Genomic DNA, 55715 nt, shown 5'->3' on the forward strand with positions numbered 1-55715 from the left:
CTGATTGTGGCGAACTGGGTGGAGGGACAGTTCTGAGGCGCGAGTGGTCGCGGGGAGGTCCCCAAAGTTCCACCCCCCCGTTATCAACCCCCGGGCGGGCACCCGGCGTTTTAGGAGCCTTTTCGCACCCGGCTCCCGGCCGCACCGCCGGGCGAATGCGACCCCAACCCCCCGGGGCCCCCCCCGGGGGGTAACACCCGCGGGGCGTACTTTTGGGGCCCCCCCCGCGACCACTCGCGCCTCAGAACTGCCCCTCCACCCAGTTCGCCACAATCAGCCCCGGCACCGCGTCATGCGCCCGCTCCGCGTCCCGCGCGAGGTCCAGCCGCTTCGGCAGCTTGACCTGCGGCACTAGCAGGAAGATCGGCACTGTCACACGGTCCCGGCCGGTCTTCGACCGTGACGCCACGGCACGGCCTTTCGAGTTCAGCCGCCCCTCGGCCACCAGCAGGCTTGGGCCCAGACGGCGATAGACGAACCGCAGGCGCAGGCCGTTGCGGCGTTCCCATTCGCCTGGCGTGATCCGGCCGCCACGCAGGGACTTGCCTGCGGCGGGCGTGGGGATCGCCAGCCAGAAGCCGTTCTTCGAGCGGATCAGCGGGCCGGTATCGTGCGCGCCGACGATGACCGGGGCGTTGGACCAGACCACGGCCGCCGCGTTCAGGCTGGGCGTGGCCTTGGGGAACTGCTCCGACCGTATGGTGCGGGCCAGCCGGGGCCCGAGGCCCGCACCGGTGATCTGCAGCCGCCACGCCGCCTTCAGGCCGGTCCCGGCCTCGCGGATCGCGGCCGACACGGCGCGCTCGCCCGCCGCGACCTCGGCTGCCATCATCGCGACGATGTCGGGATCGATGTCGAGCTTCAGCTTCATCGCGGTCATGCCGGGCGCAGGTCGATGGTCCAGACCAGCCGCTCGCGGTCTCGGACCGGCTCTCCCTGGATGAGGAAAGCGTCGCCCTCGATCTCGATCCGGTCGCCGGGGCGCGGGGCTGGCACCTCGACCACACGCAGGTCGACGCGGGTGGTTTCCGACCAGAGCCGGGCATCGCCGAAGTCAGTGACCGCATCCGCGCGCCTGGCGACGACACGCACAAGGACGGGCGCGCCGCCCTCGGCGATGTAGACCGCGTCCCGCCCGAAGTTCGGATCGTCGAAGAGCGCGCCGATAGCAGCGGCGAAGGCGCTCATCAGAAGGCGCCGTTCAGCCGCACCCGGCCGACCACATCGCCTGCGCCGCCTGCCACAACCTCGGTCGCCACGCCGATCAGCGTGTTCGAGGTGGTGACCTTGGTGGTTTGCCGGGCGGCGTTGTCCCAGTAGATGCGGTCGCCGACGGCCCATGCCTGCGAGCCGAGCTTCTTCAGCTCGTAGACGCCGACGAGCGCGGCTTCGACAGATTCGCCGAGGGCGGCGGTGCCGGAGGCCACGCCGAAGATGGAGCCGACGAGCAGGCCATCGCCCGCGGCGACGGCATAGGGCGCGGTCAGGGTGATGGTGTTGCCGGGCTGGACGTAGGTTTTCATGGGGAGGATCCTTGTGGAAAGACGAAGGGCGGCCCGTCAGGACCGCCCATGTGTCAGGGTTCAGCATGTCGGCGCGCTGGTTACGCGCCCGGGTTCTTGTAGAGACCGCGCCAGTCGATGGCCTTGGCGCCGAAATCGAGGCGGCACTTGATCTCCACGCCGTCGACGTCGAAGCCGTTGCGCGTCTCGATGTAGGCGCCCTGCTGGCCCTCGAGATAGGCGTATTCGATGGTGTCGATCTGGTTGGGCGAGGCCGCCAGATACCAGGAGGTGGCGCTGGCCGCATCAAGGCGCGGCTCGCTGATCGGCGAGAGCGTGCGAATCGATTGCGGCACCACGCTGGAGGTCGCAGCGGGCACGAGGTTCTGGGCGACCAGCTGCTCGGCCTTCAGTTCCAGCGCGGCCGGGACGATCAGGAAAGCGGGGCGGATGTTCAGCACCGTCTTCTTGTCGAGACCCGTCTGCAGCGCCATCGCCGCCCGCGCCGCGCCGACACTCGCCACATCCAGCGCCGCGCCTGTTGCGGCGAGGTTCTTGTGGGTGGTGTGGAACAGCGCGTTGCCGTCGGCCATCGCCGGGTTGGCGGTGATGATGCCCCAGACCACGTCGCTTTCCAGCTGGGCGATGGAGTTGCCGTACATGGCCGGGATCCGGGTGAAGGCGTCGAGGTCGTCGTTGATCAGCACCTGCCGGGTGATCGCGACGACCCGGCCATAGGTCTTGACCTTGTAGCTCTCCTTGCTCTCGCCCAGCGTGCCGCGCTTGAACTCGCCGCTTTCGCCCACCTCCAGAAGCTGGGGTGCCTCGCCCAGTTGCACCCGGTGCATGGATTTGAAGTCGGTGGCAAGCACCTGGCGGCAGAAGAGCGCGAAGGTGCGGGGATAGGCGTCATAGGCCTGGCGCAGGGTCTTGTTGGTGACGGACGACAGGATTTCCGGGAAGTCCGAGGTCGAATGCAGCGCCCGCGTCGCCACCTCGTCGCGCGAGAGGCCCCGCGTGTTCACCCCGGCATTGCCGAGGCTTTCGCGGGCCAGTTCCAGCAGCGTCATGCCGCGATACTGGCGAGCGGCGTCTTCCAGCGGAAAGAGCGTCGGGCTGTAGCGGTGCAGGAGCGCGTTCGCCACGGCGTCGCGGCGCGTGATGCGTTCATCCCGGCCGCCGAGCGGGACGGAGACATGCGGGAAGGTCCGGGTCTCGTCCGACTTCGCCGCGACCTGGTCGAGGATCAGGCGGCGGGACTCGTCCACGCTGATCCCGCGTTTCACCAGATCTTCGGCGAAGCTGCGCTCAAGGTTCAGACGGCCGGTCAGATCGTAGATCGCGGACACCCGGTCGCGCTCAGCGTCGCGGGCACGGGTGGCGATGGTCTCGGTGTCGGGTGCCGGAGTGGGGTCCGGCATGCGCGCGGCGGCCTGTTCGGGCTGCGCCGGGGCCGCGACGGGCTGCTGGCGGGTCTCGGGGCTGGCGGGGACATCCCCGGCCACGGTGGTCGTGCTCTCAGGCATGGATGCCTCCTTTTGCATGCGGGTGTCGAGGATCTCGACGGGATAGCTGGCCTGATCGGCAGCGCGCACCTGCGCGCGGGGATCGGCGGGAACGGTCACGAAGCTGACCTCGAGCGGCGTCCAGCGCTCGACGATGCGCTGCTCGACCTCGCCCTTGGCGGCGGGCTCGACCACCTTCACCCGCTCGATGGAATAGCCGACCGAGACGTTCCGGATGATCCCGTCGCTGATCAGGCCGAACATGCGGTCGGCGGCCTGATCAAGCCCCTCGCGGGGAAAGCGGATGGTGGCCTTGCCCTCCTTGCCTTCGATCCAGGCGCGTTCGACCACGCCCACCTGCGAATGCGAGGACCAGACAGAATGGCTGTCGAGCGCCGGCGCCCCGGCATTGAGGCGGGTGAGGTCCACCGCCCTATCGCTGACCTCGAGGATCTCGTCGAAGGGCACGGAGGTGTCCCAGCCGGTCCAGCGCCGCCGCCGAACGGCAGCGCCGGTGGTGAAGACCACGTCGACCGAGCGCGCCTCGGAATTGACGGTCGCGGGCAGGATGGGCGCGCGCCGCAGCTGCATCGGCAGGGCGACCGGGGCCGCCATGATGGTCTCGGGCATGGCCCTATTCCTTCTCTGGTTCGGATGCAGGGGCGGCCGGGTCACTGGTCGGCCCTGCGGTCGGGTCGCCCGCCTGGGCGCTGCCGGTCTTGGTGACGCGGCGCGGATCGCTGTCGAGCACGAGACCGAGGTCATCGAGCTTGGCGTTGGTCGCGGCGATTTCCGCAAGGACCGCGTCCGGGTTATGGCCCTGCCGGGCGATGGCCTGCGCCAGCGTCATGGTTCCGGTCCGGATCGCCAGCAGGTCGGCCATCGCGTCCTTGTAGGGATCGACGGCGTCGAACTTCGGCGGCGACCATTCGACCGGCACGTCCGGCGTCGGGATCTGGCCTGCCGCCCATGCGGCCTCGGTGAACCAGCGCCAGACCGGCGCGCAGAGCATCGGGATGAAGAGCTGCCACTGGACGGCGTCGATCATCCGGCGGAATTCGACCAGCCCCGCCCGGATCGAGGAGTAGTTGACCTGGCTGAGATCGCCGGTCATCAACTCGTAGGGCACCCGGAACCCGGCCGAGATCGTATGAAGACTGGCCCTCTTGTATTCGCCGTAGCCACCGGTGGCGGCGGGCTGGTTGAAGCGGATGTCCTTGCCGCCGCGTGCATAGGCGATCAGCCCCGGTTCGAACTGCTCGACCCGGTTGCCGTCGGCATCGACCACGGTGGGTGCGATGCCCTGCTGGGATTCGTCGTCGCCGAAGACGATGGCGGTGACGCAGGCCTCGGTCTTCTTGCGGACCAGTTCCGCCACCTCGTAATCGTCGAGATCGCGCAAGGACCGGATCACCGGCGCGCCCCAGGGCACGCCACGCGCCTGCGTGCGCTGCTTCTCGTAGACATGTGCGATCTCGGTCGCCGGGACCGGGCGCGACCCGAGCCCGCCCTGCAGCGTGCCCCAGGCATCGCCGGGGTGCGCGCCATGCAGCCAATAGGCCCGGCGCTTGCCGACCGGGTCGAACTCGATCCCCTGCACCAGCCGAGCCCCGCCAAGGACGCCAGATTTGGTGGCATCGAGGAAATCGGCCTCGAGAACCTGCAGTTGCAGCGGCACGGCCAAGCCGTCCGAGGGTCGCCGCAGGCGGCGGCGCACCAGCACCTCGCCCGCCTCGACCATCTCACGGCAGATCAGCGTCTGCAGGCCATAGAAGTCGAGTTGGCCGTCGGCATCGCACTCCACTGTCCAGCGTTCGAACAGGGCGTCGATCTTTCGGTCCAGCGTGTCGTCGCCGCTGGCCGCACGGGGCATGATCCCTGCGCCGATGATGTTGTTCACAAGCACCGCCACAGCCTTGGCCGCGTGCGGATTGTTGCGAACCAGATCCCGCATCCGGTCGCGGAGCAGCGCCCCGGCCACGCCGATCTCGGTGTCGGCCGAGGAACCCGGCGCACGCCACCCGTCCGTCCGCCGCCCCTTGGACGCGCCATCATAGCCGCGCGTCAGGGTCTCGAAGGCCTGCCGTGCCAGCAAGCGACGGGCGGCGGCCCGAGGGGCGACAGAGGCAATGGCCCTATCGAACCAGCTGGCCGACATCACCGGTCCCCGCGCGAGAAGCCCGCAAGCCCGGCGACCGGCAGCGGTCGCGTGGTACCCGCGATGGCGCGCTCGATGGTCCGGATGCGCGCCAGCAGGTCCTCGGCCGAGCCGTAGTCCACTGACTTGCCGTCATAGCTGACCCGCGTCGTGCCGCTGGCATAGGCTCGGCGCAACGCCGAGAGCTCGGTTTCCGTCCAGTCGGTCATTAGAACCATCCTCCGCGTCGGCCAAGCCAGTCCGACTGCCGTTTTCCCTGGGGTGCGGATTGCGGCCGGTTAACCCGCCCCGCGCCATCGATTTCCGTTGGCGCCGCCCCGAGCTGATCCTCGAGGTCGCGCCATTTCTCGTCAGACCAGCGGTCCGCGCCTGCCATCCAGGCGGCGGCGCGGGCATAGACCCGGCAATCCAGCGCCTCGTTCCGCTCGCGCAGCTTCTGCCATTCCAGCCGGGCAAAGCCGCGCTTGGTGCGCACCGTCACCAACTGTTCGGCCACGAACTGCTTCAACCATTCGTTCTCGACCCAATGCGGCAGGTGCACCGACCCCGGCGGAAATGCGGCCCCGTCGGCCATCTCCTCCTCGGTCGGGCGCGCCAGTCGCAGGAAGCGGTAGGTCTCGGCCTTGAAGGTCGAGACTGCCACGGTCCAGAGCCGGGCGCCGCGCCGCAGGCGTTTGCCGCCTTCGGTCGCGTCGACGAAGGTGGGCCCCGACACCGGGCTTGAACGGTTGAAGCCCTCGACGCCCTTCACCGGCGACACCTGCCCAAACCCCTGCGCCCGCGACCAGGAATAGACCGCCGGGGCCTCGTAGCCGGTGTCGATGGCGAGCCGCGCGATCCTGAGATGGGCGCCGCGCTCGTGCGGCCAGCTTCGATCCAGCAGCGCGGTCAGTTCCGACCACGCGTCATGCCGATCCGGCCCGCCCTCGATGACGACGTGATCGACGAGCCAACTTTCCAGCCCACGACCCCAGGCCCAGACATCGACCTCGATCCGGTCCTTCTGGACGTCGGCCCCGGCGGTCAGGAACAGCCCGCCCGCAGGCACGGTGCCGGATGTCCAGCGCTCGCGCTGGTCGTAGAGCCGCTGCCAGTCCGGCGCTTCTCCGGTCTCGACCCATGTCTCGCCGAGGATCGTGTTGCGGAAGGCCTTGATCGCCTCGTCGGACCCCTGCGCCGCTTCCCATGACCGCACGATCCGCTCCCAGCTCAGCCAGCCGATCGGCGAATAGAGCGCCGAGAGGTGATACCCGACCGTGGTCGGATCGGCGGCCGTGGCGGTCGCCCGCCATTCGCCGCCCTCCAGCATCGCCGTCTTGTGATGTTCCGCGATGGGCGTCTCGCAGCCCTCGCAGTGATATTCCGCCGTCTCCGGGCGACCCTTCTGCCAGCGCAGCCGGTCGAACTTCAGCCATTGCGCATGGCCACAGTGCGGGCACGGTACGAAGAACCGCCGCTGGTCGCTCGCCTCATATTCCCGCTCGATGCGCGACAGCCCCCGGATCGTCGGCGTCGAGACCAGGAACACCTTGCGCCGATGGGCGAAGGTCAGCGACCGCGCTTCCGCCAGCGTGACCGGATCGCCTTCCTCGTCCGCCGAGGCCGGATAGGCGTCGACCTCGTCGAGGAAGATGTACCGCGCCGGGGTGGACCGCAGCCCAACGGCCGAGTTCGCCCCCGTTATGATCAGGATGCCGCCCGCGAATTCCTTGGACAGCATGGTGTTGCCCGCGTCGCGCGACCGGGCGGGTTTCACCCGCTCCCGCAGCTCCGGGCTTTCGTCGATCAGCGGGTCGATCCGCTGGCGCGAGTTGCGTTTCGCCAGTTCCACCGTCGGCTGGACCGCGAGCATCGGCCCCGGCGCCTGGTGGATCGCGAAGCCGATCCAGTTGTTCCCTGCCTCGGTCGCCCCGACCTGTGCGGCCTTCATGAACACGATCCGCAGTGTCGGATCGCCAGGGGAAAGCCGGTCCATGATCTCGCGCATGTAAGGCGTGCGCCCCGTGCGATAGCGACCCGGTTCAGCCGATGCGCGACCCGACAGCATCCGATGCCGGTCCGCCCATTCCGAGACGGTCAGGTCCGGGTCGGGCCGCAGCCCGTTGCCCCAGGCGCGCAGGATCTCGCCCGCGCCGTCGAAGTCGGTCAGGCCATCATCATCACCGGAAGTCGGGCCGGACCTCGGCGAGTTCGTCGAGGTGGGCGCGTACATGTTTCTCAAGGACCTTCTGCATCGCGGCTGGCTCGACACCCAGATCGGCCGCCATCAGCGCAGACGAGCGCGCGGGCCAATTCACCCATGCGTCCCGAACTTCCCGCGCCAGGCGGAAGACCAGCGCCAGGGCACGCGCCCGCTCGATCAACTCCCCCTTCAGCGTCTGAAGCCGGATGCGCCGCTCCTGCGCCTTCAGCACCTCGTTCGCGGTCTTGGCCTGCAGGAAGGTCGTGCCGCCGCCAACCGCCGGAACCGCCAGACCCTGTTCGCGGAGCGTGTCGCCGACGGCGGCCACCGCCGCCTCGGGGACCGGCTTCAGCTTCGGTTCGAGCGGCTTTCTTGTCTTCGACGGATCAGTCGTTTCCGCCCGTCGCACATCACTCGCCTCTGCATCGATGCTGCCATCGGCAAACAGCACCAGCCGCTCGGCGACCTTGGCCTTCTGGATCGCGCCCCGCGACAGCCCGACATGGGCGGCGTATTGGCGCTCGCTCATGCCCTGCATCGACGGCTCCGATTATCATTCAAGATCATGTGCTTATCGAGTTGATAAGCGTCGCGGACAGAGGGAATGTCACTTCAAAGAAGCGATGCAACTCACCACGGAGCTACCAGAATGACCCGCCGCGCCACCACCAACGAGAAAGCTCTCGACGCCTTCATCGCCGCGAAGGCCGAGATCGACGCGATGCTGGAACGCCTCGCCGCCCTCAGCGCCGACCACTTCGAGACACATCCCGACGAGATCAATTGGGGCCACGTCGGCACCCTTAACCACTACCGCGCCAAGCTGCGCGAGATCACCGACATGGCCTTCAGAGAAGGCGAACACGCCGAGTGAGACGACCCGCTCCCGGTCCCGCCCGCCGACTGGCGGGCTCGTCCTCGTAGAAGGGCCCGCATCCCGCGCGCCCCGATACGGGAGACGACGATGACCAAGCTTTCCGACACCCAAGCCCTGATCCTGAGCGCCGCCGCCCAGCGGCCCGAGCACATCGCCCTGCCGCTGCCCGAAAGCCTGCGCGGCGGGGCCGCCGCCAAGGTGGTCGGCGCAATGCTCGCCAAGGGCTACCTCGAAGAGGTCGACGCCGACATGCGCAACGGCGAGCCCGTCTGGCGCGAGACCGGCGACGGCCACGGCGTCACGCTGGTCGCCACCGACGCGGGCCTCGCCGCCATCGGCATCGAGACCGAGGGCGCGGACGCGCCTGCGGGCGCCAACGAGGCGCCGATCGAAGAGCCCGCGACGGACACCCCCACCGAGGCGGCAGCCGCGCCCAAGACGCGCACACCGCGCGAGGGCACCAAGCAAGCGACCCTGATCGCCATGCTGCGCGCGCCGGACGGCGCGACCATCGAGGAGATCATGGCCGCGACGGGCTGGCAGTCGCACACGGTGCGCGGCGCGATGGCCGGGGCGCTGAAGAAGAAGCTCGGGCTCGAGGTGACCTCCGAGAAGGTCGAGGATCGGGGGCGCGTGTACAAACTCCCTGCCGCCTGACGCGAGGAACCCGACAAGTCGATGGCCGCCGTCCCGCCGGGGCGGCGGTCGATCATTTTGCGCTCCGCATCCGGATGGCCTCGAACACCCGGCGCAGGGCGAAGGAACGGGCGATCGACACGACGGTGAACACCGCGCCCATCTTCAAGTTCTGCGCCAGTGTCGTGTGCAGCCCGAAGATCGGGAAGATCAGGATCTGCGTGACGACCGCGACGCCGTAGCCGACGATCACGTTGGCGACGGACTCCACCAGCGACATGAGGCTGGTTTGCTTCATGCCGCCACCTCATCCATCGGCCAGCAATTCAGCCGCCAGAGTTCACAGCGCATGCGCCGCAACCAGCGGGACCACGCCATTGCCACAGAGGCGAAGCCGGTCCACACGGTGGGCCAGCCCATCAGCGCCTCGAAGAATAGCGGATCCACTTAAATGGCAGGTCGGTGGCTTGTGTCCGTCGTGGGGCACCACAACTTTTCCTTGACTGCCTGCTTGTTCCACCAACAATCTGCTAGGGAATGAGTGGGCGGGCGATAGCGTGACAATTCCGATTAAATGCATTTTTCAAGGCGGTGGCGCCAAGTTGGTGACGCTTCTTGCGGCGGCGGAAGTTCTCGAGGAACTTGAGAAATCGGGAAGAGTCGTAGTAACCGAAGTTGCCGGAACTTCTGCTGGATCGATTGCTGCCTATGCCTTTGCACATAAGAAACCCACTGAGCTTCTCCGGGCCAGGATGAAGTCAGCTGCTAGTAGCGTAATAGAACACTTTTCTTCTCCGCCCGGTCGTGTTGGCATCCTCTATAAAATCTACAAAGGCCGCCCAATATTCGACGAGACGAAACTCCATGAGTTCTTGCGATCCACCTTTTCAGAGACGGAAGCTGACCGACCAAGAATGACGGACTCTCGAATACCGGTTCACATTCGTGTTTCTGACATCAAGAACGGTCGTATTCATACGTATAAGCCCGAAGATGATGTGGGGGTCGAAAACGCGCTAATCGATTCTTGCGCAATCCCGCTGGCCTTTAGAACACATGTGTCAAATTCTCCGTACGCTGATGGTGGCATCACATCTAACCTAGTAGACAACAGCATCTTTCGGGACCCGACTGGAAACGTAATTGCGTTCTCGTTTCCGCGCGGTGCCCCGTATCAGTTCAGCGATGTTCCCACCTATCTTATGTCATTGGCCTCAACTGCAATTGACGCTTCAGTAGAAGAAGCCCGCTCTAGGATTGAGGCTCAGGGTGGCTTTGTGTGCGAATTGCCAAACGAATATCGGACGTTTGATTTTCGTGATGCGTTGGAAAAAGGACTGGGCGATGAGCACTTCGCGGCGACCAAAAGAGTGATCCGAGCAAAGATCGAGGAAGCTCTCGCCTACTTTGAGCGAGCGGACAGAAAGCTGAACCTGGAAACCGACTTATTGCGCGTTCAGCGTTTTACTGGCGAGATGTTCGAGCGAATCATGAAACTATTCCCCTTCGGAGTTTCCCACTGTTCGATTTCTTGCATCGCACAGAGCCTAGAAACTTCGGCTGGCGCTGACGGCTTAAAGCGTGATAGGCAAATCAAAGATTTGCGCATCGAAGCCAAAGGCGCCTCTCTTATTGCGTTCCGTGTCGGTATCGGTCGGGAAGAGCTCTACGAGTTAGGAAAAGACATCCGTTGGGAAGTGCGAGACAATGCCGGGTCGAAGCTCTCTGCAACCCATGGAGTCATCGAATCCGAACAGAATGGAGCGCGCGTCTGGCACTCGTGCTTCGTACTTGACGCTCCGTTACCGGCGGAGCGCGCCCCGGTCCGAGTGCGGCTAATGACCTCCCATGTCGGCATAATGAAGGAACTTCTGAATGGAGGTTCCGAATGGATGAGAACAGTGTGTAGTCAGGATGACGATGTACAAGTTCAGGATTTTGTGTTCGCATACCCTGAACGGTCCGGAACCTTTGTGATGACTGATTTGTTGGATAATTACCACAGGGCTACGCAGAAGCCCGACAATCTGGAGGGCATGAGAAAGGCTTGGTGCGCTGGCGAAAAGATGAACGAAAGTGATCTAGAACAGTACGTTAACGGTCTCTTGAGTCTCTCCGACTATGCGTATATTGGATGGCGCTGCCGGGACATGCAGCCCAAATCGTATGCTGGCGCGTTGATCGAACGCGCCTCTTAACCGTTGATGCCAACCCTAGCACCATATATGGTGTAGGCATCGAGCAGATGGAGTACATGATGGTCAGAGCGATTGACACCGCTACTTGATCTTGAGGCGCACGATCTGTGCCCAGAGATCATACGTGAACAAAAAGGGCCGGAACCGGCCCTTTTTGATTCGTCGATCTGCACGGACCTGTCTCTCAACTCCATCTGACGCCCAGCCGCTCCGACCTCACCTCGGCGAAGGTCCGGCCATCGCCGTCGAGGATCGCGTCGCGGCCGGTCTCGGCGTGCCAGCGTTCCACGGCGACATCGACATAGGCGGGGCTGATCTCCATCGCGAAGACGCGCCGACCGTTGGCCTCGCCCGCCATGATCTGCGAGCCGGAGCCCGAGAACGGCTCGTAGCAGAGGCCGCCGCGTGCCACATGCTGGCGCATGGGGATGCCGAAGGCGTCCAGCGGCTTCGGCGTCGGGTGGTCGGGCCGCTCGTCCTTCGCGAAGGACGGCATCTCCCAGGTCGAAGGCAGCGTCTGCTCGGCCACCTTCGGCGGCCGGTTCGGGCGACGCCATCCCATGAAACAGGGTTCGTGCTTCCAGAGGTAGTGCGATCGGGTCAGGACGCCGCGATCTTTCACCCAGATGATCTGCTGGTGGACGAAAGCTCCTGCCTTCTCCCAGCACGCTTCCAGCATCGCCTGGCGGCGGGAGGCGTGCCAGCAATACCAGGCGGCGTCGTCCGTGATCGCTTCGGCAACGGCCGCCGCGATGAAGCCGTCGTAGAGTTCAGCCCCCTGCGAACTGTCGTCCCAGGTCGTGCCGTAGGACGCGGACCAGTCCTTGTTCCGCGTCGGGTGGTTCGAGCCGTCGTAGTCAACGAGGTATGGCGGATCGGTCGCGAACAGGATTGCCCGCTCGCCATTCATCAGTCGGCGCACATCGGCGGAGCTGGTGCTGTCACCGCACAGCAACCGATGATCCCCGAGGATCCACAGATCGCCATTGCGAGACGCCGGGTTGCGCGGCGGTTCGGGGATGGTCACCGGCGGCACGGAGCCCCCGGCGCCACCTTCTTCCCCGTCCCCCTCCGGCACAAAGGCCAGCAGCTTGTCGAGTTCGCCGTCCGAGAAGCCGACCAGCGACAGGTCGAAATCCTCGGCCAGCAGGTCGTTCAGTTCCGCCGACAGCAGCGCCTCGTCCCAGGTGCCGAGCTCCGTCAGCTTGTTATCCGCGATCCGGTACGCCCGGCGCTGCGCCTCGGTCAGGTGCCCCAGCACGATCACCGGTGCTTCCGTCAGCCCGAGCTGCGTCGCGGCCAGCACACGGCCATGGCCCGCGATCAGCTCGCCGTCCTCCCCGACGAGGCAGGGCACGGTCCAGCCGAACTCGGCCATGCTGGCGGCGATCTTCGCGACCTGGTCGGCACCATGCGCCTTCGCATTGCGGGCATAGGGCTGCAGCCTCGTCAGTGGCCACATCTCGATCCGATCCGGGGCAAAGCTAAGCGTCATCGGCGGGTCATTCCTCGGATCAGGGTGGATACCCCCGGTTTCCGGACTCCGGGGTCCAGACTGGACTCCACGCGGAGTCCAGCAGCCACCAGGGGTGTCCAGCTTCAAGCGTTTGATTTTGCGGTGTTTCAGGCGGGTTCAGGCAGCGGTGGCTTCCGGGTGGCTTCCCAAAAATCCGGCCCTGTCGCTAGCGATGTGCCGCGCTTCGCCCGCCAGCATACGAAAACGCCCAGGAAGGAACCAAGATATCAAAGGCTTGGCAGTTCGGACCCTCACTGGTCCCCTCGCTGGACCCCGGAAGCCAGCGACGCGGCCTCTGCCTGCGCGCTCCTCTCCCGAGCATATTGAATCTGTAGCGTCCTGGACGCGATCTGTCTTGGCGTCTGGTGTCTCGCTTGAAAGTGTCTCGCCCACGCGACGGCTATTGACAGGTTCAGGGCGTCGCCTTCGCGACCACGAAGTCCATCGACCGCTTCGACGGCACTCGCTTGCCGTTCAGACGCCAGACGATGACGGCGATGCCATACTGCCAGCGCCGGTTGGCGGTGGCGCGGCTGATGCCCAGTTCCCAGCAGATCGGCTTCCAAGGCTTGCGGTTCGACCGGAGCCACACAAGGCGCGCGTCGGCCGGGTCCAGCCAGCGCAACCACAGCAGCGCGTCGTCGGCTTGGGTGATGTCGCGCGGGCCGGGCTTCGGCCGTCGCATCCGGGGTTCCTGACCGACCTGATCGGCGAAGCTGTGGAAATACTCGGGCCAGGCGTTGAAATAGCCCTGCGGCTTCACCTCGGGCAGCGACCGGAAGACATCGGCCGCGCTCTCAAGGCGCGCTTCGACCATGGCGGGTGTCCAATCACCCATTGGCCACCTCCATTGGCTCGACACGCGGGCCGTAGAGTTTTTCACCCAGTTGGCGGACCAGTTCCTGCTCCGGCCAGGTGAGACGCGGGTCATCGATGGAGACCGCCAGCAGACCATGGTCGTGCCAGCCTTCTTGCTTGACGCGATCTGGATCACGCCGGGTGCCACCATAGCCACGGGGATACCACCTCACGCGACACCCCCGTTCGTTTCGATGGCCCAATTCAAGATGGCGATGGCATCCGCCTCGTTGTCATCGGTGGGGCTGAAACCACGCGCCCGCGCGGCCGCAATCATCGCCTCTTTGTCGGCGTTACCCTTGCCGGTGGCATGGCGCTTGATGGTTCCGACCGGAACGCCCTCATAGGGGATGCCGCGGAGTTCGGCCCATGCCGTGAGCGTGGCCATCAGCCCGCCATAGACATGGGCCGCGTCGGTGCCGACATGGCGGCGGACTTCCTCGAACCAGATCGCGGCGATGGGTCCTGACAGTCGGTCGATCTCGGTCAGCCAGTTGGTGAAGCGAAGATATCGCATGCCGCCGCCGTCGAAACGTCCGGCGCGAAAGGATGTCGTGCCGGACGTGATCAGGCCGTCATGGCTGCGCAAAGCCCAACCTGTTGTCGTCCCGAGGTCGAGGGCAAGGATGCAGGACGTGGAAAGGCGCCCCTGTTCGAGGTGCAGATCCGCAGTCTGGATGGTCGGCGTCATGTTGAAGGCTCACCTGAAACGTGGGCCTTCGGCTTTGGTCATGGGCAGAGAATCATGACACACGCACCCATTCAAGAAAAATGCGCCAGACGATGCTTCTGTCCCACCTGCTCGTGGGGTGTCCCACTTGCCGATCAAAGTGGGACGCCAGATTTTCCTTTCAAAACAAGGCGTGTCCCACCTGTCCCACTTGTCCCACCTTTTTCCCTACGTCGCATGAGGAAGAATGAGGTCGAGGGGGATGTATGTGCTCCATATGGGAAAGAGAGAAGTTGGCGGTCCAAGTGGGACAGGTGGGACAGGATTGATTTGAAATGGTTTTTTCTGTCCCACCTTGGGCTTGAAGTGGGACAGGCCGCGAAGTGGGACAGCGGCAAAACGAAAAAGGGCACCCGGTTCGATGCCCCCTCGATGCCTGCCACGGCCATCGCGACGTCAGCCGCGCGGCGACCTGCGGTAGCGCCATTCGCGGGTCGCACCCGCTCCGCTGCGGTATCGCTCCCAATCCCGCGACTTCAGCCAGGCCCCCACGCGCATCTGGTCGCCCTTCGTCCATTTCGCGGGTTCGATACCAAGCGCGCCTTCAAGGATCTCACCCACCGACACGTCGTGGATCGGCTCGGGACGTTCGAACTCTTCATCCTGCCAATCATCCCAGCCCGCATGGCCGCGATTGACGCTGCGGGTGTCGTGGGTCAGCCAGCGGTCGATCCGCGCGTCCCAGGCATCCGCCTGGTAGCGTGCCTCCTGCGCGGCGGCGGCTTCCGAAAGGATCGCCGGATCGTCGATCCACCAGATCGCGCCTTCGCGGAAGCGATGAACGGCTTCGGCCCAGAGTTGATCCCGGTCACGGGCGATTGCGGCGATGTCGATGCTGCCACAGCGTAGCGGCCAGAAGCGGCGATTGCCGGTTTCGTCGCGCAGATAGGTGTCGGGGTTCACAGTGCCCGCGAAGACGCATTGGCGTGGCACTTCAACGGTGTAACGGCCATAGGGCGGACGGAAGCGGTCGGTAGTGCGGGTCAGAAAGGCCTTGATGCGCGAGACCTCGGCCCGACCGATGGCGTCGAGTTCGGCAATTTCCACGATCCAGACGCCCTGCATGTGAATGGCCGCGTCCTTGGACCCGAGCTCGGGCAGTTCGTCGGTGAACCAGTCCTCACCCGCCAATACCTTGATGGCTGTCGATTTGCGCGCGCCCTGCGGCCCTTCGAGGATCAGCATATGATCGGCCTTCACCCCGGGCCGGTAGATCCGGGCCACGGCCGAGATCAGCCAGAGCGCGCCGATGGTGTGATGGAAGGCTGTCGGCGCTGCACCGAGGTAGGTGCTGGTCCAGGTCTCGATCCGGGGCGTGCCGTCCCATTTCAGGGTGTCGAGCCAGTCGCGAACCGGATGGATGCGCAGGTCGCGGGCCACCGCGCCGACACCCCGGCTGACGACCATCGGGGCGACGTTGAGCCCGCGCAACTGCAGCCATTCGGCGGTACGCACATCGTCTGCATCGTCCCAGAGGCGCGGAAAGCGGATGGCCGGGTCATCCCAGGGCAGCGGCTGGCGCACCACGATGGATTGGGCGAACTCGTCGAAGGCCAGGAGCCCTGCGAAGACCGGATCCGAGGACAGGGCGATGATCACATTGGCCTCGTTGCGCTCGGGCGTGCCGGACAAGTCCTGACAGAGCCGTCCGAACCAGGCGGGACGCGCGATCCTGCTCTGTGGATCGCCCGTCGCATGCACGCGGCGGCGCAGTTCCGTCAATTGCTTGTCGAGGATCGACATGGAGATGCCGGTCGTGGTCTTGATCCGGGCGAGGATCTGGCGTTCGGGCAGCGGATCGAGCCGGGCCAGCGCAAGGCGACCGAGAAGGCTGGAGAGCGCCGCGAGTTCGGGCGGGTTGGTCAGCGCTTCGGCGGCGGCAATCAACTCGTCCGGATCGCCAGGCGCCGGGGCCGCCACTGTCGTCGATGCCTCAATACCGACCGGCTCGTCGGCCGAAATCTCCGGGCGATAGTCCGCCGCACGCGCTCCGCGCATCAGATCGTCGTTGAAATCGTCGCCATTGAACGGGACCACGATCTGGTTCGGAATGTCGGCCCGGTTCAGCCGGTCTGAGAGCGTGGCGGCCGCCTGACGACCGGCATCGCCAGCATCGGCGTAGATCGTGATCCGCGTCGCGCCCGCCGGCCACTGAAACCGCGCGAGCCCGTCGGCAGAGAGTGCCGCCCAGACAGCGGTGCCGAACAGGGCATGTGCTGCCAATGCTGTCTCGATGCCTTCAGCGATGCCAAGGTGGCCGTCCGCAGGCATGGCGAACAGGCGCACGGCCGCATCCGCTACCGATCCCAGCATCTTCTTCCCGGCTGGCGCCTTGGCGCTGCCGTCGTCGAGCAGGAAGGTCCGGTGAATACCCTGCGTGCGGGTGCCATCCGCCAGGCGTGGCAGTGCGATCAACCCCGGCCAACCGCGTCGCGTGTCGAAATCCGGCAGGTCGGGGTGGAACAGCAGATCCGGGCATCCCGGATCGGCAACGCCGCGGATGCGGAGGTAGGTTTTGCCGGGGGTGCCAGCGAGCGGCTGTGCGCCGTCGATCAGTCGCGCAATCTCGCCGGTATGATCGGGCTTCGCGCGTGGCGCGTTTCGGGGCGCGGGATGATCCATCCCGGCAATCCGCGCCGCTTCGTCGAAGAGCGCGCCATCGCAGAGCCCGGTTGCCTGCGCGATCAGATCGATGGGCCCGGCGCTTTCGCCGGTGGCATAATCGAACCCCCAGCCGGCATATGGCCCGTCGAGATGGATCGTGCAGGACCCTTCCTTGCGCGGCGGGCGGCCGGACAGGTCGGCACAGCGCAGGCTACGACGGTCGCGCGCAAGCCGCGCCTCGGGAAAGATGCCGGGGAGCCAGTCGACTGCGGTCGCCGCCAGCCGGTCCTTTACGGCCGACAGATCGTGGCGTGCTTTCGGCGTGCCGACATCGTTGAGATCGATCATCGCGCCCCCTCAGGCCAGAAGGACGAGCCCGCGCTCAGCGCGGGTGATGGCGGTATAGAGCCAGCGGCGGCGGTCGATTTCGCTGCGTCCCAGCCCGTCATCCCAGACGATCACATTCTCCCACTGCGACCCTTGCGCCTTGTGGGCGGTGATCGCCCAGCCGAAAGTCGCCTCGGTCAGCTTGCGCTTTTCCCGCCAATCGCGGTCATGGCGCTTGGCGTCGTAGGAGACGTGATCCTCGAAATGCCCCTTGTAGATGCGCAGCCGCCCGGGGCGGCCGTCGCTGTCGAAGGGGGAGACCCGGCGCCCGTCCTCGTCATGCACCACGGCCGAGAAATAGAGGCTGCCCTCATCGACGATATCCTCGAGGGTCAGGAACATGCCGTTGATAAGCCCGAGCGAATTGTCGTTCTTGAGGCAGATGATTTTTTCAGCCGCGCCAGTGGGCAAATACGTCCCGCCAAGGCCAGCCGCCGCGCGCATCGCATTGTTGATCTGCAACCGTGTCGCGTTCAGTCCGCAGATCAACTGCCCGCCGCGCAGCGCCTGTTCCGGCGAAATGTCGCCCTTGCGCATCTTGGCGACATGGGTGTCGTAGGTGCCAAAACCGATGGGCTCGCCCATCCGCGCCATGGTGGCGAGACGGATGATCGCGCTCTCAGTCGCCTGGCGGTGGATCTCGGTCAGCATCACGTCAGGCGCATCGCGGGTGAAGGCGCCTTCGCCCTTGATGGGCGGCAACTGACCCGGATCGCCCAGAACGAGGATCGGCTTGCCAAAACTCATCAGATCGCGCGCCATTTCCTCGCCCACCATCGACACCTCGTCGAGGACGATCAGCCTTGCATCCGCCGCATCGCTCTGCGGGTTCAGGGCAAAACGGGGATGCTTCATCGCCGAGAGCGCCTGCCGCATGGCCTCAATCGCGGCCTCGGCCGTGGTGCGGTCAAAGCCGGTCAGCCGCCGCGCGGCAGTCTCGGCCTCTCGGACCTTCTGCGCTGCGGCCTCGATTTCCGCTTCCGTGGCCTCGATCACAGAATAGATCAGGCTGTGGATGGTGCGCGCAGGCGTGCCTTTGCGGGTCAGCACCAGCGCCGCCTTGCCTGTGAAGGTGGCGGTAACCACACCCGGCACACAGGTGCCGTCCTTCGCGCCGCGGTGGGGCGACAAGCCAAGCTCATCGAGCGCGAACTTCAGCACCGTGCTCTTGCCCGATCCGGCATAGCCAAAGAGCCGGAACACCTGTTGCTGTTCGGTGCGGTTCTCGAACCAGTCGCGGACCTCGGCGATGGCGGCGGCCTGCGCCACCGATGGGGTAAATTCCGTCATGTCTGCCGCGCCTCCACCGCATAGTCCTTGACCACCCCGCCGCGCGCGGGATCGCCCACTTCGCATTGGCGCACGAAGATGCGCCGGCCACCGGGCAACTGGCGCCAATGCCCCCGGCGCATGTGCCAGCGCGGGCTGGCATGACTGCCGCCGAGCGGTTCGGATGCGACGCGGAGCCTGGCCGGATCGATGGCGACCTGATGCCAGGTCCAGCCGCGCACGCCATCCCGCGCGAAGGGTTCGCGCCTGATCGGGGCGATCTGGCGTTCGCTGATGCTCGCTGCCGATGCGAGGATCGCGAGCCCACGCCAGACGATGGCGGCCGCCGCCTGACCGCTTTGTTCCGCCAGCCCTGAATCGCGAAGCGCCGGATTGGAAGCAAACTCGGCGATGCCGCCATCGGTGATCCGGACATGGGCATGAATGTCGGTCCAACGTCTGGGGCTGCGCCACAGGGCTAGCCAGACCGCCTCGATGCCGTCGTTACGCTGTCGGGCGTAGACGATCTGGCTGCGGATGGTCCGACTGCGGTCGGCCAGTTCGAAAATCGTCTCGGGGTGCGGCAACCGTTGCGGACCTGCCGCGAGGCGGCGGGCCAGCGCATCGATGTCGTCGGAATCGAACTGCGCCTGATCGGCGAAGCGCCAGACCGGTGCAAATTCGAACCCTTCGAGCAGATCCGGCAGCCAGAAGAGTGCGCGATGGGCGCGGATGATGCGCTTGAGATCATAGGCCTCGGGGATCATCGCCTCGGCTCCGCCCGTTCGCGGCTGAAACGCTCCACTGGAGCGTTTCCCGGACGCCGCTCACCCCAGCACCTGGCTGCCCATGCGCAGGGCGCGTGCCATTTGCCGCCAGCCATGCCGCCCCGGCAGACGACCGCCGTGGGCTCGGTCGCCATCCGGGGCAACCATTCGCCTGCCGACGAGGCCTGCACGACCGTGACGGCCCGATCCGACATCTCCTGCGCGAGGCGGACATCGAACGGGACGAGTTCCGCGTGCAATTCCATCGTGTCGCGGTTCAGCGCGGTGAACAGCACCGGGTTGGGCAGGTCCATGTAGGCCTGATAGAGCGCGATCTGCGCGGCATAGACGGGACGCGCGATGCTCATACCGCGCTTGACCACATCCTTCCAACTGGAAGCGCCGAGCGCCTTGTTCTCCCAAAGCGTGGGGTACTCCATCGCGACGGGACCCGAGACGAAGCAGCCATCGATATGGCCCTTGAACCGGCCCGCCATGGCCTCGAAGCCGAACTGGCGACCATCGGGGCGTTCGGTGCGCAGGTCGAACCCGGAAATCCTGAACCAGCCCGCGACAATGTCCTCGGCCCGGTGGCCAGCCTCGAAGATCCGCAGGGTGCGCGGCTCGAACTCCTGGCCCTCGTCCTTGGGGACCGCGAGAAAGTCATACTGGATCTGGCGCAGGCAGTCGCGCCCCAGCCCCGAGGAACTGACATAGGTTCGGGGGCGCTCGGCGCGATTGCGCGCCGTCAGGGCCGCATCGATGGCGGATGAGACGGCTGTGGCGATCGGCGGACGCGGCGCATCCTGACCGTAGATGCAGCCCGAGCCGTGGTTCAGGTCGATCATTGGTCGCGCTCCCAGAACCCGCCAGCCTGCGCGATGCAGGTCAGCTTGTGATGCTGGGCCTCGGTCAGCCGGGCACGCGCGCCGAATGTCCCCAGCTTCTGGCGCAGGCTTTCGCAGAACTCGACCTCGAAATCGGTGATGGCGTTCGCCGTCGCGGCAGCAAGAAGGTCAGTCCAGGGGGCGGTCTCATTGTTCAGATCGATCATGGCGGCCCCCTCAGAACGGAATCGGATCGTCATGGGCCGTGCCGGTCCGCTCCTTGCGTGCGCCCTGCGCCAGCATGCTGTCGACATAGCCGGTGACAGCCGCCTCGATCAGCCGGTCGATATCGGCGGCGGTGCGATGGAAGAAGGGCTCCATGAGCCCGAGGTCGGTCAACGCTTCGGCAAAGAGCGTCCGCGCGTCGCGGATCGCCTGTGCCTCGCGGGCGGTCTTGTCGATCATGCCATTCATCCTTTGGGCGATTGCGCTGCCCACGTCCTGACAGCGGAGCGAGCAGAAGCGGTGATAGGGATAGCGGTCGTGCTGGAGGCGGTGGACGTAGCCGAAGCCACGAGCCTCCCGCGCGCAGACGGCGCAAAGCGCTACCCCAGTAGGAAATTCGCGATCGGGTCCTCGGGCGGCCAACCCGCCCGCTGAAGCTTCTCGGTCTGCATCACGATCCAGCGTGAGATCGCGTTGCTGGCCATGGCCTCGAGGTCGCCGAGGGTGAGGCTTGCGATGGGTTGGTGCAGTCTTCCTCGGGCCTCGAGCCATGTTCCGATCTCCAGCGCGGCGGCGCGCGTCACATGCGCTTGCCATTCGTCCGGGGTCATGGGCCGGTCGCCCGGCCCAGCCCCATCGGGCTCGGCGGTGGTGGATCGCGCAGAGCCACCCGACCGCCGCTTCCGCCGCGCCTCAGCCATTGAGCCAGGCGGGCATCGCGGGGGCGCCCGGCGCGGCGGACGCCGGTGCCTGCGTCGCGGCAGCCGCTGTGGGTACGGTCTGCGCGCCCCAGGCCGGAGGGGTCGTTGCAGCGGGCTGCTGTGCCGCGCCCCATGCCGGTGTCGGCGCTTGCCAGCCCGGCGCCGCGCCGCTCGCGGCCTTGCGCGGCGGGGCGTTGACGGGTTCCGGCGGGACGGTTTCACCGCGCATGACGGTGGCATGGTGCGGCTCGTCGGGCAGAACGACGTTGGCGATGCGGTTCTGGTCGCGGTATTGCGGGTTGGACGCGGGCTCCACCATGATGCGGGCTGCGAAGACGATGCCGTCGAGATGCTTGAGGCCGGGTAGCACCCGCTTGGCCTTGGTCGCCGGGGTTTCGTCGCGCGGATCGAGCCCGAGGGCGCTGTCCACCATGGCGCGAAACGTGGATTTCGAGATCTTCCAACCGATGGACTGGCCTTTCTCGTCGAGTTTTCCGCCTGCCACGGTGAAGCTCTGCCAGAACTTGCGGCGAGCATGCGGGCCTTCGACCACCGTGAATTCGCAGTCGAGCATCCGCGCATCGCTGGACTGCGAGGCCTTCAGCAGCCCCGCATCCATCGGCGTCGCGCCGTTCACGCCGCCGGGGCGGATGGTCAGCCGCACCTTGGCAAAGGTACCGTCGGGGATCAGTTCGCCGATGGGGGCCATCTGCGGCTGGGCGTCGTTCAGATCGTAGCTCATGTCAGTTCCTTTCAAGGATCAGGAGGCGAAAGCGGGGTGATGGGGGGCGCGGCCGTCGATCCGCGCGAGCAGCGCGCCGAGGTCGGGCGGTTCGGTCAGGTCGAGACGGCCTGAACGGTCCTTGGCGGGAAGGCCCCAGGGATTGCCGGACTTGCAGACAAGGCGGCGGTCGGTGGCGGTCTCGTCCAGCACCCAGCCGCCTTCGGCATCGCGGGCGAAGAGCTGCATCGAAACCACCTGGTCCACGATGCCGGGCAATTCCCGCCCGGCCTTGCTGCCTTCCATCTGCGGCTGCCAGGTGACGGCGCCGAAATCGTCGGTCACCTTTTCCAGCACGCCCACGAAGATCACGGTCTTGCCGCGTGCATGCTGGAGGTGCTTCAGCGCCTGAATGACCTCGCGCCCCAGAAGCCCATAGGCGCCCCGGACATCCGGCTTGCCGGTCCGGTCCGAGAAGGCCTCGGGCTGCTGGCGGGCATAGGCCATCGCCTGCCGGGTAAGATCGGTGATCGAGTCGACAAAGACGATGCGGCGCGCTGCGAGGAAGGCCTCAATACCGCTTTCACGGTGCTGGGCCTGCAGCCACGCATGGCGTTCGGTTCCATACCAGGACTGCGGGTGTTGCGCGGGGTCCGGTCCGCCGATCAGCACCGCAAGATCGCGGAAGTCGGTGAAACTGCGCACCGGGATCGAGGCGCCGCGCCAGTCCTGCACCGATTTCATCCCGGCCTCGAGGTCGAGGCAGACGGTTTCGTCGGGTGGAAGGGATTTCAGAAGCGTAGTCTTGCCCACGCCAGGCGGGCCGAAGATGGCGAGCGAGGTCTTGTTCTCGGCGGCCGAAAGGCGTTCGTCGGCGGTGATGATGCGGAATGCCATGGGGTTCTCCGAAGGATTGAAAGGGCGCGGCGGCGGGGGTGACCGGGTGCCGAAGGGGAACCTGCCCGGCGTTGCCGCTCGGGCTTCCCGCCGCCGCGCGTCACCGGTCTCGGGTCTCGAGCCGGAACACGGGTTTGCCGGTGGTCTCGGACCGGGCGGCTGCGAAGCCCTCGCGCATGGCGTCAGGCCAGGCGCCGAAGCGGCGTTCCGGCACGCGATAGGCGATCTCGAGATACTGGGTCGGATCGTCGCCCGCCTCGCGGATCCGGGTTGCCATGGTGGCCAGCCGGTCCTGATCCCACGTGACCTTCTTCGGCAGGTCGGCGATCACCACCACGCCCGCATCCTCGATTCGGACCGTGCCCGAGGTCTTGCCCTGCGCAGACCGCTCGGCCTCGGTTGCAGCGTCATAACGCTGCGCCAGTGCCGCTTCGAAACGGTCCTTCAGGCGCTTGACCCGCGCGGTCTCGGCCGCTGCTTCTTCCTGCAGCGCAAGAAGCAGCGCCGGCGGCATGTCGGCGATTTCGCCGATGGACAGCCGGTCGAGGTCGTCGAACTTCGGCATGTTTCCGTCGCGCCCCTCGGTCGGCGCATCGGTGCTGGGAAAAGGCATGGCCATTAGCGCCCCTCCCGTTTCAGGGCCGCATCCACGGCGCGGTCCGTGCCAACAGCCCCGGCTTCGCGAGCCAGACGGTGGAGCTTTTCCAGCGCCGAGGATCGCTGGATGGCCGCAGAGAGTTCGGCATTCGCGGCGACGATCGCGATGGCGATATCGTCGACACTCGCTGTCTCGACTGGCAGCGGATCGGTGGCATCGCCGGGACGCCAGGCGGCGGGGATCACCTCCGGCAGATCCTCAAGGCTGCGGAAAGCCTTGCGCAGGCGCGCAAGCGGGCCGTTGGTCTCGGTCATATCGAGGTCTCCGTTGAGGGATGCGGCCGAGTTTCCGGCGAGAAGGAAGTAAAGGGACGGCGGGAGCCGATCCCTGATCCAGGCAAGCGTGGCGCGCATCAGGCGGCCTCCTCTGTCGCGATGAGTTGGGAAAACGGGATCGGCGCATGGCGCGGCTTGGTCCGCGCGATGGCCAGATAGGCGAAGCGGTCGGGGCCGACGCGGACCTGCACCAGATGCACCAGCGCGGCCTCGAAGGCGCGGTGAGCGGCACTGGCCAGCGCCCCGAGCCTGCGGCGTTCCAGTTCCGGCAAGGTTGAAATCACCGCCGTGGTGTCGATCCCGAGAAACCCGCGATGATACTCGAGGCGGTCGCCCGGCATGGCCTGGCCGATCCAGGCGCAGAACTCGATGTCGGTGAACGGCCGGGCCTTTGCGGGCGTGAATTCGGTGAGGGGCATGACGATCATCTCCATGTCGGTCCTCTACTCACGCCGCTTTCGAACCGTCCCACTCCGCCCCCAAACCGCGCATGGCGAGGTCAAGCCGCAGGCGGGCGATGTGGCGGTAGAGGGCGGAGCGGGAGGTGCCGGTACGTTCGACGATCTCTGCGACAGCGCAGGTGCCAAGTGCCGCGCAGAGCCCGCGCGCTTCCTCGGGCAGGCCACCCAGCACCCGGGCGAGATCGTGGTGGGTCTCGGCGTCGTCCGTGGCAGCGCGGTCCTGCCCATACCAGGCGGCCAGACCATCGGCTTCCGCCAGCAGGCAGCCCAGCGGTTCGGTCGCGCCGGAAACGGGGGCGTCGAGCGAAAGCACCGTGCCGCCCTGCATCCGGCGCTGGCGATGATGGCGGATGGCGATGCGCGAGGACTGGTTGCGCAGGACGATGTTGGCGAAGGCGCCGATGCTGCCACGGCGCGCATCGAAGCTGGGCAGCCGGCAGATCAGGTCGACCAGCAGGTCCTGGCGAAGATCGTCGAGATCGGCGGCGGGCAGCATCAGCTTGCGATGCAGGCGGCGCGCGGCAATGGCTGCCTCGTCGATCAGCGTGGCAAGGTCGTTGGGGGAAATCGGCGGAAACATTCGGGAGCACCTCGGAACATGTTGCTGTTGTTCCGAATGTGCCGTTCAGCGCGCTGCCGCCGGTGTGATTGCCGTGTGTTTGTTATGTGCGGATTGTGTGTGGCGGCCTCAGGGTTCGATGACCACTTCGGCAGGGTCGAGGCCGAGCCGATAGCCGCGAGCATGTACCGTCGCGACCAACGCCTTTGCTTGGTCGCTGGTCAGCCCACAACCGACCAGCGCCTTCCGAAGGTCTCGGATGATCTGGTTGGGCGGCCGGCCGGTCTGCCTCTCGATATCCTGCTTTTTCAGAACTGGATCACGCTTGACGGATTGCTCGATCAGCAGACGAAACAGCGCGAACATCTGAGTCGGCAGGTCGAGCCGACGGCCGTCGAGAGTGACCGATTGCGCCGAAAGCGTCATGACAAGGCGCGGCACTGAAGATGGCGGATCGAGGACGAGGCGTTCCGTGCCATCCGACCCTGCCTTGAAAACCGCCGCAATTTCGTGTGGCTCGACCCCAACTTCTCGCAGCCTTACGGCGATTGTTGCGGAAAGGTTGTGGACGATTGCCATGATTGGCTTTGGCCCCACGACCGCCCTGATCGCCATCACCGCGCCAGGCGCAACCAGATTTTCAGCATCGAATGACAGGACCACGGCATGCCCGGATGGGGTCTCCCCCAATAGCCAGAGGCCGTCCGCAACACGGGCGACAGCGCCGCCAAGATTCCCGCTGGCAGCAATCCGGGCCACGAGCCGGTCGACGTCGACCGAGAAGCGGCGCAGATCGTCCTTCTGGAGGATCACGTCTTCGGCCTGATCGTGCGGGCAACAGGCCCGGAAGGCATCGCCCAACTGTTCGACGGGGCGCGCGTCTAGCCCGCAGTCGCACTCGGCGCAGACCGACCAGGTATCGGCCTTCCGTTCCTCGATCAGCACCTGCGCTCGCAAGAGGCGCTCGACTTCGCTTGCGGGAAAGCGGCCTAACGCCCGGCCCGAGAAGGAGACCCGGGCGCCGCCCTCACTCAGCCGCGTCCACAACCATGCCAGCATCGCGATCCTTCTCGAGCCCATTGCGCTGAACCAGCGTGTGGATCGCCTTTTCGAACCGCGTCCGGCGGAAGGCGAGCGTCCCCGGCGGCTTCAGCCGCACAGTGACCTGTGCCGGCCGCTTTGCGCCGGTTTCGAATGCGACCCGGAAGGTGATCTCGCCCAACCGCCAGCCCCGGCCGAACCGCACCTCGCTGCCCCGGAAATGCGTCAGCGCGCCGCCGGACGCGTCCTTCGATTCCCAACTGCGCACATGTCTCCAGCGCTGATCCTCCTCATCCCGCTCGAAGAGGTCAGCGGCGGCGGCAACGATCCGGACCTCCTTAATGGACTCGTCATAGCGATGCTGGAACGCAAAATCGGGCCCGGCATCGCTGATCGGATCGAGCGTATAGAGATCGCGCGCGTCCCGCCCCGAGAAGAAGCCCGGCCGCCTCAGGATATGCCGGGCGAAAAGCTCGGCGATCTCGCCTTGCTGCGCCTTGACTACGCCGCCCACGAACAGGCGCCCCTCCACCGGGGAGTACCGCAGCACCGCATATTTGACCGCGCGAAGTGTTATGATCTCTTCGCGATCCCCGGTGACCACCGGCGTTGTGGTCACTTGCGCGCCGTGGCTGATCACCAGGTTGATTTCGCCGTATTCCTCATAAGGCCCAAGGCGGCAATATTGACCCTGCAGGTCCTGCGAAAACAGATTGATCACCGCGGCCTTGAAAGCCTCGGTCATTTCTTCGGTCAGGTCCGCACCCACGTCTCGCTCTGGGCCGCGGAACTCCGCAGGCGATGTCGGTGCCCGAAGGGCGTGGAAGTCGGCTGCTGCCTCGAAAACGCGGTGATGCAGCAGATAGGTGTGCAGCGCGACGTGTTTGGGATCATGGCGCATGGGCGCTGACTCGGCGTCGTCAGGGTCGGGTTCAGGATAGAGAACCACGCCACGACGCCGAGCTTCGTTTAGAATAAGCTGCATGCCCTCGCTGGTTCCAAGCTCGGCAACGCGATGCAAATCGGCGACCATTCCGGCGTTCCAGCCAGCAACGGTTCCTTCGAAATGCGCCGCCAGAGCTGCACGAATGGTTGGGGCCTCTCCCTCGAACGCCACAGGCAGTTCATCCTCGCCGAAGTGCCGAACGAACAAAACCCGCATCAGGGCCGGATCAATGGTTTTGAGAAACTTCGGATTAACAAATTTCTTGAGATCGGAACCCACGGGAATACCTCGCAAACGGCCGGCCTGTTCTGATTATGTTCTACCCGATGGATCAACCATGAGTCGAGTCCGGCCTTTTGCGTAACCGCCATTTTTCCCTGCGGGACGTTTTCCGGCGCGCTTGAGTAGAGGCAGGGCAAGCCAACACGGACTTGCTCGCATGAAACGCCCCAATCCACTGCCGCCTGCCCAGATGACCGCTGCCGAGCGTCGCACCGAACTGTGCGCCCTGCTGGCGCTCGGGCTGGTCAGGCTGCTGCAGCGCGAGCGAGGCGAACCTTCTGACGGAACTGGAGAAATTCGCCTACACTATCCGGCCGACCGATGCCGTCATGCAACCCCGAACCCAACGGAGACCGCATGACGACGCATGACCCCATCCCCGCGCGCCTGGCCGCGCTGAAGACCACCCCGACACCAGACCTGAAGAAGCAGTGGCGCGAGTTGTTCGACAGCGAGCCGCCGCCCTTCAACCGGCGCTACCTTGAATCCCGCCTTGCCTATCGGATCCAGGAACTCGCCTATGGCGGGCTGAAACCCGAGACCGTCCGGCGGCTGGAACGGCTGGGCGAGGAATTGGACGGCGGCGATAAGAAGAAGCGCGGCATCCGCGCCGACCGCGACCGTCCGATCACGGGCACGCGCCTCCTGCGCGAATGGCAGGGCGTCGAATACGTCGTGACTGTTACCGCCGACGGCTTCGAATGGCAGGGGCGGCCCTACAAGTCGCTGTCCGCCATCGCGCGCGCCATCACCGGCACCCGCTGGAACGGCTGGGTGTTCTTCGGCCTCAAGAACCACAGAGGGCGGACATGACGAAGCCGCCCGAAAAATCGAAGGTCGTCCGCAAGCTTCGCTGCGCCGTCTACACCCGGAAATCCTCTGAGGAAGGGCTGGAGCAGGAGTTCAACTCGCTCCACGCCCAGCGCGAAGCCTGCGAGGCCTTCATCGCAAGCCAGCGGTCCGAGGGCTGGGTGCTGGTTCGCGATCAGTACGACGACGGCGGCATCTCCGGCGGCACGCTGGAACGCCCCGGCCTGAAGCGGTTGATGGCCGACATCGAGGACGGACTGGTCGACGTGGTGGTGGTCTACAAGATCGACCGCCTCAGCCGCTCGCTGGCCGACTTCGCCAAGCTGGTCGAGGTGTTCGACCGGAACGGCGTGACCTTCGTCTCGGTCACACAGTCGTTCAACACCACCACGTCCATGGGGCGGTTGACGCTGAACATTTTGCTCTCGTTCGCCCAATTCGAACGGGAGGTGACGGCCGAGCGAATCCGCGACAAGGTCGCCGCCAGTCGGAAGAAGGGGATGTGGATGGGCGGGGTGCCGCCCTTCGGCTACCGAGTGGAAAACCGGAAGCTGGTGGTCGACGAAGAAGCCGCCGCGCATGTGCGCTGGATCTTCGCCCGCTTCCTCGAGATCGGGTCCTGCACGGAACTGGCGCGGGAGGTCGGCGCGCGCGGCATCCGCACCCCGAGCGGGAACAGGATCGACAAGAAATACATCTACCGGATGCTTTCGAACCGCGCCTACCTCGGCGAGGCGGTCCACAAGGGCAACAGCTATCCCGGCGAACACGACGCAATCATCGACCGCGAGACATGGGACCGCGTCCATGCCATCCTGCAGGAAAGCCCGCGTAAGCGTGCCGCGCGCACCCGCGCCGACACGCCCGCGCTGCTTAAGGGGCTGCTGTTCGGTCCCGACGGCGCGGCGTTCTCTCCAACGCACACCCGCAAGGGCGGGCGGCTATACCGTTACTACGTCAGCCAGACGGTGCTGAAGCATGGTGCTGGTTCGTGCCCGGTCGGCCGCGTGCCTGCGGGCGAGATCGAGCGATTGGTCATTGATCAGCTTCGCGCTGTGTTCCGTCAGCCGGAAATCGTCGCAGGGACGTGGAAGGCCGCGCGCGCTCAGGCCGACGGCATCACCGAGGCCGACGGCATCACCGAGGCCGACGTTCGGTCTGCCTTGCAGCAGCTCGACCCCCTTTGGGACGAACTGTTCCCCGCCGAGCAAGCGCGCATCGTGGCGCTGCTGGTCGAACGCGTGGAGATCGGCACGGATGGGCTAAACGTCCGGCTGCGCGTCGATGGGCTCGGAGGTCTGGCTCGCGAGATGCTGGCCGGGGGCATCGGAGAAGCGGCATGACCCGGGCCAAGTCTATCCCTGACACGATGACCATCCATGTCCCGTTCCGAGTCGTGAAGCGCGGCGGGCGCAAGGAGATGCAGTTGCCAGAGGGCGCCGCACAACCGCGGAAGCCGGACAACACGTTGATCAAGGCGCTGGCGCGCGCCTTCCGTTGGAAGCGCATGCTGGAGACAGGCGAGTACGCCACCATCGCCGATCTGGCAGAGCGGGAGGGGATCGCACCATCCTACATGACCCGCGTCCTGCGCCTGACGCTGCTCGCGCCGGACATCGTTGAGGCGATCCTCGATGGGAAGCAGGGGCCACTGGTGACGCTGGTGCGGGTGCTCGAGCCGTTTCCTGCGAACTGGGATAGTCAGGCAAGCGAACTGCCGCGTCCGGTCACGATTCAGGAGCCGCAGACATTGCCCTAGGCTGAAGGCTGGTGCACTTTGCTCAGACCTTCCAAGCGAGCAACAAATGCCTTTGACCCTGCCACAACTTGAGCGCCACCTGTTCAGCGCTGCCGATATTCTGCGCGGCAAGATGGATGCATCAGAATTCAAGGAGTACATATTCGGAATGTTGTTCTTGAAACGCTGTTCCGATGTTTTTGAGCAGGCCCGGCAGGGGGTCATCGAAAAGCGCATCGGAAACGGCATCGCGCCGGAGCAGGCGGCCGAGGATGCTGAGAACAAGGTCTGGTACGGCCGCAGCGGCACTTTCTGGGTTCCCCCGCAATCCCGGTTCACCTTCCTTGTTGATGAAGCCCATGAAAACATTGGCGACAAGCTGAACAAGGCCCTCGGAGGGATCGAGTCCGAAAACATCGCACTTGAAGGTGTCCTCGACCACATCGACTTCACGCGCAAGGTCGGCCAGAGCAAGATCAGCGACCAGAAGCTGCGCCAGCTGATCACCCATTTCGGGGAAATCCGCCTTCGGAACGAGGACTTCGAATTCCCCGACCTGCTTGGCGCCGCCTACGAATACCTGATTGCCGAATTCGCTGACTCCGCTGGCAAGAAGGGCGGTGAATTTTATACGCCTAGGTCCGTTGTGCGGATGATGGTGCGCCTCCTGAAGCCGACCCTTGAACATGACATCTATGACCCCTGTTGCGGGTCGGGTGGCATGCTGATCGCGGCCAAGGACTACATCGATGAACACGGACAGGACGGGCGCAAGGCCAACCTTTTCGGCCAGGAGAACGCAGGCACCGTCTGGTCCATCGCCAAGATGAACATGCTGCTCCATGGGATCAGCAGCGCTGACCTGCGCAACGAGGATACCCTGGGCGAGCCCCAGCATGTCGACAACGGCGAACTGCGCCGGTTCGACCGTATCCTGACCAATCCCCCGTTCTCCCTCCCCTGGGGGTCAAAGGACAAGGACCGATCTGGGGAATACACATGGCAGCCCAAGTTCCCGGAGCGCTTCTTTCACGAGGTCCCCCGCGGCGCCAAGAAGGCTGACCTCATGTTCCTCCAGCACATGCTGCACGTCACGCGTGACGGCGGCATGATCGCCACCGTCATGCCCCACGGCGTGCTGTTCCGTGGGGGCGACGAGGGCAAGATCCGCCAGAGGATCATCGAACAGGACCAGATCGAGGCGATCATCGGCCTCGGGCCCCAGCTCTTCTACGGCACAGGCATCCCGGCCTGCGTCATCGTCCTACGTCAGCGCATCCAGAACGGTGCGAACCTTGTCTCGGGCAAGCCGAAGGACCGGCAGGGCAAGATCCTCTTCATCAACGCCGACCGCGAGTATTTCGAAGGCCGGGCGCAAAACCACCTGATGCCCGAGCACATCGAAAAGATCGTCACCACCTTCGAGGAATACCGCGAGATCCCCGGCTTCTCGGCCATCGTCGACATCGACACCCTGCGCGACAACGATTTCAACCTGAACATCCGCCGTTATGCCGACAACGCGCCGCCGCCCGAACCGCATGACGTGCGGGCGCATCTGGTCGGCGGCATCCCGAAGGCAGAGGTCGCGGCGAAGGCCGACCTGTTCCGCGCCCACGGGCTGAACCCGATGGACCTGCTGGTCCCCCGCGATGACCGATATCTCGACTTCGCCCCACATCTGACCGCAAAATCCGACCTGAAACCGGCCATCGAGGCCAACGCGGGCCTGCAAGCGCGCGAGGCGGAAATCCGGGCCGCCTTTAACGCCTGGTGGGCCGCGCATCAGGATGGCATCGTGGCCCTTGCCGGGGCCGATCAAGCGGCCGCGCTCATCAGACTCCGCGATGAACTCCTCTCCAGCTTTTCGCAAACGCTGGAGGGGCTGGCCATGCTTGACCCCTTCACCGTGCGGGGCATCATCGCGCAGTTCTGGCAGGCCTCGCGGTTCGACTTCCTCACCCTCATGGCGCGCGACAGCCGGGGTGTTGTCGATGCCTGGCGCACCTCCATCGTCACCGCGCTGGAGGACAAGGGCCACAAGGAAAGCCCGCTGGACCACAAGCTTGTCAGCTTCCTGATGGGCGACTTCGTGCGCGAGATCGAAGAGTTGACCGCGCGAAAGGCCGAACTCGAAGCCCAGATCAAGGCCGCGACCGCCACGCCCGAGGAGGGCGAGGAAGAGGAGGACGACGCGGAACCTGTTGACGAGGCGCAGGTGAAACGGTGGAAAAAGGAACTGGCCGAGGTCAAGAAGACGCTGAAGGCCAAGCACGCGCAGTTCACCGATGCGATCAACGGGGCCGTGGACGGGCTGACCGAGGCGGATGCGGCGGCGCTGATCCTGAAGATCCTGCACGATGACATGGAAAAGATCCTGTCCCGCTACATCGCCGCGCAGCGCGGGCAGATCGTGGCGGCGTTCGAAACCTGGTGGGACAAGTATCGCGTGACCCTGACCGAGATCGAAAGCGCGCGGGCCGAGGCGACGGACAAGCTGGCGGGGTTCCTGAAGGGGTTGGGGTATGTCTGACCTGCATCAACTTGGTCCCCTTATTTCCATACAGAAGGGAAAACCGCCGAAGTCATTCGAGGCGAACACTGCAAACACTCAAGCATATCTCAGCCCCGAGTATCTGCGGGGTATAGCCCCTCCTACCTTTGCTGAGCGTTTCCCAAACTCATTGATGGCCACCTGCGGCGACGTGGTCTTGCTGTGGGACGGGTCGAATGCAGGCGAAGCGTTTCGCGCAAAGCCTGGCATCGTGGCCTCGACCATGGCCGTCATCCGACCAGATCATAGCTTTGATCTGGGGTATTTTTTTCATGCACTTAAGTGGGTCGAGCCCCATCTGAAAAGTCAGACGAATGGCACGGGTATCCCGCATGTTGATCGGCATGTCTTGGAACAAGTGGCGGTCTATCTTCCTGCCAAGCTGGATCAAGCCAAGATCGCCGAAGTCCTCGACACGTTGGACGTGGCGATCCAGGGGACCGAGGCGGTGGTGGCGAAGTTGCGGGCGATGAAGCAGGGACTGCTGCATGACCTGCTGACCCGCGGCATCGACGCGAACGGCGACCTCCGCCCCCCACACCCCGAGGCCCCCCACCTCTACCACCAAACCCCGCTCGGCTGGCTGCCGAAGGAGTGGGATGCATTACCGCTTGGAGACTATACGCAGCACGATATCACCTATGGAATCGTGCAAGCCGGCCCGCACATCGTCGGGGGCATCCCTTACATCCGAACCGGCGATATGTCGGGGGAGGCTTTGGTGCGAGAGAATATGCTCTGCACCTCAGAGAGAATTGCTCGAAGCTATCGTCGCTCCGAAGTGCGCGCTGGCGAACTCGTCATCGCCATTCGCGCAACGCTCGGGAAGGTTCTTCCAGTGCCAGATGATCTTGATGGGGCCAACCTTACGCAGGGAACGGCGCGTATTTCACCACGAGCAAACGTAAATCCGACTTGCCTGATGTGGGCGATCCGTCACCGTCGCGGCCAAGATGCTATCATGAAGGAAGTGAAGGGTTCGACGTTCATGGAGATCTCGCTTGGCTCCCTGCGAAGGGTGCCGATTGCCCTCCCGCGCTCTCGTCAAGAGCAGGATGATATTGCGGCAAGGCTCATCGGTCATGACGCGGCCATCGCCAAAGAACAGGCCCTACTCGACAAACTCCGCCTCCAGAAATCCGGCCTGATGGAGGACCTGCTCACCGGCCGGGTCTCCGTCGCGCCCTTGTTGTAGCCGAAGGGTCAGGTCATGGGTCACGAGTATGACGATGTGGAACTGCCCTTCCTGAACCAGTGCCGCGCCATGGGCTGGCATGTGCAGGAGGGGTCAAAGGACGACCCCAGCCTGACCGGGCGCGCAACCTTCCGCGAAACCATCGCCGAGGCCTGCCTGCGCGAGCGTCTGCGGGCCATCAACCCCGGCCCCGATGGCCAGCCCTGGCTGGACGACGCCCGCCTGTCCGAAGCCGTCAGCGCCCTGACCCGCCACGGCCAGCGCGGGCTGATGGAGGCGAACCAGGCGGTGACGGAACTGTTGCTGCGGGGCCTGACGGTTGAGGGGCTGCCCGGCTGGGACGGCGGGCGCGGCCAGACCATCCGCTACATCGACTGGGACGATGTGGAGGCCAACACCTTCACCATCGCCAACCAGTTCCGCATCGATTGCCCGCCGGGCCATGACGTGGGCAAGGGCTTCATCATCCCCGACCTTGTGCTGCTGGTGAACGGCATCCCGGTGGTGGTGGTCGAGGCGAAAAGTCCCGGCATCCCCGAACCGCTCGCCGAGGCGGTGAACCAGCTTCGCCGCTATCACAACGCGCGCAAGGCCGCGCTGGAGGTGGAGGACAACGAAGGCGCGCCTGCGCTGTTCGCCAGCGTTCAGTTGCTGATCGCCACAAGCTTCGATCAGGCCCGCGTGGGCTGCATCGGCGCGGGACTGGAACACTACGGAAGCTGGAAAACCGTGGTCGGCCCGGATGGCTCCGGGTCCGAGGATGCGGTGGCGGCGGCTCTGGGCAAGAAGGGCCTGTCGGAACAGGAACGCCTGATAGCCGGGATGCTGCGTCCCGCGCATCTGCTGGACATCCTGCGGCATTACCTGTTGTTCATGAATGTGGGCGGCCAGACCATCAAGACCGTCTGCCGCTATCAGCAATACCGCGCCGTGAACCGCGCGCTGGAACGGCTGCGGACGGGCAAAACCCGCGCACAGGATGGCGAATATGACCGGCGCGGCGGGATCGTCTGGCACACGCAAGGGTCGGGCAAAAGCCTGACCATGGTGTTCATGATCCGCAAGATGCGGACCGATGTAGCCTTGCGGAAGTTCAAGGTGATCATGGTCACCGACCGCCGCGACCTGCAACGGCAGTTGTCGGAAACGGCGACCCTGTCGGGCGATGTGGTGGAGCTGGCGACGAATGCCGGGGCGCTGAAGCGGCTTGCACGGCGCAAGGGCCCGGGATTGGTGTTCGCCACGATACAGAAATACCGCACCGAGGAAGATGTACCCGAGGTGACCAAGGGCCCGGCCTTCGAGGTGCTGAACGAGGATGAGACGATCCTTGTCGTAGTGGATGAGGCGCATCGAACCCAGGCCGGAGACCTGCACGCCAACCTGATGGCGGCCTTGCCGAACTGCGCCCGGATCGGGTTCACCGGCACGCCGATCATCATGGGAGAGAAGAAGCGGACGGCCCAGATCTTCGGCGACTTCATCGACCGCTACACGATCAAGGAGGCCGAGGCCGATGGGGCGACGGTGCCGGTCCTCTATGAGGGGCGGACGGCCGAGGGCGCGGTGAAGGACGGCGCCACGCTGGACGGGCTGTTCGAGGACATGTTTCGCGACCGGACCGAGGAAGAACTGGAGGCGATCCGCAAGAAATACGCGACCAAGGGCAACATCCTCGAGGCCCCGGCACTGATCGCGGAAAAGGCCCGCGACATGCTACGGCATTATGTGACGAACCTGCTGCCCAACGGCTACAAGGCGCAGGTCGTGGCCTACAGCCGCCTTGCGGTGATCCGGTATCATGCCGCGTTTCTTGAGGCGCGGGATGAGTTGCTGGCCCAAGCCGCGGCCCTGTCGGATCATGACAAGGCGATGGACGACGAGCTTTTGTGCACAAGGCCGCCGGTGATGCAGGCCCTTGTGCAGGCTTGGCGGTATCGCGACACGCTTGCGCGGATCGAGTTTGCGCCGGTCATGTCGGGTGGCAACAATGATGATCCGACCTGGCGGCAATGGACTGAGGGTTCGGCCCAAGAAGCCCGGATCAAGCGGTTCAAGAAAGCCCTGTTCCACAAGGACCCGGCCAAGACGGATCCGCTGGCGTTCCTGATCGTCAAATCGATGCTGTTGACCGGCTTCGACGCCCCCATCGAGGGGGTGATGTATCTGGACCGGTCGATCCGCGAAGCCGAGCTCTTGCAGGCCATCGCCCGGGTCAACCGGACGGGTTTCGGTAAGTCCTGCGGCATCGTCGTGGACTATTTCGGCGTGGCGCATCACCTGAAAGCCGCCTTGGCCGCATATGCGGACGAGGATATTGAGGGCGCTCTGGTCGGGCTGAATGATCAGATCCCGGTGCTGCGGGACCGCCACATCCGGGTCATCGACATTTTCCGCAGAGCCGGGCTTGAGGACCTTTCCGATGATGAGAGCTGCCTGAATGTCCTTGCGACGGAGAAGGCCCGGGCGGAGTTCACAGTCAAACTCAAGGACTTCCTGACCTCGCTCGAAATCATCCTGCCACGTCCCGAAGGCCTTCCTTTCGTCAAGGATGCGAAGCGCTTGGCCTATATCCATGCCCGTGCGCGCAACCGATATCGCGATGTCATGTCGCTTGGGTCCGATGTCGGGGCAAAGGTCCGAAAGCTGATCGATGACCATGTGATTTCCTTGGGGATCGACCCGAAGATCCCGCCCGTTCAACTGACCGATGCGAACTTTGACAACCATGTTGGGCAGACGACCGGCAGTCGTGCCAAAGCGTCGGAGATGGAGCATGCGATCCGGTCGCACATCCGCAAGAACCTTGAGGCGGATCCTGTTCGTTTCAAGAAGATGTCGGAGCGCCTGAAGCAGATCCTGGAGGGGCTTGGTCAGCAGTGGGACCAGATCATCGAACAACTCCAGGCCCTTATCGATGAGCTTCGCTCCGAAGGCGCACCCGCTGACGGGACAGCGCCTGACATCCCCGAGGTTTATTTACCCTTCTTGCGGACCGTGCTTGAGGCTTGCGCCGCGGGGCCGGAAACGGACTCAGCCCAGTTGCAGGCCATCCACCAAATGACCGTAGAGATTGTTGACCGGATCATTGAGGAGGTGGGCTCCAACCGTTCCATCTGGAGCAGCTTCAAGCTTGCGGATCAGGAAAATCTGCGCTCGGAAATATTTGAGATCATCTTTGATCGGCGACTGAACGGGTTCACGGTGGCCAATGCTGAAAGCCTTGCCGATCAGTTGATACAGCAAGCCAAGGCAAACGACGAAAGGCTCAGGACAGCGTGATGCGTCACCTTCCGCTTTCACCGATCAGAACAGGCGGCAAGCAGACTCGAACCAGTGATCACAGGCTGGAGGTCGATGGCCTGTCTTTCGAGGTGCACAGGAGTGATCGGCGCAAGACCTTGCAGATCACGGTCGAGCGGACCGGCGCGCTTTCGATCGTTGCACCATTGCAGGCCGCAGACCAGCAGTTGGTAGAGTTCGTTGAGGAAAAGCTACTCTGGGTCCACACCAAGATCGAAGAGAAGGCAAGGCTCCAACAGAGGGCTCCGATCAAGGAATTCGTTGATGGCGAGGGGTTCCTATATCTGGGCAAAAGCTACCGGCTCAAGCTTGTGGAAAACCAACTCGTGGATCTGTCGCTTCGCAACGGACGCTTCTGCCTTCGCAAGGCATCTGTGCATCGTGGACGGGAAATCTTGGTAAGCTGGTATACCCGCCGGGCGCAGGATTGGTTTGAACGACAAGTGACCGAGCAAGCGAACCGGATGGGCGTATCCGTCAAGGAGGTCAACGTTCAAGATCTTGGTTATCGCTGGGGATCATTCGGTAGTGGCGGCCGGGTGTCCTTTCACTGGAAAGCCATTCTGCTGCCTCCAAGGATCGCCCAGTACGTGGTGATTCATGAGCTGGCCCATGGGCTGTATCCAGACCATTCGGTCAACTTCTGGATCAAAGTCGAGCAGCATCTTCCCGACTGGCGATGGCGAAAGGGTTGGCTGGCAGAAAATGGGATTCAGGTCGAAGGGTTGTAGGCCTTACATCTTCAGTGAAACGTTCATAGACCTGTCCCCGGCCTGCTTCTCATCGACGGCAGGCGGCGTAACCGCAACGGAGAGTAGGTGCTTGATTACAATCATAGTTCGACGTCGGTTCCGTCACGACGAGCGCGACCGACGTCGAAATGTGTAGGACTGCCTTTGAAAAACATCACAAGTCCAAACGCTTACAACCTGAACACCGAAACGGCGCAGTCATGAGGTCCGGAGAATATCGACCCTTAGAGACCGCTTCCGAGCCTCCTGGCGACGAGGCCAGTGCTCAGCCCCTCCCGCATAACCCTCGAATACAACGAGAAAATCCGGCCGGAGCCGGATCGGGAGAACGCTTTCGCTAGGGCAAATGGCGGATGGGGTGGGATTCGAACCCACGGTACGGTTCCCCGCACGCTAGTTTTCAAGACTAGAGCCTTAAACCACTCGGCCACCCATCCCGCGCGCTTCGATTAGACTGGGTTTGGCAGGATTTCAAGCAGATGCGTGCACCTTGGCTCAAGATTGCGTGTCGATCCTTGCCGATGCAGCGTTGCGGCCTTTCCTCTCTGGCTTGCGATGGCTATGCTTGGCCCGCAAATCACTGGGGCAAATCACCGGGGCAAATCGCTGGGGCAAATCGCTGGGCGGGCCTTGGCAGATCTGGTGAGCATCGGGCAGAACGGCGCCTGCGCAAGGCGGGCAAGCAAAAACGGCAGGGCGAACCTGCCTTGATCGGGGGCTTGGAATGACACGGGCAATGATCAGGACGATTTTCCTGATGACGGCGGCAGCAACGGCCTTGACGGGCTGCGTTGCGGGCGAAAATCCATTTGCAAGAAAAACGGCGGCGGGCGGCACCGAGGCTGCGCCAGCCCAGAAATCAACGCGTCTGGTCGATCGCGATACCGAGGCGCCAGAAGTGTTTCAGACCACCGATACCGCGCTGTGGGATGGGCGGCCGTCGCTGGGCGGCGTCTGGGTGGCCTCGCCCGATGCGAAAGACCCCGAGCGGGTGATCATTCGCAACAAGGCCAATGGCAAATTCGTCATCGGGGCCCTGTTCCGCCGCGAAACGATGAACCCCGGCCCCAAATTGCAGATCTCGTCCGATACTGCTGCGGCCCTTGGCATTTTGGCGGGTCAGCCGACCGCGATCAATGTCACCGCCCTGCGTCGTGAAGAGGCCCCGGTTGAAACCGATGCCACCAAGCCGATCCTTGATTCGTCGGAAACAGTTGAAACCGAAAGTCTTGATCCGATCGCCGGCGCCGCCGCAGCGATTGACCGGGCCGCCGCCAAACCCGGGGCGACCGCGGCCCCTGCCCCCACGGCACCGCCGCCAACCGCACAACCCGCGGCCAAGCCTGCGCCCGCCCCTGCCCCAGCGGCCAGCGGTGGCAGCACCATTCAGATCGGCATCTTCTCGGTCGAGGCCAATGCCAAGCGGGCCGTGGATGCGCTGAAAAAGGCGGGCTTGCCGGCCGAGATGCGCCGCGAAGAGTCGAATGGCAAGGTGCTCTGGTCTGTCACCTCACGCGGGGATGCAGGCGCTTTGACCAAGGTCAAGGGGCTTGGTTTCCCCGACGCCTATTTCCTGAAACGCTGAACCGCCCGGAGGTCTGATGTTCACCCGTCTGCGCCCTGTCCTGACCCTGATCCTGATCCTTGCGGCCACGGCCTCGCAGGCCTTTGAAACCCGCGCGACGGCGGCCTGGGTTTACGATGTGACAACCCAGACGGTGTTGATGGACAAGAACGCCGACACCCCGCTGCCCCCGGCCAGCATGTCGAAACTGATGACGATCAACATGCTGTTCGAGGCCCTGCGCGATGGCCGGGTGACCATGGACACCACCTTTGCCGTTTCGTCACGTGCCAAGGCCATGGGCGGATCGACCATGTTCTTGCAGGAAAGCGACCGGCCCACGGTGGATGAACTGATCCATGGCATGATCGTGAATTCGGGCAACGATGCCTGCGTGGTGGTGGCCGAAGGTCTGGCGGGCACCGAAGAGGCCTTTGCCCAGCAGATGACCCAGCGTGCCCGCGCCCTTGGGATGCAGCATTCGGTCTTTGCCAATGCCAGCGGCTGGCCAAATCCAGACCACCGCATGTCGATGCGCGATCTGGGCATTCTGGCCAAGCGGCTGATCCTGGATTTTCCCGAATATTACCCGATTTTTGCCGAAACCACCTTTAACTACAAAGACCGCGCCCCGGCCAATGCCTCGAACCGCAACCCGCTGCTGGCGCTTGGGGTGGGGGCTGACGGGCTGAAAACGGGCCATACCTCTGAGGCGGGCTATGGCCTTGTCGGATCGGCGGCCCAAGGGGACCGGCGCGTGATCTTTGTCATCACCGGCCTTGCAAGCGAAAAAGACCGCGCCGAAGAGGCTGAGCGGATCGTCAGTTGGGCCTTTCGCCAGTTTGCCGAGAAAACCCTGGTGACGGCAGGCACACGGGTTGCCAGTGCGCCGGTCTGGATGGGTCAGGCGGACAGCGTGGGGCTGGTTCCGGCGGCAGATGTGCGGCTGCTGGTGCCGGCTTTGGTGCAAGAGGGCACCTCGGCCGAAGTGATTTACACCGGCCCGCTGCGCGCCCCGATCAAGGCGGGCGATACGGTGGGCGAGATGATCATCCATGTTCCTGACCTGCCCGATGCCCGTGTGCCGCTGGTGGCCGAGGCGGATGTGGCGGCGGGTGGCTTTGTCAAACGCCTGACCACGGCTGCGCAAAAGCTGATGGCGGAATACCTTGGCGCGCCAGCGGCCTCGTGATTGCAGCAGGCCATGGCAGGACGGTTCATCAGTTTTGAAGGCATTGACGGGTCGGGCAAATCAACCCAAGCCCGCCGCCTTGCCGATGCCCTGAGGGCCGAGGGCCAGACGGTGGTGCTGACCCGAGAGCCCGGCGGCAGCGATGGGGCCGAACAGATCCGCCGTCTGGTGCTGGAGGGCAAGGCCGACCGCTGGTCTGCCGAGACCGAGATCTTGCTGTTCACCGCCGCGCGCCGTGACCATCTGGAAAAGACCATCCGGCCCGCGCTGAACCGGGGCGAGGTGGTGATCACCGACCGCTTTGCCGACAGCACGCGCATTTTTCAGGGCATCACGCGGGGCGACCTGACGGCCACTGTAGACCGGCTGCATGATCTGATGATCGGGATCGAGCCTGACCTGACGCTGTTGATCGACCTTGATCCAGCCGAGGGCCTGCGGCGTGCCACGGCGCGTGCCGGCACTGAAATGCGGTTCGAGGATATGGGGCTGGCCTTTCAGGAAAAGGCACGGGCGGGGTTTCTGGCGCTTGCCGCCCGCCATGACCGTTTTCGCGTCATTGATGGTGCTATGGCGCCTGATCAGGTTGCCGCAGCCGTGCGCCGCGCCGTGGGGGGCTGATGGCAACGGCCGAGCTTCCTGAACCTGACCGCGTTGAAGGGGCCCCGCATCCGCGTGACACCCAAAAGCTGTTCGGGCATGAGGCCGCAGAGGCCGCTGTCTTGCAGGCCTTTACCTCGGGGCGGATGCACCACGGGTGGCTGATCACCGGTGCCAAGGGGGTGGGCAAGGCCACATTGGCGTGGAGGATCGCGCGGTTTTTGCTGACGGCCCCCGATGCGCAGGGCGGTAGCCTGTTTGGCGCGCCACCGCCGCGCGAAAGTCTGGAGACAGACCCGGACGATCCGGTGATCCGGCGCATGGCGCAACTGGCCGAACCGCGCCTGTTCTTGCTGCGGCGCGGCCCGAATGACAAGGAAACCGCGCTGTCTGCCGATATTCGCGTGGATGAAGTGCGCAAGATGAAATCGTTTTTTGCCCTGTCTGCCGCCGATGGCGGACGTCGGGTGGCGATCATTGATGCGGCGGATGAGATGAACACCGGCGCGGCCAATGCCTTGCTGAAATTGCTGGAAGAGCCGCCGGCGAATGTTACCTTTCTGGTCATCGCCCACCAACCCCACCGCCTGCTGCCCACCATCCGGTCGCGCTGTCGGGAATTGCGGCTGACGGCCCTGGCCCCCGAACCGCTGGCCCGTGCGCTGGAACAGGCAGGCGGCGCGGTTGACCCGGATGAGGCGATTGCCCTGGCGCAACTGGCGGGCGGTTCGGTGGGCGAGGCCTTTCGCCTGACCCATCTTGACGGGCTGAAGACCTATGCGGCGCTGGTCGCCCTGTTTGCCACCCTGCCCCGGATGGATCGCCCCCGCGCGTTGCATCTGGCCGAGCTGGGGGCCGGGCGCGGGCAGGAAGAACGGTTTGATCTGATCGTCACGCTGCTGGATCTGTTTCTGGCGCGGCTGGCGCGGGCGGGTGTGACCCGCCAGTTGCCGCCCCCCGCTGCGCCCCAGGAAGCCGAGGTCTTCGCCCGTCTTGCGCCAAGCGAAGCCGCCGCCCGCCACTGGGCCGATCTGGCACAAAGCCTGTCGCTGCGCGCCCGGCGCGGCAAGGCCGTCAACCTTGACCCTGCCGCCCTTCTGATGGATAGCTTTCTTAAAATTGACGAGACGGCGGGTTCCCTCGCCCTCAGGTGACCCAATGACCGCACAGACGCCCGACACCCTGCCCGAGATCGTGGACAGCCATTGCCATCTGGATTTCCCGGATTTTCAGGATGAACTGCCCGACGTGATCGCCCGCGCCAAGGCCGCAGGCGTGCGCCGCATGGTGACGATCTGCACCCGCATCGTGAACGAACCAAAGGTGCGCGCGATTGCCGAAACCTACCCCGAGGTGTTTTACGCCGCAGGCATCCACCCGCTGAATGTGACCGAACAACCGCTGGTGTCGGTCGCAGATCTGGTGGCCCTGGCGCAGCATCCGCGCCTGGTGGGCATTGGCGAAACCGGGCTGGATTACCACTACACGCCGGAAACCAAGGTGTTGCAGCAAGACAGCCTGCGCATTCACATTCAGGCCGCGCAGGAAACCGGCCTGCCGCTGATCATCCATGCGCGCGATGCCGATGATGACATGGCCGCCATTCTGACCGAAGGCTATCGCGACAGGCCCTATAGCTGTGTCATGCACTGCTTTTCGTCGGGGGCGGGTCTGGCCAAGGCTGCGCTGGACCTTGGGTTCTATCTGTCGATGTCGGGGATCGCCGCTTTTCCCAAAAGCCAGGACTTGCGCGATATCTTTGCCGCAGCGCCCGTAGATCGCATCTTGCTGGAAACCGACAGCCCCTATCTGGCCCCCCCGCCCCATCGCGGGCGGCGCAATGAACCGGCCTATACCGCCTTTACCGCCAAGGTCGGCGCGCAGGTCTTTGGCCTGTCCGAGGCCGCCTTTGCCGCCCAGACCACGGCGAATTTCGACAGGCTGTTCCGCCGGGCCGCGCGCCGGGCCAAGGCCGCCTGATGGCCCGCCTGCGCTTTACCATTCTGGGCTGTGGATCGTCGGGCGGGGTGCCGCGCCTTGGCGGCGAAGGCATCGGGGCCGATTGGGGGGATTGTGATCCGGCCAACCCCAAGAACCGCCGCCGCCGCTGTTCGCTGTTGGTCGAGCGCATCAGCGAGACAGGCCGCACCCGCGTTCTGATCGACACCACCCCCGATATGCATGCCCAATTGCTGGATGCAGGGGTGGGGGTGCTGGATGGCGTGGTCTATACCCATGCCCATGCCGACCATACCCATGGCATTGATGACCTGCGGCAGGTTGTGTTCAACATCCGCCGCCGACTGCCCGTCTGGGCCGATGGCCCGACGCAAGAGGCGCTGTTGTCGCGGTTTGCCTATGCCTTCATCCAGCCCGCCGGGTCGCCCTATCCCCCGATCCTGGACATGAACACGATCGACGGGCCAGTCTGTATCGACGGGCCGGGGGGCGTTGTTACCCTGCTGCCGTTCTTGTGCGAACATGGCTCGATGGATGCATTGGGCTTTCGCATCGGGGATCTGGCCTATCTGCCCGATGCGGTTGCCATCCCCGACCAGCATTGGCCCTTGCTGAACGCGCTAAAGGTGTTTGTGGTCGATGCCCTGCGCCGCAAACCGCACCCAACCCACGCACATCTGGACATGACGCTGGGCTGGATCGCCCGCGCCCAGCCTGCGCGCGCGGTGCTGACCAACATGCATAACGATCTGGATTATGCCACCTTGCAGGCCGAACTGCCCCCGCATATCCGGCCCGCCCATGATAACATGGTGATCGAGATCCCGGCATGAGCCTGCTGCTGGATGTGATCATGCCGGTGTTTCTGATCATCGGCTTTGGCTATGCCATGGCGCGCCAAGGGCTTTTCAACGACAGCGCCGTGGATGGGGTGATGCGCTTTGCCCAGAATTTCGCGGTGCCGGTTCTGCTGTTCCGGTCGATCGCGCAGCTTGATCTGGGGGCAGCCTATGATGTCGGGCTGATGCTGTCGTTTTACATCGGGGCGCTGACATCCTTTGCCTTTGGTCTGTTGGGCGCGCGCCTGCTGTTTCGCCGCCCGCTGACCGATTCCGTTGCCATCGGTTTTGCCTGCCTGTTTTCCAATTCGTTGCTGTTGGGCCTGCCCATCACCGAACGGGCCTATGGCGCCGATGCCCTGGCGGGCAACTATGCCATCATCTCGATTCATGCGCCGCTGCTGTATGCGTTGGGAATTGCGCTGATGGAATGGGCGCGAACCACGGGTCAGGGCCTGTCGATGGGTGCCCTTGGCCGACAGATTTCAAAAGCCACCCTGTCGCAGCCGCTGGTCATTGGCATTGCCTGTGGCTTTGCGCTGAACCTGACGGGGCTGCCCATGCCGGGGGCCTTTTGGTCGGCGGTCGACATGATGGCGCGCGCGGCCATTCCTGCGGCCTTGTTCGGCTTGGGTGGGGTCTTGTTCCGCTATCGGCCCGAGGGCGACAAGGCGACGATTGCGATGATCTGCTTTGCCAGCCTGATCTTGCACCCCGGCATCGCCTGGGTGCTGGGAACGCAGGTCTTTGACAATGATACGGCCAGCCTGCGGTCGTCGGTGCTGACGGCGGCCATGGCCCCCGGCGTGAATGCCTATATGTTTGCCCATCTTTACGGGGTGGCCAAGCGGGTCAATGCCACAGCTGTGCTGGTGGCCACGGCCCTGTCGATGGGCACGATCTGGGTTTGGTTGCAAATCCTGCCCTGACCGCCTGCCGCCAAAGGAAAAGGGCGCAGTCCGCGACCGCGCCCCCCATTCTTTGCAGACGTCACGCCCTGTCAGACACCGGTCACACCGCGCAACCGGTCTGACCGGCGGCGCAGCAGCTCGACCGTGGCCAGCAGGCCGATCGACACGATCACCAGAATGGTCGCCACCGACAGGATCGCCGGGCTGATCTGTTCACGGATCCCGTTCCACATCTGGCGCGGGATGGTCTGCTGGTCATGGGCCGCCACGAACAGAACCACCACCACTTCGTCAAACGAGGTGACAAAGGCAAACAGCGCCCCCGAGATCACGCCCGGCAGGATCAGCGGCATGGTGACCTTGAAAAAGGTCGTCGTCGGATTTGCCCCAAGGCTGGCCGCGGCGCGCGTCAGTGAATGGTCAAAGCCCGACAGGGTGGCCGTGACGGTGATGATGACAAAGGGAATACCCAGCGTGGCATGGGCCAGAACGATGCCGGTATAGGTGCCGGCAAGGCGCCCGCAACTGTCAGCGGCAAGGCCTGTCCATGTCAAAAGACTGCACGGGTTAGAGTAGAAGAAGAACAACCCCGTCGCCGTGATGATGATCGGCACGATCATGGGCGAGATCAGGATCGCCATCACCGCCTTGCGATAGGGCATCTCGGCCCGGCTAAGCCCCAAGGCGGCCACTGTGCCCAGAACCGTGGCCACGATGGTCGAGAAAAAGCCGATGATGACCGAATTCTTGGCCGCATTGACCCACGCGGCCTCACGCCAGACCTGGCCCCACCACGCCGCATCGCGCGGCACATCGGTCGGCACGCCCGGCTGCGTCAGCAACAGGTCATACCAACGCAGGCTGTATCCCTCGGGGTCGAAGGCCAGCATCTTCTCGGTAAAGGTGAAATACGGCTCGGCGTTAAAGCTGAGCGGGATGATCACCAGAATGGGCGAGATCAGAAAGAGGAAGATCAGGGCGCAGATCGTCAACCGGCTGAAATACCAGACGCGCTCAAGCGGGCTTGCGTAAACAGGTAGGGCCATTTTCTTATCCCAGCTTCAGGTTGTCGATGCCCACGAGCTTGTCGTAGAGCCAATAGAGCACCAGAACCACACCCAGCAGAATTGCAGCTAGGGCAGCGGCCAGTGACCAGTTCAGACTGTTGGTCATGTGAAACGCGATCAGGTTCGAGATCAGCTGACCATCGGCCCCGCCAACCAGCGCCGGGGTGATGTAATAGCCAACCGCAAGGATGAACACCAAGAGCGAGCCCGCGCCGATCCCCGGCAGCGTTTGCGGCAGATAGACCCGGCGGAACGCCGTCCAGCTGCTGGCCCCCAAGGACCGCGCAGCCCGCACATAGCTGGGCGGAATCGGGCGCATCACCGAATACAGCGGCAAAATCATGAAGGGCAGCAGGATATGCGTCATCGCGATGATCGTGCCGGTCTGGTTATACATCATCGAAATGCGGCCATCGTCCCCGATAATCCCCAGCGCGACCAGCGTGTTGTTGATCACGCCCTGCTGTTGCAACAGCACCATCCAACTGGTCGTGCGCACCAACAGCGATGTCCAGAACGGCAAAAGCACCAGAATCATCAGCAGGTTCGACCATTTCAACGGCAGCGTCGCCAAAAGATGCGCCACCGGATAGGCCAGGATCAGGCAGGCCACCGTGATCAGCGCGGCCATAAAGAAGGTGCGCTTGAACAGCGTGACATAGATCTGGCGATCTTCGGCCACGGCCACGATCTCGTGCTTTTCGTTGCGCGTCATGTCGATGGCGGCCAGAAAGAAATTCGTGCTGTAAGCCGGGGCCACCTGCCGCATCGTCGCCCAGATGGCAGGATCGGCCCATTTCGGCTCGGCCTCTAGCACGGCCTCTTTGTAGGGCGGCTCAAGCGAGCGGAACTTGCGCCCCGACGAGGTGAACAACGACCGAGTGCCGGAATATTCATAGTTCACGCGGGTGCCCACTTCGCCAATCGTGCGGGCGACGGCAGCATCGCGAATATCCAGCGCCAGGGCCTCATAGGCGGCCTCATCCGGCACGGTGCCCGGCTCGGTCGACTCAAACCATGCCACAAGGCGCGGCATGTTGGCCGAAAACTTGTCGTTATAGATCGACTGGTGCAGCATCTGCCCGATGGGCAGAACGAATGTCACCACGATGAAAGCAAGCAGCGGCAACACCAGCAAGAACGCACGCCGTTTGGCCTGTTGCTGGGCGCGCGCAAGCGCAGCCTTCAGCGGGCGGCCATCAGCAGTGGTCAGAAGTGCGGCGGGCGCGGCGGAAAGATCAGCCATGTCGGTCCCTTTTGCGATGGGTCTCTCTGGATACGGACCCTTCAGCGATGATGGGGGCGGCAGTCAGCCCGCCGCCCCCATTTGGTCTTAGTTTGCCAGCCAGGCGTTGAAACGCTCGTTCAACTCGACATCCCGGTCGGCCCAGAACTCAAAGTTGTTGACCAAGGCATTGGTCAGCGCCTCGGGCGAGGTGGGCATATGGGGGGCCATGGCCGTCTTGCCATCTTGATACATGCCAACCAGCGGGGCCGAAGATTTGCGGGCCGGGCCGTAAGAGATGTATTTCGACTGGTCGGCCAGACGCTGGCTGTCGGTGGCAAAGGCGATGTATTCCATGGCCAGATCCTTGTTCGGCGCACCTTTGGGCACAACAAACAGGTCAAAGTCCATGATCTGGCCATCCCAGATGATTTCGAACGGCTTGCCTTCGCCAACGGCGGCCGCAAAGATCCGGCCGTTATAGGCGGTCGACATCACCACTTCGCCATCGGCCAGCAGTTGCGGCGGCTGCGCGCCAGCTTCCCACCAGACGACTTCCGACTTGATCGTATCCAGCTTGGCAAAAGCGCGATCGACACCTTCCGGGGTGGACAGCACGTCGTAAACTTCGGCCGCGGGCACGCCATCGGCCATCAACGCCATTTCAAGGTTCGCCTTGGCGCCCTTGCGCAGGCCGCGCTTGCCGGGGAATTCGGCCAGATTGAAGAAGTCGTCAATCGAGTCCGCGCCCGAAACCTTGGTGCTGTCAAAGGCCGCAACCGTGGACCAGACGATGTTGGCAACGGCACATTCCGAGGCCAGGGCGCCATCAATAAAGTCATCAGCGGCCGGGGTGCCATCAACGCCAGCCGGAAGCGCGGCATGGTCGATCACTTCCAAAGCGCCTTCGTCACACAGACGCACGGCATCCGACAGTTCAACGTCGAACACGTCAACGGTCACGTTGCCGGCCTCGACCATGGCCTTGATCTGGGTCGCCGGGTTATCGGCGGCCAGCATGTTCACGACCACGCCCTTTTCGGCGGCGAAAGGCTTGTTATAGGCCTCAACCTGGCTGGTCTCATACGACCCACCCCAAGACATCACGGCCAGTTCGGCGGCCGAGGCCGAGAAACCGACGGTGGTCATCGCGGTGGAAAGAATAAGCAGTTTTTTCATTCGTTAGCTCCCTGGTGATTGGTTTTCGTGTTTGTTAGCCGCTTTTGCGCGGCATTCCCCGTTTTTCGGGGAATATCAGTCGTGATCAAGTGCGCGCGCATCCTGTGGATGCCAGCCCACCTTGATTTTCTGGCGCGGGCTCAGATGCGTCTGGCCCAGCGTGTTGCGCATCTTCATCACGAAATCATTCGATCCGGCCACGCGCATGACCACCCGCAGGATATCCCCCATATAGATCACTTCCAGCACTTCGGCGTCGATCATATGGGCCCCTTCGGGCATCATCTCGGACTTGAACTCTACCCGTTCAGGGCGGATCGAGACGAGCGTTTTTTGCCCTTTCTCGGTCACGTTCACGGGGGTGGCATCGATCAATTCGCCGGTCGCCAGACGGACCAGCGCCTTGTCGCCCGACAATTCTTCGATCGTGCCCGGCAACTTGTTATTTTCACCGATGAACTGCGCCACAAAGCTGTTGTCGGGGCGCTCATACAGATCGGCGGGCGGGGCCAGTTGCTGAATCTTTCCATCGTTGAACACGGCAACGCGGTCTGACATCGTCAGCGCCTCGCCCTGATCGTGGGTGACATAGACCACCGTGATGCCCAGGCTTTCATGCAGATGCTTGATTTCAAACTGCATATGTTCACGCAGTTGCTTGTCCAGCGCGCCAAGCGGTTCGTCCATCAACACCAGCGACGGGTCAAAGACCAACGCCCGCGCCAGGGCGATGCGCTGCTGCTGCCCACCCGACAACTGGGCCGGACGGCGGGCAATGAAATCGCCCATCTGCACCATATCCAGCGCGCGCTTGACCTTGGCCTCACGCTCTGACTTGCCCATGCCCCGCACTTCCAGCGGGAAGGCCAGGTTTTCGCCCACGGTCATATGCGGGAACAGCGCGTAGTTCTGAAACACCATCCCGATGCCGCGCTTGTGCGGTGGCACCGTGTTGATGGGCTGGCCATCCAGCCTGATTTCGCCATGGGTGGCCGTTTCAAACCCGGCCAGCATCATCAGACAAGTGGTCTTGCCACTGCCCGAGGGGCCAAGCATCGTCAGAAACTCGCCCTTGCCGATGTTCAGGTTAAGGTCTTTGACGACCAGAGAAACGCCATCATAGCTTTTCTGGACGTGCTCAAAAGCAACGAATGCGTCGTTGTGGCTTACGCTCACCGCGCTTATCTCCCCGTATGGTCCGGCAGGTATCCTGCACTTATTACGACAACTAAATCCAAAGCGGTGGCGCATTGCAACCAAGTTGTCACAGGTCAGGGCTTCGCATGCCGAATAAGGGAAAATCGGTCATTTTGCGCCGCTTTCGCCAAACTTTGCGGCAATCTGAGGAGGCCGGGCAGGAAGATCGCCTGACGCGCAAATCGCCGAACGGGCCGGAAAAGACCACCGTTTTGGCTGAAATCGCCAGAATTCACAGCGCTTTGGCTGGCGCAGGCCCCAGGGATGCCATCACGGCAGAGGCACCCCGGGCCCGCAAATGAAAAGGCGCCGATTGCGCGGCGCCAGTTTCTTAATCAACCAAGTCGTGGTGCGGATGAAAAGACTCGAACTTTCACTCCGGTTAAGGAACAGCGACCTCAACGCTGCGCGTCTACCAATTCCGCCACATCCGCAGACACGACTTGGATGCGCGGCTTCTAGCGAAGCTTTGCGGCGAAGGAAAGGGGGATTTTCACCCCCCTGACCAAGTTAATTGCCCAACAGCAGGAACGGCAGTTTGGCCGCCGACAAGACAGCCCGCGCACCGGCCTCAGAGGGCGGTGCCTGGGTGGCCGTGGGGGCTGCGGCCGCCTGTGGCGGGGCGGCGGGTTCGGCCATAGCGGGGGCCGCGTCGGGCACCAGCGCGAATTGCGGCAACGCCGCCGGCACCACAGGCGGGGCTGCCGGGGCCAGATCGCCCGCCCGGCCCGCCATCGTATAGGCCGCCTTGCGAATCAGTTCGGGCCGGTCATTCAGGCCAGGCGCAAAAACCGCCCCGCCCTGCCCCATGGCGTTGATCCCCATATCATACCATTCCAGCGCCAGATCGGGGCGCAGCGCGGCCCCAAAGCCCTGGCTCAGGTGATGGCCCAAAAGCTCGCCATAGGCGGTCTCGCCCATGGCCGCCAACAGCAAGGCCGATCCGATCGCCACATCCATCGCATCGGTGGTATAGCCAACACCCAAACAGACCTTGGCGGTGCCCGACAATTGCGCCGGCGACATGCCCGAGCCCAGCACAAAGCCCTGAACCCCCGTCAGCACCTCGTCGCGCGTCTTCAGCGACAGCGCTGCCACATGCTCGGCCAGAACCGGGCCAAAGCCGGTGCATTGTTCGGCGATCTGCTGCGCCGTAAAGCCTGCCACCTTGGCGGCCAGATCTTCGCCCGTGGCCATGGCATAGGTCCGGGCCAGGCAGAACTGCTCGCCCAGCGCAAAGCTGGCATCGGTCATCGTGGCGCTGGTGACATAGCCGCCATTCGAATTGGTCAGCAGGCTGATCTTGTTGCACTGGCTGGCCAGCGACACCTGCGCCACGCCAGACCCCATGAAGGACGGCAGCGCCGGGGCGGCAGCGGCAACCGGGGCCTCAGGCTCCGGCATCAAGCTTGGCAGCGCCGTCGCCCCCGCCATCACCGCCCCCGCCGCCGGGGCCACCGGCATCGGCGTCACCGCCTGTGCCACATTGGGCACCACCCCCGCCATTTCATCGCGCTGCGCCATCAGCAGGCCCTTCATCCCCATCGGATGACTGGCCACCGCCTGCGCAACCACCGGCCCACCGGCCACGCCGCGGTGATAGGCCGTGACAAGGATCGTCCGCTCATAATCGGTCAGTTGGCCCGTGGGCGGATAGCCAAGAGTGGCCTGATAGCTGGAAATCGCAGCCCGGCTTTTCGGCCCGATCGAGCCATCTGGCGTGCCCACCGGATAGCCAAAGAAATTCAGCGCCGTCTGCACTTCGCGGTTCGCCTCACGCTGGGCCGACGAGATCCCCGAGGATTTGGTCGATTTGCGCGGCGCGCTGCTGGTCTTGCGCTTTTGCTGATCCTTGGCGATGGCATGGCCGATGATGCCGCCAATCAGCGCCCCGGCAATCGCATCGCCAGCATCGGCCTGCGCCTGCCCCACGGGCCCGACAATCATGCTGGCCGAAATGGCCGCAGTTGCAATTGCCTTGAGTTTCATTCCATCTCTCCCCAGAATCGAAATCGCCGTCTCTAAAATCGCGCAAATGTTACCACCGATGTCTTCGCCGCACAGTCATAAATTCCAGACCCAAGGCCAGATCATGCCCGAATGGACCACACTTCCCGGCCTGTCAGACTATGCCCAGACCCTGACCGCGATGGAGGCACGGGCCGAAGCCATTTCCCGGGGCGAGGCCCCCGAGGCGATCTGGCTGCTGGAGCACCCCCCGCTGTATACCGCGGGCACCAGTGCGCGGGCCCAGGATCTGACAGATCCTGACCGTTTTCCGGTGCATCAGGTGGGGCGCGGCGGGCAATACACCTATCACGGCCCCGGTCAGCGCGTGGTTTATGTGATGCTGGATGTTGGCGCGCGCGGCCGCGATGTGCGCTGCTTTGTGCGCGCGATGGAAAACTGGGTGATTGCTGCCTTGGCCGAATTCAACATCCACGGCGAAATCCGCCCCGGCCGTGTGGGCGTCTGGGTCACCCGCCCCGACCGCCCCGCCACTGCCGATGGCACCCCGGCCGAAGACAAGATCGCCGCCATCGGCGTCAAACTGCGTCGTTGGGTCAGCTTTCACGGCATTTCGATCAATGTCGAACCCGACCTGTCGCATTTTTCAGGCATCGTGCCTTGCGGCATCCGCGATCATGGCGTGACCAGCCTTGTCGATCTGGGCCTGCCCGTCACGATCGAGGATCTGGACGTGGCCTTGAAAACCACGTTCCCCCGCTTTTTCCCCGATGGCGGGCTGCACCCCGATGGGAAAAACCCGCCGGGTTGCGCGGTTTAGGCCGCCCGGATCACCCGTGCCAGCCGCGCGATGCCTTCATCGACGGCAGGGCCATCATTCAACGAAAAGCTCAGGCGAATGGTGTTGCTGCCCGAGCCATCGGCAAAAAATGCACGGCCCGGCACAAAAGCCACCTTTTCCGTCTTGATCGCCCGCGCCAGCAATTCGGCCCCGTCCATGCCGTCGGGCATGGTGATCCAGACGAACATGCCGCCTTCGGGCCGCGTCCAGTGCACATCTTTGGGCATTTCGCGGTCCAGCGCGGCCAGCATCCCGTCGCGGCGCGCGCGATAGGCCTGCCGCAGGGCCGAGACATGGCTGTCGAACACCCGCGCCGCCACATCGGCCACCGCCATCTGATTCAGCGTGGGCGAATGCAGATCGGCGGCCTGCTTCATCAGCACCAGCTTGCCGATCACCGGGCTGGCCGCGCAAACCCAGCCAATGCGCAGACCCGGCGCAAGTGTCTTGGAAAACGACCCGGAATAGATCGTCCGGCAGGCTTCGATGCTGCCCTTGCGCGCGATTTCCAGCGCCAGAATCGGCGGCACCGGCTCTCCGTCATAGCGCAGCGCCTGATAGGCGGCGTCTTCGACGATGGCGATGTCCAGATCTTCGGCCAGATCCAGCACCCGCTGGCGCCCGGCAAGGTCGATCGTCTCGCCCGTAGGGTTGGCGAAATCAACCGACAGATAGGCGAATTTCACCCGCCCCCCCTTGGCCTTTGCCTTTGCCGCAAAATCGGCAGCCTCGCGGTTCGAACCGGGGTCCAGCCGGTCATAAGTCGGCTCATAGGCGTTGAACGCGCCCAAAGCGCCCATATAGGTCGGCCAGTTCACCAGCACGGTATCGCCCGCGCCAATCATCAGCTTGCCCAGATAATCCAGTGCCTGCTGCGACCCCGAGGTGATCAGGATGTTGTCTGGCCCGCACGGGATTCCCAAACCCGTCATGTGATCGGCCAACCACGCCCGCAGGGCAGCCGACCCTTCGCTGACCGAATATTGCAGCGCTGCCGCCGCCTGACCGGGGGCCAGCACGCGCGCCATGGCCTCTTGAAAGGCCGCAACCGGAAACATGCGCGGGTCGGGAATGCCGCCTGCGAAAGAGATGATGTCAGGCTGGTCCAGCAGTTTCAAAAGCTCGCGGATCTCTGACGCTTTCATGCGCCCCATCCGCGGTGCCAAAACCTGTTCCCACTGCATCGCAATCCTCCCCCGGTGCCGTGGCGCGACATTGGCGCGGCCCGCGATTTAAGTCAATCTGCCTGACCCATACCCGGTGCGTGCGACGTTCCTCCAACTTGCATTTCGGGGTTTTGGCCGCCATGTTGGCGAGCACATCTGTAAAAGGGGTTTGTTCGCCCCGACCAAAAACCGGAGTTCAGAATGAAATATACCCTGATCGCAGCCGCTTCGTTGTTGGCAGCCCCCGCCTTTGCAGGCGATGTCGCTGTTGGCGAATCCGAATTCAAGAAGTGCAAGGCGTGCCATGCGATCGTGGCCGATGACGGCACCGAGATTCAAAAGGGCGGCAAGACCGGCCCCAACCTTTACGGCGTCGTCGGGCGTCAGGTTGGCGCGCTGGAAGGCTTCAAATATGGCGACGGTATCGTGGCCGCCGGGGCCGATGGCAAAGTCTGGGACGAGGCGATGCTGGCCGCCTATGTGACCGATCCGGCCGCATGGCTGAAGGAAGTCACCGGCGATGCGGGCGCCAAATCGAAAATGACCTTCAAGCTGCGCGCAAAGCAAGAAGACGTGGCCGCCTATCTGGCGTCTGTCTCGCAGTAATCTGCCCTGCATCAGATTTGAACGGCGCGGCCCCCTGCCGCGCCGTTTTCCATTTCGCGCCCTGACGTGAACCCTGCGGCACGATCCCGCCGGTCACGCCTTCGTGAAACGGGTTGTGGCTGAGAATGCCGGGAAACGGGTTATCCTTACGTTCTCAGTTCATTCAGCGACGGAGCCCCAGATGACACGTCTGACCGCCAAAGACTTTCAGCCCGAAATCCTAGAGCTTTACGACTATTACGCCCATGGCAAGATCACCAAGCGCGAGTTTCTGGACCGCGCCGCCAAATTCGCCGTGGGGTCAATGACGGCCGCCGCCATCCTGTCGGCCATGCAGCCCAATTACGCCCTGGCCCAGCAAGTGATGGCCGATGATGCCGATATCACCGCCGAAACGATCACCTATCCGTCACCGAACGGGCATGGCGACGTAAAGGGCTATCTGGTGCGCCCCGCCAATGCCACGGGCACGCTGGGGGCGGTGGTCGTGGTGCATGAAAACCGCGGCCTGAACCCCTATATCGAAGATGTCGCGCGGCGCGTGGCCAAGGCAGGTTACATCGCCCTTGCCCCCGATGGCCTGACATCGGTTGGTGGCTATCCCGGAAATGACGATCAGGGCCGCGAATTGCAGCAGCAGGTTGATCCGACCAAGCTGATGAACGACTTTTTTGCCGCCATCGAATTCCTGACCGCCCATGCCGAGGTGAATGGCAAGGTGGGCATCGTCGGCTTTTGTTACGGCGGCGGGGTCTGCAATGCCGCAGCCGTGGCCTATCCCGAACTGGCCTGCGCGGTGCCGTTCTACGGGCGTCAGGCCGCGGCCGAGGATGTGCCCCGCATTCAGGCGCCACTGCTGCTGCACTTTGCCGAGCTTGACACCCGGATCAACGAAGGCTGGCCCGCCTATGAGGCCGCGTTGCAGGCCAATGGCAAGGTGTTCGAGGGCCATATCTACCCCGGCGTGAACCACGGATTCCACAATGACACCACCCCACGCTATGACGAGGCCGCGGCCAAACTGGCCTGGGATCGCACCTTGGCGTGGTTCGCCACCTATCTGACCTGACGCGCCCCAGCGCCGTCGGGTCAGCCCGGCGGCGCACCCTGTAAGCCCCGGCGTGGTGTCAATGCCCCTGCGACGTTTGATCTTGATCTAGATCAATTTCCGCCGTTGCCCCATCGCCCCCACCAAGCTATTACCAAAGATGTCGCCCCGACTCCGCTTTGCGGGGGCGGGTGGAAGGGAACACTTCTCGGGTATGACCCCGCGGAGAACAACAAGAAACGGGAGACGCCTATGGCGGACGCAGCCATTCATGGCCACGACCATGACGAGCGGGGATTTTTCACCCGCTGGTTCATGTCGACCAACCACAAGGATATCGGTATCCTTTATCTCTTCACCGGGGGCCTTGTCGGCCTGATCTCGGTCATCTTCACCGTTTACATGCGGATGGAGTTGATGAATCCCGGTGTGCAATACATGTGTATGGAAGGTGCGCGCCTGACCGCAGCCACGACCAGCGAATGTACACCCAACGGCCACCTGTGGAACGTGCTGATCACCGGCCACGGGATTCTGATGATGTTCTTCGTCGTCATCCCGGCGCTGTTCGGCGGCTTTGGCAACTACTTCATGCCGCTGCAGATCGGTGCACCGGACATGGCCTTCCCCCGGCTGAACAACCTGTCCTACTGGCTGTATGTCGCAGGCACCTCGCTGGCCGTTGCCAGCGTGATCGCGCCGGGTGGCAATGATCAGCTTGGCTCGGGCGTGGGCTGGGTGCTTTACCCCCCGCTTTCGGTCAATGAAGGCGGCTATTCGATGGATCTGGCCATTTTCGCCGTGCACCTGTCGGGTGCCTCGTCGATCCTTGGGGCCATCAACATCATCACCACCTTCCTGAACATGCGCACGCCGGGCATGACCCTGCACAAAGTGCCGCTGTTCGCCTGGTCGATCTTTGTGACCGCATGGCTGATCCTGCTGGCTCTGCCGGTTCTGGCTGGCGCCATCACCATGCTGCTGACCGACCGCAACTTCGGCACCACCTTCTTCGATCCCGCAGGTGGCGGTGACCCGATCCTGTATCAGCACATTCTGTGGTTCTTCGGTCACCCCGAAGTGTATATCATCGTGCTGCCCGCCTTTGGCATCATCAGCCAGGTGATCGCAACCTTCTCGCGCAAGCCGATCTTCGGTTACCTGCCGATGGTTTATGCGATGGTCGCCATTGGGGTGCTGGGCTTTGTCGTCTGGGCGC

General features: G+C 64.1%; 56 protein-coding genes and 2 tRNA genes (1 of these 58 running past the window's edge). 21 read left to right on the forward strand and 37 right to left on the reverse strand.

Annotation, left to right across the window (positions count from 1 at the left end):
• Positions 1–241: 241 nt before the first annotated feature.
• The 8 genes from V3C85_RS02680 to V3C85_RS02715 all read right to left on the reverse strand — a co-directional run bounded on the left by V3C85_RS02680 (position 242) and on the right by V3C85_RS02715 (position 7885).
• Positions 242–871, reverse strand: coding sequence for a DUF6441 family protein (locus V3C85_RS02680; protein ID WP_331793871.1), 630 nt, complete (start codon positions 869–871; stop codon positions 242–244).
• Between the two features lie 5 nt (positions 872–876).
• Positions 877–1188, reverse strand: coding sequence for a head-tail joining protein (locus tag V3C85_RS02685; protein WP_331793543.1), 312 nt, complete (start codon positions 1186–1188; stop codon positions 877–879).
• On the reverse strand, positions 1188–1523 hold the full coding sequence (locus V3C85_RS02690; RefSeq protein ID WP_331793544.1) for a DUF2190 family protein: 336 nt from the start codon (positions 1521–1523) through the stop codon (positions 1188–1190). Before V3C85_RS02690 ends, V3C85_RS02685 begins: the two co-directional genes overlap by 1 nt.
• An 80-nt stretch (positions 1524–1603) precedes the next feature.
• Positions 1604–3637 (reverse strand): prohead protease/major capsid protein fusion protein, encoded by a 2034-nt coding sequence (locus V3C85_RS02695; protein WP_331793545.1) that lies wholly within the window; start codon positions 3635–3637, stop codon positions 1604–1606.
• A 4-nt stretch (positions 3638–3641) separates the two neighbouring features.
• Positions 3642–5102, reverse strand: coding sequence for a phage portal protein (locus V3C85_RS02700; RefSeq protein WP_331793546.1), 1461 nt, complete (start codon positions 5100–5102; stop codon positions 3642–3644).
• Positions 5103–5164: 62 nt separating this feature from the next.
• A complete protein-coding gene (locus V3C85_RS02705) occupies positions 5165–5374 on the reverse strand; it encodes a phage head-tail joining protein (protein ID WP_028030714.1) in 210 nt (69 codons plus the stop codon).
• Positions 5374–7377, reverse strand: a complete 2004-nt coding sequence (locus V3C85_RS02710; RefSeq protein ID WP_331793547.1) for a phage terminase large subunit family protein — start codon at positions 7375–7377, stop codon at positions 5374–5376. Before V3C85_RS02710 ends, V3C85_RS02705 begins: the two co-directional genes overlap by 1 nt.
• Entirely contained in the window at positions 7325–7885 is a 561-nt protein-coding gene (locus V3C85_RS02715; protein WP_331793548.1) for a hypothetical protein, read from the reverse strand. The genes V3C85_RS02710 and V3C85_RS02715 overlap by 53 nt, the downstream gene beginning before the upstream one ends.
• Before the next feature lie 111 nt (positions 7886–7996).
• Between V3C85_RS02715 and V3C85_RS02720 the strand changes: the two genes are divergently transcribed.
• On the forward strand, positions 7997–8221 hold the full coding sequence (locus V3C85_RS02720; protein WP_331793549.1) for a hypothetical protein: 225 nt from the start codon (positions 7997–7999) through the stop codon (positions 8219–8221).
• 90 nt (positions 8222–8311) lie between these two features.
• Positions 8312–8881, forward strand: a complete 570-nt coding sequence (locus tag V3C85_RS02725) for a DUF3489 domain-containing protein (RefSeq protein ID WP_331793550.1) — start codon at positions 8312–8314, stop codon at positions 8879–8881.
• A gap of 52 nt (positions 8882–8933) precedes the next feature.
• Here the strand turns inward: V3C85_RS02725 and V3C85_RS02730 are convergent, their stop codons facing one another.
• Both V3C85_RS02730 and V3C85_RS02735 read right to left on the reverse strand, forming a co-directional pair.
• Complete coding sequence (locus V3C85_RS02730; protein WP_331793551.1) at positions 8934–9158, reverse strand: DUF7220 family protein; 225 nt, start codon at positions 9156–9158, stop codon at positions 8934–8936.
• Positions 9155–9307, reverse strand: coding sequence for a hypothetical protein (locus tag V3C85_RS02735; protein ID WP_331793552.1), 153 nt, complete (start codon positions 9305–9307; stop codon positions 9155–9157). Before V3C85_RS02735 ends, V3C85_RS02730 begins: the two co-directional genes overlap by 4 nt.
• A gap of 110 nt (positions 9308–9417) precedes the next feature.
• Between V3C85_RS02735 and V3C85_RS02740 the strand changes: the two genes are divergently transcribed.
• Positions 9418–11058: a patatin-like phospholipase family protein gene (locus V3C85_RS02740; protein WP_331793553.1), complete on the forward strand. Its 1641-nt coding sequence runs from the start codon at positions 9418–9420 to the stop codon at positions 11056–11058.
• 184 nt (positions 11059–11242) lie between these two features.
• Here the strand turns inward: V3C85_RS02740 and V3C85_RS02745 are convergent, their stop codons facing one another.
• From V3C85_RS02745 to V3C85_RS02835, 19 genes are all read right to left on the reverse strand, one after another.
• The gene (locus V3C85_RS02745) at positions 11243–12553 is read right to left on the reverse strand and encodes a site-specific DNA-methyltransferase (RefSeq protein WP_331793554.1); all 1311 of its coding nucleotides are present in this window, start codon (positions 12551–12553) and stop codon (positions 11243–11245) included.
• Positions 12554–12986: 433 nt separating this feature from the next.
• Positions 12987–13412, reverse strand: coding sequence for a DUF6362 family protein (locus V3C85_RS02750; RefSeq protein WP_331793555.1), 426 nt, complete (start codon positions 13410–13412; stop codon positions 12987–12989).
• Positions 13405–13605 (reverse strand): hypothetical protein, encoded by a 201-nt coding sequence (locus tag V3C85_RS02755; protein WP_331793556.1) that lies wholly within the window; start codon positions 13603–13605, stop codon positions 13405–13407. The genes V3C85_RS02750 and V3C85_RS02755 overlap by 8 nt, the downstream gene beginning before the upstream one ends.
• The gene (locus V3C85_RS02760) at positions 13602–14123 is read right to left on the reverse strand and encodes a crossover junction endodeoxyribonuclease RuvC (protein ID WP_331793557.1); all 522 of its coding nucleotides are present in this window, start codon (positions 14121–14123) and stop codon (positions 13602–13604) included. The genes V3C85_RS02755 and V3C85_RS02760 overlap by 4 nt, the downstream gene beginning before the upstream one ends.
• 435 nt (positions 14124–14558) lie before the next feature.
• Positions 14559–17114 carry a VapE domain-containing protein gene (locus V3C85_RS02765; RefSeq protein ID WP_331793558.1) on the reverse strand — a complete coding sequence of 852 codons (2556 nt, stop codon included), beginning with the start codon at positions 17112–17114 and terminating at the stop codon, positions 14559–14561.
• A 9-nt stretch (positions 17115–17123) separates the two neighbouring features.
• Positions 17124–18443, reverse strand: coding sequence for an ATP-dependent DNA helicase (locus V3C85_RS02770; RefSeq protein WP_331793559.1), 1320 nt, complete (start codon positions 18441–18443; stop codon positions 17124–17126).
• Positions 18440–19189, reverse strand: coding sequence for a hypothetical protein (locus V3C85_RS02775; protein WP_331793560.1), 750 nt, complete (start codon positions 19187–19189; stop codon positions 18440–18442). The genes V3C85_RS02770 and V3C85_RS02775 overlap by 4 nt, the downstream gene beginning before the upstream one ends.
• Positions 19186–20037: a hypothetical protein gene (locus V3C85_RS02780; RefSeq protein ID WP_331793561.1), complete on the reverse strand. Its 852-nt coding sequence runs from the start codon at positions 20035–20037 to the stop codon at positions 19186–19188. The genes V3C85_RS02775 and V3C85_RS02780 overlap by 4 nt, the downstream gene beginning before the upstream one ends.
• Entirely contained in the window at positions 20034–20243 is a 210-nt protein-coding gene (locus tag V3C85_RS02785; protein WP_331793562.1) for a hypothetical protein, read from the reverse strand. The genes V3C85_RS02780 and V3C85_RS02785 overlap by 4 nt, the downstream gene beginning before the upstream one ends.
• A gap of 10 nt (positions 20244–20253) precedes the next feature.
• Positions 20254–20481 (reverse strand): DUF6511 domain-containing protein, encoded by a 228-nt coding sequence (locus tag V3C85_RS02790; RefSeq protein ID WP_155045842.1) that lies wholly within the window; start codon positions 20479–20481, stop codon positions 20254–20256.
• 140 nt (positions 20482–20621) lie between these two features.
• Positions 20622–20852 (reverse strand): hypothetical protein, encoded by a 231-nt coding sequence (locus V3C85_RS02795; RefSeq protein WP_068767866.1) that lies wholly within the window; start codon positions 20850–20852, stop codon positions 20622–20624.
• A gap of 82 nt (positions 20853–20934) precedes the next feature.
• A complete protein-coding gene (locus V3C85_RS02800) occupies positions 20935–21684 on the reverse strand; it encodes a hypothetical protein (protein WP_331793563.1) in 750 nt (249 codons plus the stop codon).
• A gap of 18 nt (positions 21685–21702) precedes the next feature.
• Positions 21703–22560: an ATP-binding protein gene (locus V3C85_RS02805; protein ID WP_331793564.1), complete on the reverse strand. Its 858-nt coding sequence runs from the start codon at positions 22558–22560 to the stop codon at positions 21703–21705.
• A 100-nt stretch (positions 22561–22660) separates the two neighbouring features.
• Positions 22661–23179 (reverse strand): hypothetical protein, encoded by a 519-nt coding sequence (locus tag V3C85_RS02810; RefSeq protein WP_331793565.1) that lies wholly within the window; start codon positions 23177–23179, stop codon positions 22661–22663.
• Positions 23179–23571: a hypothetical protein gene (locus V3C85_RS02815; protein ID WP_331793566.1), complete on the reverse strand. Its 393-nt coding sequence runs from the start codon at positions 23569–23571 to the stop codon at positions 23179–23181. Before V3C85_RS02815 ends, V3C85_RS02810 begins: the two co-directional genes overlap by 1 nt.
• Positions 23571–23927, reverse strand: a complete 357-nt coding sequence (locus V3C85_RS02820; protein ID WP_331793567.1) for a hypothetical protein — start codon at positions 23925–23927, stop codon at positions 23571–23573. Before V3C85_RS02820 ends, V3C85_RS02815 begins: the two co-directional genes overlap by 1 nt.
• A gap of 13 nt (positions 23928–23940) precedes the next feature.
• Positions 23941–24534, reverse strand: coding sequence for a hypothetical protein (locus V3C85_RS02825; protein WP_331793568.1), 594 nt, complete (start codon positions 24532–24534; stop codon positions 23941–23943).
• Positions 24535–24642: 108 nt separating this feature from the next.
• Complete coding sequence (locus V3C85_RS02830; RefSeq protein WP_331793569.1) at positions 24643–25572, reverse strand: winged helix-turn-helix domain-containing protein; 930 nt, start codon at positions 25570–25572, stop codon at positions 24643–24645.
• A complete protein-coding gene (locus V3C85_RS02835; RefSeq protein ID WP_331793570.1) occupies positions 25541–26779 on the reverse strand; it encodes a hypothetical protein in 1239 nt (412 codons plus the stop codon). Before V3C85_RS02835 ends, V3C85_RS02830 begins: the two co-directional genes overlap by 32 nt.
• A 360-nt stretch (positions 26780–27139) precedes the next feature.
• Between V3C85_RS02835 and V3C85_RS02840 the strand changes: the two genes are divergently transcribed.
• The 7 genes from V3C85_RS02840 to V3C85_RS02870 are packed head-to-tail and all read left to right on the forward strand — an operon-like array spanning position 27140 to position 37113.
• Positions 27140–27595: a DUF2924 domain-containing protein gene (locus V3C85_RS02840; RefSeq protein ID WP_331793571.1), complete on the forward strand. Its 456-nt coding sequence runs from the start codon at positions 27140–27142 to the stop codon at positions 27593–27595.
• Positions 27592–28935, forward strand: coding sequence for a recombinase family protein (locus V3C85_RS02845; protein WP_331793572.1), 1344 nt, complete (start codon positions 27592–27594; stop codon positions 28933–28935). The genes V3C85_RS02840 and V3C85_RS02845 overlap by 4 nt, the downstream gene beginning before the upstream one ends.
• Positions 28932–29351, forward strand: a complete 420-nt coding sequence (locus V3C85_RS02850) for a hypothetical protein (protein WP_331793573.1) — start codon at positions 28932–28934, stop codon at positions 29349–29351. Before V3C85_RS02845 ends, V3C85_RS02850 begins: the two co-directional genes overlap by 4 nt.
• A gap of 46 nt (positions 29352–29397) precedes the next feature.
• The gene (locus V3C85_RS02855; protein WP_331793574.1) at positions 29398–31863 is read left to right on the forward strand and encodes a type I restriction-modification system subunit M; all 2466 of its coding nucleotides are present in this window, start codon (positions 29398–29400) and stop codon (positions 31861–31863) included.
• A complete protein-coding gene (locus V3C85_RS02860; RefSeq protein WP_331793575.1) occupies positions 31856–33079 on the forward strand; it encodes a restriction endonuclease subunit S in 1224 nt (407 codons plus the stop codon). The genes V3C85_RS02855 and V3C85_RS02860 overlap by 8 nt, the downstream gene beginning before the upstream one ends.
• 15 nt (positions 33080–33094) lie before the next feature.
• Complete coding sequence (locus V3C85_RS02865) at positions 33095–36361, forward strand: type I restriction endonuclease subunit R (RefSeq protein ID WP_331793576.1); 3267 nt, start codon at positions 33095–33097, stop codon at positions 36359–36361.
• Positions 36361–37113, forward strand: coding sequence for a M48 family metallopeptidase (locus V3C85_RS02870; protein WP_331793577.1), 753 nt, complete (start codon positions 36361–36363; stop codon positions 37111–37113). The genes V3C85_RS02865 and V3C85_RS02870 overlap by 1 nt, the downstream gene beginning before the upstream one ends.
• A 368-nt stretch (positions 37114–37481) precedes the next feature.
• On the opposite strand, the gene V3C85_RS02875 is transcribed toward V3C85_RS02870, so the two are convergent.
• Positions 37482–37571, reverse strand: a tRNA-Ser gene (locus V3C85_RS02875).
• A 299-nt stretch (positions 37572–37870) separates the two neighbouring features.
• Between V3C85_RS02875 and V3C85_RS02880 the strand changes: the two genes are divergently transcribed.
• From V3C85_RS02880 to V3C85_RS02910, 7 genes are read left to right on the forward strand one after another with little or no spacing between them, the layout of a single operon-like run.
• Complete coding sequence (locus tag V3C85_RS02880; protein WP_331793578.1) at positions 37871–38719, forward strand: SPOR domain-containing protein; 849 nt, start codon at positions 37871–37873, stop codon at positions 38717–38719.
• A gap of 16 nt (positions 38720–38735) precedes the next feature.
• Entirely contained in the window at positions 38736–39890 is a 1155-nt protein-coding gene (locus tag V3C85_RS02885; RefSeq protein ID WP_331793579.1) for a D-alanyl-D-alanine carboxypeptidase family protein, read from the forward strand.
• A gap of 12 nt (positions 39891–39902) precedes the next feature.
• Complete coding sequence (tmk, locus tag V3C85_RS02890; protein WP_331793580.1) at positions 39903–40511, forward strand: dTMP kinase; 609 nt, start codon at positions 39903–39905, stop codon at positions 40509–40511.
• A complete protein-coding gene (locus V3C85_RS02895; RefSeq protein WP_331793581.1) occupies positions 40511–41644 on the forward strand; it encodes a DNA polymerase III subunit delta' in 1134 nt (377 codons plus the stop codon). Before tmk ends, V3C85_RS02895 begins: the two co-directional genes overlap by 1 nt.
• Before the next feature lie 4 nt (positions 41645–41648).
• A complete protein-coding gene (locus V3C85_RS02900) occupies positions 41649–42470 on the forward strand; it encodes a TatD family hydrolase (protein ID WP_331793582.1) in 822 nt (273 codons plus the stop codon).
• Entirely contained in the window at positions 42470–43282 is an 813-nt protein-coding gene (locus V3C85_RS02905; protein ID WP_331793583.1) for an MBL fold metallo-hydrolase, read from the forward strand. The genes V3C85_RS02900 and V3C85_RS02905 overlap by 1 nt, the downstream gene beginning before the upstream one ends.
• Positions 43279–44217, forward strand: coding sequence for an AEC family transporter (locus V3C85_RS02910; protein ID WP_331793584.1), 939 nt, complete (start codon positions 43279–43281; stop codon positions 44215–44217). The genes V3C85_RS02905 and V3C85_RS02910 overlap by 4 nt, the downstream gene beginning before the upstream one ends.
• A gap of 71 nt (positions 44218–44288) precedes the next feature.
• Here V3C85_RS02910 and V3C85_RS02915 read toward each other — a convergent pair whose 3' ends face one another.
• From V3C85_RS02915 to V3C85_RS02940, 6 genes are all read right to left on the reverse strand, one after another.
• Positions 44289–45245 carry an ABC transporter permease gene (locus V3C85_RS02915; RefSeq protein WP_331793585.1) on the reverse strand — a complete coding sequence of 319 codons (957 nt, stop codon included), beginning with the start codon at positions 45243–45245 and terminating at the stop codon, positions 44289–44291.
• 4 nt (positions 45246–45249) lie between these two features.
• Positions 45250–46512: an ABC transporter permease gene (locus V3C85_RS02920; protein ID WP_331793586.1), complete on the reverse strand. Its 1263-nt coding sequence runs from the start codon at positions 46510–46512 to the stop codon at positions 45250–45252.
• Between the two features lie 87 nt (positions 46513–46599).
• Positions 46600–47670, reverse strand: coding sequence for an ABC transporter substrate-binding protein (locus V3C85_RS02925; RefSeq protein WP_331793587.1), 1071 nt, complete (start codon positions 47668–47670; stop codon positions 46600–46602).
• Between the two features lie 75 nt (positions 47671–47745).
• Positions 47746–48846 carry an ABC transporter ATP-binding protein gene (locus tag V3C85_RS02930; protein ID WP_331793588.1) on the reverse strand — a complete coding sequence of 367 codons (1101 nt, stop codon included), beginning with the start codon at positions 48844–48846 and terminating at the stop codon, positions 47746–47748.
• Between the two features lie 368 nt (positions 48847–49214).
• Positions 49215–49301: transfer RNA gene (locus V3C85_RS02935), tRNA-Leu, on the reverse strand.
• A 76-nt stretch (positions 49302–49377) separates the two neighbouring features.
• Positions 49378–50856, reverse strand: coding sequence for a peptidoglycan-binding domain-containing protein (locus V3C85_RS02940; protein ID WP_331793589.1), 1479 nt, complete (start codon positions 50854–50856; stop codon positions 49378–49380).
• Between the two features lie 58 nt (positions 50857–50914).
• Between V3C85_RS02940 and lipB the strand changes: the two genes are divergently transcribed.
• Positions 50915–51655, forward strand: coding sequence for a lipoyl(octanoyl) transferase LipB (gene lipB, locus V3C85_RS02945; RefSeq protein WP_331793590.1), 741 nt, complete (start codon positions 50915–50917; stop codon positions 51653–51655).
• Here the strand turns inward: lipB and V3C85_RS02950 are convergent.
• Positions 51652–52860 carry an aminotransferase-like domain-containing protein gene (locus V3C85_RS02950; protein WP_331793591.1) on the reverse strand — a complete coding sequence of 403 codons (1209 nt, stop codon included), beginning with the start codon at positions 52858–52860 and terminating at the stop codon, positions 51652–51654. The two genes, lipB and V3C85_RS02950, sit on opposite strands and share 4 nt — an antisense overlap.
• Positions 52861–53043: 183 nt before the next feature.
• Here V3C85_RS02950 and V3C85_RS02955 point away from each other — a divergent pair, with 183 nt between their 5' ends.
• The 3 genes from V3C85_RS02955 to ctaD all read left to right on the forward strand — a co-directional run.
• The gene (locus V3C85_RS02955) at positions 53044–53448 is read left to right on the forward strand and encodes a c-type cytochrome (RefSeq protein ID WP_331793592.1); all 405 of its coding nucleotides are present in this window, start codon (positions 53044–53046) and stop codon (positions 53446–53448) included.
• 181 nt (positions 53449–53629) lie between these two features.
• Complete coding sequence (gene yghX / locus V3C85_RS02960) at positions 53630–54517, forward strand: YghX family hydrolase (RefSeq protein ID WP_331793593.1); 888 nt, start codon at positions 53630–53632, stop codon at positions 54515–54517.
• Positions 54518–54748: 231 nt separating this feature from the next.
• A protein-coding gene (gene ctaD, locus V3C85_RS02965) for a cytochrome c oxidase subunit I (RefSeq protein WP_331793594.1) crosses the window boundary here: on the forward strand, positions 54749–55715 show its 5' portion. 704 nt of this gene lie beyond the right edge of the window; only the first 967 of its 1671 coding nucleotides appear in the window; its start codon is at positions 54749–54751; its stop codon lies off the right edge, out of view.

Origin of the sequence: Pseudotabrizicola sp. L79 (genome assembly GCF_036553525.1) — a bacterium.
In the GTDB taxonomy this organism is placed as follows: Bacteria; Pseudomonadota; Alphaproteobacteria; order Rhodobacterales; family Rhodobacteraceae; genus Pseudotabrizicola.

Bases quoted from the DNA above. Each gene is read 5' to 3' on its own strand.
- V3C85_RS02870 (WP_331793577.1), top strand. From the start codon at position 36,361: ATGCGTCACCTTCCGCTTTCACCGATCAGAACAGGCGGCAAGCAGACT.
- V3C85_RS02910 (WP_331793584.1), top strand. From the start codon at position 43,279: ATGAGCCTGCTGCTGGATGTGATCATGCCGGTGTTTCTGATCATCGGC.
- V3C85_RS02940 (WP_331793589.1), bottom strand. From the start codon at position 50,856: ATGAAACTCAAGGCAATTGCAACTGCGGCCATTTCGGCCAGCATGATT.
- tmk (WP_331793580.1), top strand. From the start codon at position 39,903: ATGGCAGGACGGTTCATCAGTTTTGAAGGCATTGACGGGTCGGGCAAA.
- V3C85_RS02900 (WP_331793582.1), top strand. From the start codon at position 41,649: ATGACCGCACAGACGCCCGACACCCTGCCCGAGATCGTGGACAGCCAT.
- V3C85_RS02730 (WP_331793551.1), bottom strand. From the start codon at position 9,158: ATGAAGCAAACCAGCCTCATGTCGCTGGTGGAGTCCGTCGCCAACGTG.
- V3C85_RS02880 (WP_331793578.1), top strand. From the start codon at position 37,871: ATGATCAGGACGATTTTCCTGATGACGGCGGCAGCAACGGCCTTGACG.
- V3C85_RS02795 (WP_068767866.1), bottom strand. From the start codon at position 20,852: ATGACCCCGGACGAATGGCAAGCGCATGTGACGCGCGCCGCCGCGCTG.
- V3C85_RS02760 (WP_331793557.1), bottom strand. From the start codon at position 14,123: ATGACGCCGACCATCCAGACTGCGGATCTGCACCTCGAACAGGGGCGC.
- V3C85_RS02905 (WP_331793583.1), top strand. From the start codon at position 42,470: ATGGCCCGCCTGCGCTTTACCATTCTGGGCTGTGGATCGTCGGGCGGG.
- V3C85_RS02790 (WP_155045842.1), bottom strand. From the start codon at position 20,481: ATGATCGACAAGACCGCCCGCGAGGCACAGGCGATCCGCGACGCGCGG.
- V3C85_RS02950 (WP_331793591.1), bottom strand. From the start codon at position 52,860: ATGCAGTGGGAACAGGTTTTGGCACCGCGGATGGGGCGCATGAAAGCG.
- V3C85_RS02955 (WP_331793592.1), top strand. From the start codon at position 53,044: ATGAAATATACCCTGATCGCAGCCGCTTCGTTGTTGGCAGCCCCCGCC.
- V3C85_RS02680 (WP_331793871.1), bottom strand. From the start codon at position 871: ATGAAGCTGAAGCTCGACATCGATCCCGACATCGTCGCGATGATGGCA.
- V3C85_RS02860 (WP_331793575.1), top strand. From the start codon at position 31,856: ATGTCTGACCTGCATCAACTTGGTCCCCTTATTTCCATACAGAAGGGA.
- V3C85_RS02865 (WP_331793576.1), top strand. From the start codon at position 33,095: ATGGGTCACGAGTATGACGATGTGGAACTGCCCTTCCTGAACCAGTGC.
- V3C85_RS02810 (WP_331793565.1), bottom strand. From the start codon at position 23,179: ATGGCCATGCCTTTTCCCAGCACCGATGCGCCGACCGAGGGGCGCGAC.
- V3C85_RS02805 (WP_331793564.1), bottom strand. From the start codon at position 22,560: ATGGCATTCCGCATCATCACCGCCGACGAACGCCTTTCGGCCGCCGAG.
- V3C85_RS02845 (WP_331793572.1), top strand. From the start codon at position 27,592: ATGACGAAGCCGCCCGAAAAATCGAAGGTCGTCCGCAAGCTTCGCTGC.
- V3C85_RS02885 (WP_331793579.1), top strand. From the start codon at position 38,736: ATGTTCACCCGTCTGCGCCCTGTCCTGACCCTGATCCTGATCCTTGCG.
- V3C85_RS02690 (WP_331793544.1), bottom strand. From the start codon at position 1,523: ATGAAAACCTACGTCCAGCCCGGCAACACCATCACCCTGACCGCGCCC.
- V3C85_RS02815 (WP_331793566.1), bottom strand. From the start codon at position 23,571: ATGCGCGCCACGCTTGCCTGGATCAGGGATCGGCTCCCGCCGTCCCTT.
- V3C85_RS02775 (WP_331793560.1), bottom strand. From the start codon at position 19,189: ATGATCCCCGAGGCCTATGATCTCAAGCGCATCATCCGCGCCCATCGC.
- V3C85_RS02780 (WP_331793561.1), bottom strand. From the start codon at position 20,037: ATGATCGACCTGAACCACGGCTCGGGCTGCATCTACGGTCAGGATGCG.
- V3C85_RS02745 (WP_331793554.1), bottom strand. From the start codon at position 12,553: ATGACGCTTAGCTTTGCCCCGGATCGGATCGAGATGTGGCCACTGACG.
- V3C85_RS02925 (WP_331793587.1), bottom strand. From the start codon at position 47,670: ATGAAAAAACTGCTTATTCTTTCCACCGCGATGACCACCGTCGGTTTC.
- V3C85_RS02750 (WP_331793555.1), bottom strand. From the start codon at position 13,412: ATGGGTGATTGGACACCCGCCATGGTCGAAGCGCGCCTTGAGAGCGCG.
- V3C85_RS02830 (WP_331793569.1), bottom strand. From the start codon at position 25,572: ATGCTGGCATGGTTGTGGACGCGGCTGAGTGAGGGCGGCGCCCGGGTC.
- V3C85_RS02800 (WP_331793563.1), bottom strand. From the start codon at position 21,684: ATGAGCTACGATCTGAACGACGCCCAGCCGCAGATGGCCCCCATCGGC.
- V3C85_RS02705 (WP_028030714.1), bottom strand. From the start codon at position 5,374: ATGACCGACTGGACGGAAACCGAGCTCTCGGCGTTGCGCCGAGCCTAT.
- V3C85_RS02825 (WP_331793568.1), bottom strand. From the start codon at position 24,534: ATGTTTCCGCCGATTTCCCCCAACGACCTTGCCACGCTGATCGACGAG.
- V3C85_RS02920 (WP_331793586.1), bottom strand. From the start codon at position 46,512: ATGGCTGATCTTTCCGCCGCGCCCGCCGCACTTCTGACCACTGCTGAT.
- lipB (WP_331793590.1), top strand. From the start codon at position 50,915: ATGTCTTCGCCGCACAGTCATAAATTCCAGACCCAAGGCCAGATCATG.
- V3C85_RS02695 (WP_331793545.1), bottom strand. From the start codon at position 3,637: ATGCCCGAGACCATCATGGCGGCCCCGGTCGCCCTGCCGATGCAGCTG.
- V3C85_RS02820 (WP_331793567.1), bottom strand. From the start codon at position 23,927: ATGGAGATGATCGTCATGCCCCTCACCGAATTCACGCCCGCAAAGGCC.
- V3C85_RS02765 (WP_331793558.1), bottom strand. From the start codon at position 17,114: ATGATCGATCTCAACGATGTCGGCACGCCGAAAGCACGCCACGATCTG.
- V3C85_RS02710 (WP_331793547.1), bottom strand. From the start codon at position 7,377: ATGTACGCGCCCACCTCGACGAACTCGCCGAGGTCCGGCCCGACTTCC.
- V3C85_RS02785 (WP_331793562.1), bottom strand. From the start codon at position 20,243: ATGATCGATCTGAACAATGAGACCGCCCCCTGGACTGACCTTCTTGCT.
- yghX (WP_331793593.1), top strand. From the start codon at position 53,630: ATGACACGTCTGACCGCCAAAGACTTTCAGCCCGAAATCCTAGAGCTT.
- V3C85_RS02685 (WP_331793543.1), bottom strand. From the start codon at position 1,188: ATGAGCGCCTTCGCCGCTGCTATCGGCGCGCTCTTCGACGATCCGAAC.
- V3C85_RS02715 (WP_331793548.1), bottom strand. From the start codon at position 7,885: ATGCAGGGCATGAGCGAGCGCCAATACGCCGCCCATGTCGGGCTGTCG.
- V3C85_RS02850 (WP_331793573.1), top strand. From the start codon at position 28,932: ATGACCCGGGCCAAGTCTATCCCTGACACGATGACCATCCATGTCCCG.
- V3C85_RS02895 (WP_331793581.1), top strand. From the start codon at position 40,511: ATGGCAACGGCCGAGCTTCCTGAACCTGACCGCGTTGAAGGGGCCCCG.
- V3C85_RS02720 (WP_331793549.1), top strand. From the start codon at position 7,997: ATGACCCGCCGCGCCACCACCAACGAGAAAGCTCTCGACGCCTTCATC.
- V3C85_RS02770 (WP_331793559.1), bottom strand. From the start codon at position 18,443: ATGACGGAATTTACCCCATCGGTGGCGCAGGCCGCCGCCATCGCCGAG.
- V3C85_RS02915 (WP_331793585.1), bottom strand. From the start codon at position 45,245: ATGGCCCTACCTGTTTACGCAAGCCCGCTTGAGCGCGTCTGGTATTTC.
- V3C85_RS02725 (WP_331793550.1), top strand. From the start codon at position 8,312: ATGACCAAGCTTTCCGACACCCAAGCCCTGATCCTGAGCGCCGCCGCC.
- V3C85_RS02840 (WP_331793571.1), top strand. From the start codon at position 27,140: ATGACGACGCATGACCCCATCCCCGCGCGCCTGGCCGCGCTGAAGACC.
- V3C85_RS02855 (WP_331793574.1), top strand. From the start codon at position 29,398: ATGCCTTTGACCCTGCCACAACTTGAGCGCCACCTGTTCAGCGCTGCC.